58 protein-coding genes, 1 tRNA gene, 1 pseudogene and 1 riboswitch (2 of these 61 cut by a window edge) are annotated in these 57,671 nt (G+C 43.1%); of the genes and pseudogenes, 26 read left to right on the top strand and 34 right to left on the bottom strand.

Features of this window, described 5'->3' with window-relative positions; genetic code table 11:
- The 3 genes from folE to LLF92_04070 form a co-directional block, all read left to right on the top strand.
- Positions 1–186 carry the 3' end of a GTP cyclohydrolase I FolE gene (folE, locus tag LLF92_04060; GenBank protein MCE5340287.1) on the top strand. It extends 387 nt beyond the left edge of the window, so the window shows 186 of its 573 coding nt (coding positions 388–573); its start codon lies beyond the left edge, outside the window; the stop codon is at positions 184–186.
- 2 nt (positions 187–188) lie between these two features.
- Positions 189–989, top strand: coding sequence for a 6-carboxytetrahydropterin synthase (locus LLF92_04065; GenBank protein MCE5340288.1), 801 nt, complete (start codon positions 189–191; stop codon positions 987–989).
- 135 nt (positions 990–1,124) lie between these two features.
- Positions 1,125–3,506: a DUF2079 domain-containing protein gene (locus LLF92_04070; GenBank protein ID MCE5340289.1), complete on the top strand. Its 2,382-nt coding sequence runs from the start codon at positions 1,125–1,127 to the stop codon at positions 3,504–3,506.
- Here LLF92_04070 and LLF92_04075 read toward each other — a convergent pair.
- Entirely contained in the window at positions 3,503–4,300 is a 798-nt protein-coding gene (locus tag LLF92_04075) for a lipopolysaccharide kinase InaA family protein (protein ID MCE5340290.1), read from the bottom strand. The genes LLF92_04070 and LLF92_04075 overlap by 4 nt on opposite strands.
- A 105-nt stretch (positions 4,301–4,405) precedes the next feature.
- Here LLF92_04075 and LLF92_04080 point away from each other — a divergent pair, with 105 nt between their 5' ends.
- A complete protein-coding gene (locus LLF92_04080; protein MCE5340291.1) occupies positions 4,406–4,840 on the top strand; it encodes a hypothetical protein in 435 nt (144 codons plus the stop codon).
- Here LLF92_04080 and LLF92_04085 read toward each other — a convergent pair.
- Complete coding sequence (locus LLF92_04085; protein ID MCE5340292.1) at positions 4,811–5,989, bottom strand: rod shape-determining protein RodA; 1,179 nt, start codon at positions 5,987–5,989, stop codon at positions 4,811–4,813. The genes LLF92_04080 and LLF92_04085 overlap by 30 nt on opposite strands.
- A gap of 234 nt (positions 5,990–6,223) precedes the next feature.
- On the opposite strand from LLF92_04085, the gene LLF92_04090 reads away from it, so the two are divergent.
- From LLF92_04090 to LLF92_04115, 6 genes and pseudogenes are all read left to right on the top strand, one after another.
- Positions 6,224–7,123 (top strand): prepilin-type N-terminal cleavage/methylation domain-containing protein, encoded by a 900-nt coding sequence (locus LLF92_04090; GenBank protein ID MCE5340293.1) that lies wholly within the window; start codon positions 6,224–6,226, stop codon positions 7,121–7,123.
- A pseudogene (locus tag LLF92_04095) lies at positions 7,124–7,303 on the top strand (type II secretion system GspH family protein).
- 456 nt (positions 7,304–7,759) lie between these two features.
- Positions 7,760–7,987 carry a hypothetical protein gene (locus LLF92_04100; protein ID MCE5340294.1) on the top strand — a complete coding sequence of 76 codons (228 nt, stop codon included), beginning with the start codon at positions 7,760–7,762 and terminating at the stop codon, positions 7,985–7,987.
- A complete protein-coding gene (locus tag LLF92_04105; protein MCE5340295.1) occupies positions 7,987–8,574 on the top strand; it encodes a hypothetical protein in 588 nt (195 codons plus the stop codon). Before LLF92_04100 ends, LLF92_04105 begins: the two co-directional genes overlap by 1 nt.
- A 26-nt stretch (positions 8,575–8,600) precedes the next feature.
- A complete protein-coding gene (locus LLF92_04110) occupies positions 8,601–8,984 on the top strand; it encodes a BlaI/MecI/CopY family transcriptional regulator (GenBank protein ID MCE5340296.1) in 384 nt (127 codons plus the stop codon).
- A gap of 1 nt (position 8,985) precedes the next feature.
- The gene (locus LLF92_04115; protein ID MCE5340297.1) at positions 8,986–12,996 is read left to right on the top strand and encodes a M48 family metalloprotease; all 4,011 of its coding nucleotides are present in this window, start codon (positions 8,986–8,988) and stop codon (positions 12,994–12,996) included.
- Here LLF92_04115 and lepA read toward each other — a convergent pair.
- Positions 12,993–14,789 (bottom strand): translation elongation factor 4, encoded by a 1,797-nt coding sequence (gene lepA, locus LLF92_04120; protein ID MCE5340298.1) that lies wholly within the window; start codon positions 14,787–14,789, stop codon positions 12,993–12,995. The genes LLF92_04115 and lepA overlap by 4 nt on opposite strands.
- A gap of 624 nt (positions 14,790–15,413) precedes the next feature.
- On the opposite strand from lepA, the gene LLF92_04125 reads away from it, so the two are divergent.
- Positions 15,414–15,752, top strand: coding sequence for a hypothetical protein (locus tag LLF92_04125; GenBank protein MCE5340299.1), 339 nt, complete (start codon positions 15,414–15,416; stop codon positions 15,750–15,752).
- 76 nt (positions 15,753–15,828) lie between these two features.
- Here the strand turns inward: LLF92_04125 and LLF92_04130 are convergent, their stop codons facing one another.
- From LLF92_04130 to LLF92_04140, 3 genes are all read right to left on the bottom strand, one after another.
- Complete coding sequence (locus LLF92_04130) at positions 15,829–16,428, bottom strand: hypothetical protein (protein ID MCE5340300.1); 600 nt, start codon at positions 16,426–16,428, stop codon at positions 15,829–15,831.
- A gap of 25 nt (positions 16,429–16,453) precedes the next feature.
- Complete coding sequence (locus LLF92_04135; GenBank protein MCE5340301.1) at positions 16,454–17,353, bottom strand: hypothetical protein; 900 nt, start codon at positions 17,351–17,353, stop codon at positions 16,454–16,456.
- A gap of 126 nt (positions 17,354–17,479) precedes the next feature.
- Positions 17,480–18,610 carry a patatin-like phospholipase family protein gene (locus LLF92_04140; GenBank protein MCE5340302.1) on the bottom strand — a complete coding sequence of 377 codons (1,131 nt, stop codon included), beginning with the start codon at positions 18,608–18,610 and terminating at the stop codon, positions 17,480–17,482.
- 230 nt (positions 18,611–18,840) lie between these two features.
- Between LLF92_04140 and ppdK the strand changes: the two genes are divergently transcribed.
- The 3 genes from ppdK to hemW all read left to right on the top strand — a co-directional run bounded on the left by ppdK (position 18,841) and on the right by hemW (position 22,985).
- A complete protein-coding gene (ppdK, locus tag LLF92_04145) occupies positions 18,841–21,561 on the top strand; it encodes a pyruvate, phosphate dikinase (GenBank protein MCE5340303.1) in 2,721 nt (906 codons plus the stop codon).
- A 169-nt stretch (positions 21,562–21,730) separates the two neighbouring features.
- Positions 21,731–21,803, top strand: a tRNA-His gene (locus LLF92_04150).
- A 54-nt stretch (positions 21,804–21,857) separates the two neighbouring features.
- Positions 21,858–22,985 (top strand): radical SAM family heme chaperone HemW, encoded by a 1,128-nt coding sequence (hemW, locus tag LLF92_04155; protein MCE5340304.1) that lies wholly within the window; start codon positions 21,858–21,860, stop codon positions 22,983–22,985.
- A gap of 6 nt (positions 22,986–22,991) precedes the next feature.
- Here the strand turns inward: hemW and LLF92_04160 are convergent, their stop codons facing one another.
- Positions 22,992–23,597 (bottom strand): CDP-alcohol phosphatidyltransferase family protein, encoded by a 606-nt coding sequence (locus LLF92_04160; GenBank protein MCE5340305.1) that lies wholly within the window; start codon positions 23,595–23,597, stop codon positions 22,992–22,994.
- A gap of 59 nt (positions 23,598–23,656) precedes the next feature.
- Positions 23,657–25,051, bottom strand: a complete 1,395-nt coding sequence (gene rimO / locus LLF92_04165; protein ID MCE5340306.1) for a 30S ribosomal protein S12 methylthiotransferase RimO — start codon at positions 25,049–25,051, stop codon at positions 23,657–23,659.
- A gap of 125 nt (positions 25,052–25,176) precedes the next feature.
- On the opposite strand from rimO, the gene LLF92_04170 reads away from it, so the two are divergent.
- On the top strand, positions 25,177–27,099 hold the full coding sequence (locus LLF92_04170) for a type II and III secretion system protein (protein ID MCE5340307.1): 1,923 nt from the start codon (positions 25,177–25,179) through the stop codon (positions 27,097–27,099).
- A 36-nt stretch (positions 27,100–27,135) separates the two neighbouring features.
- On the opposite strand, the gene trmB is transcribed toward LLF92_04170, so the two are convergent.
- A complete protein-coding gene (trmB, locus tag LLF92_04175) occupies positions 27,136–27,762 on the bottom strand; it encodes a tRNA (guanosine(46)-N7)-methyltransferase TrmB (protein MCE5340308.1) in 627 nt (208 codons plus the stop codon).
- Positions 27,763–27,884: 122 nt separating this feature from the next.
- On the opposite strand from trmB, the gene LLF92_04180 reads away from it, so the two are divergent.
- The gene (locus tag LLF92_04180) at positions 27,885–28,571 is read left to right on the top strand and encodes a cysteine hydrolase family protein (GenBank protein ID MCE5340309.1); all 687 of its coding nucleotides are present in this window, start codon (positions 27,885–27,887) and stop codon (positions 28,569–28,571) included.
- Positions 28,572–28,573: 2 nt separating this feature from the next.
- Here the strand turns inward: LLF92_04180 and LLF92_04185 are convergent, their stop codons facing one another.
- From LLF92_04185 to LLF92_04205, 5 genes are all read right to left on the bottom strand, one after another.
- Positions 28,574–29,872, bottom strand: a complete 1,299-nt coding sequence (locus tag LLF92_04185) for an alkaline phosphatase (protein MCE5340310.1) — start codon at positions 29,870–29,872, stop codon at positions 28,574–28,576.
- A 180-nt stretch (positions 29,873–30,052) separates the two neighbouring features.
- Positions 30,053–31,054 carry a hypothetical protein gene (locus LLF92_04190; GenBank protein ID MCE5340311.1) on the bottom strand — a complete coding sequence of 334 codons (1,002 nt, stop codon included), beginning with the start codon at positions 31,052–31,054 and terminating at the stop codon, positions 30,053–30,055.
- Complete coding sequence (locus LLF92_04195) at positions 31,044–31,334, bottom strand: DUF2089 domain-containing protein (GenBank protein ID MCE5340312.1); 291 nt, start codon at positions 31,332–31,334, stop codon at positions 31,044–31,046. Before LLF92_04195 ends, LLF92_04190 begins: the two co-directional genes overlap by 11 nt.
- A 4-nt stretch (positions 31,335–31,338) precedes the next feature.
- Positions 31,339–31,842: a DUF6141 family protein gene (locus LLF92_04200; protein MCE5340313.1), complete on the bottom strand. Its 504-nt coding sequence runs from the start codon at positions 31,840–31,842 to the stop codon at positions 31,339–31,341.
- Positions 31,843–31,856: 14 nt separating this feature from the next.
- Positions 31,857–32,195 carry an SdpI family protein gene (locus LLF92_04205; protein ID MCE5340314.1) on the bottom strand — a complete coding sequence of 113 codons (339 nt, stop codon included), beginning with the start codon at positions 32,193–32,195 and terminating at the stop codon, positions 31,857–31,859.
- A 163-nt stretch (positions 32,196–32,358) separates the two neighbouring features.
- Between LLF92_04205 and LLF92_04210 the strand changes: the two genes are divergently transcribed.
- The 5 genes from LLF92_04210 (at position 32,359) to LLF92_04230 (ending at position 36,011) form a co-directional block, all read left to right on the top strand.
- Positions 32,359–33,057: a transposase gene (locus LLF92_04210; GenBank protein MCE5340315.1), complete on the top strand. Its 699-nt coding sequence runs from the start codon at positions 32,359–32,361 to the stop codon at positions 33,055–33,057.
- 185 nt (positions 33,058–33,242) lie between these two features.
- A complete protein-coding gene (locus tag LLF92_04215) occupies positions 33,243–33,641 on the top strand; it encodes a response regulator (GenBank protein ID MCE5340316.1) in 399 nt (132 codons plus the stop codon).
- Between the two features lie 12 nt (positions 33,642–33,653).
- Complete coding sequence (gene groES, locus LLF92_04220; GenBank protein ID MCE5340317.1) at positions 33,654–33,944, top strand: co-chaperone GroES; 291 nt, start codon at positions 33,654–33,656, stop codon at positions 33,942–33,944.
- Between the two features lie 39 nt (positions 33,945–33,983).
- The gene (gene groL, locus LLF92_04225; GenBank protein ID MCE5340318.1) at positions 33,984–35,612 is read left to right on the top strand and encodes a chaperonin GroEL; all 1,629 of its coding nucleotides are present in this window, start codon (positions 33,984–33,986) and stop codon (positions 35,610–35,612) included.
- 120 nt (positions 35,613–35,732) lie between these two features.
- Complete coding sequence (locus LLF92_04230; GenBank protein ID MCE5340319.1) at positions 35,733–36,011, top strand: hypothetical protein; 279 nt, start codon at positions 35,733–35,735, stop codon at positions 36,009–36,011.
- 142 nt (positions 36,012–36,153) lie between these two features.
- Here LLF92_04230 and LLF92_04235 read toward each other — a convergent pair whose 3' ends face one another.
- From LLF92_04235 to LLF92_04245, 3 genes are all read right to left on the bottom strand, one after another.
- Positions 36,154–36,852, bottom strand: a complete 699-nt coding sequence (locus tag LLF92_04235) for a type 1 glutamine amidotransferase (GenBank protein MCE5340320.1) — start codon at positions 36,850–36,852, stop codon at positions 36,154–36,156.
- Between the two features lie 54 nt (positions 36,853–36,906).
- Positions 36,907–37,629, bottom strand: coding sequence for a hypothetical protein (locus LLF92_04240; GenBank protein MCE5340321.1), 723 nt, complete (start codon positions 37,627–37,629; stop codon positions 36,907–36,909).
- 91 nt (positions 37,630–37,720) lie between these two features.
- Entirely contained in the window at positions 37,721–38,320 is a 600-nt protein-coding gene (locus LLF92_04245; protein ID MCE5340322.1) for a DUF4175 domain-containing protein, read from the bottom strand.
- 694 nt (positions 38,321–39,014) lie between these two features.
- On the opposite strand from LLF92_04245, the gene LLF92_04250 reads away from it, so the two are divergent.
- The gene (locus LLF92_04250) at positions 39,015–40,481 is read left to right on the top strand and encodes a sodium/solute symporter (protein ID MCE5340323.1); all 1,467 of its coding nucleotides are present in this window, start codon (positions 39,015–39,017) and stop codon (positions 40,479–40,481) included.
- 83 nt (positions 40,482–40,564) lie between these two features.
- On the opposite strand, the gene pheT is transcribed toward LLF92_04250, so the two are convergent.
- From pheT to thiF, 6 genes are all read right to left on the bottom strand, one after another.
- Positions 40,565–42,580 carry a phenylalanine--tRNA ligase subunit beta gene (gene pheT / locus LLF92_04255; GenBank protein MCE5340324.1) on the bottom strand — a complete coding sequence of 672 codons (2,016 nt, stop codon included), beginning with the start codon at positions 42,578–42,580 and terminating at the stop codon, positions 40,565–40,567.
- An 88-nt stretch (positions 42,581–42,668) separates the two neighbouring features.
- On the bottom strand, positions 42,669–43,544 hold the full coding sequence (gene prmC / locus LLF92_04260; GenBank protein MCE5340325.1) for a peptide chain release factor N(5)-glutamine methyltransferase: 876 nt from the start codon (positions 43,542–43,544) through the stop codon (positions 42,669–42,671).
- 34 nt (positions 43,545–43,578) lie between these two features.
- Positions 43,579–44,628: a 2-iminoacetate synthase ThiH gene (gene thiH, locus LLF92_04265; GenBank protein MCE5340326.1), complete on the bottom strand. Its 1,050-nt coding sequence runs from the start codon at positions 44,626–44,628 to the stop codon at positions 43,579–43,581.
- 1 nt (position 44,629) lies between these two features.
- Positions 44,630–45,403 (bottom strand): thiazole synthase, encoded by a 774-nt coding sequence (locus LLF92_04270; GenBank protein MCE5340327.1) that lies wholly within the window; start codon positions 45,401–45,403, stop codon positions 44,630–44,632.
- Between the two features lies 1 nt (position 45,404).
- Positions 45,405–45,614, bottom strand: coding sequence for a sulfur carrier protein ThiS (gene thiS / locus LLF92_04275; GenBank protein ID MCE5340328.1), 210 nt, complete (start codon positions 45,612–45,614; stop codon positions 45,405–45,407).
- 3 nt (positions 45,615–45,617) lie between these two features.
- Positions 45,618–46,241, bottom strand: a complete 624-nt coding sequence (thiF, locus tag LLF92_04280; protein MCE5340329.1) for a sulfur carrier protein ThiS adenylyltransferase ThiF — start codon at positions 46,239–46,241, stop codon at positions 45,618–45,620.
- A 53-nt stretch (positions 46,242–46,294) separates the two neighbouring features.
- Positions 46,295–46,427, bottom strand: a riboswitch (TPP riboswitch).
- A gap of 125 nt (positions 46,428–46,552) precedes the next feature.
- Between thiF and LLF92_04285 the strand changes: the two genes are divergently transcribed.
- The 4 genes from LLF92_04285 to LLF92_04300 all read left to right on the top strand — a co-directional run bounded on the left by LLF92_04285 (position 46,553) and on the right by LLF92_04300 (position 50,886).
- Entirely contained in the window at positions 46,553–47,983 is a 1,431-nt protein-coding gene (locus tag LLF92_04285) for a glycine--tRNA ligase (GenBank protein MCE5340330.1), read from the top strand.
- A 123-nt stretch (positions 47,984–48,106) separates the two neighbouring features.
- Positions 48,107–48,562: a YhcH/YjgK/YiaL family protein gene (locus LLF92_04290; protein MCE5340331.1), complete on the top strand. Its 456-nt coding sequence runs from the start codon at positions 48,107–48,109 to the stop codon at positions 48,560–48,562.
- Positions 48,563–48,564: 2 nt separating this feature from the next.
- Positions 48,565–50,070 (top strand): asparagine--tRNA ligase, encoded by a 1,506-nt coding sequence (locus LLF92_04295; protein MCE5340332.1) that lies wholly within the window; start codon positions 48,565–48,567, stop codon positions 50,068–50,070.
- Positions 50,071–50,100: 30 nt separating this feature from the next.
- Positions 50,101–50,886 (top strand): hypothetical protein, encoded by a 786-nt coding sequence (locus LLF92_04300; GenBank protein ID MCE5340333.1) that lies wholly within the window; start codon positions 50,101–50,103, stop codon positions 50,884–50,886.
- A 2-nt stretch (positions 50,887–50,888) separates the two neighbouring features.
- Here LLF92_04300 and LLF92_04305 read toward each other — a convergent pair whose 3' ends face one another.
- From LLF92_04305 to hypF, 11 genes are all read right to left on the bottom strand, one after another.
- The gene (locus tag LLF92_04305) at positions 50,889–51,590 is read right to left on the bottom strand and encodes a 4Fe-4S binding protein (protein ID MCE5340334.1); all 702 of its coding nucleotides are present in this window, start codon (positions 51,588–51,590) and stop codon (positions 50,889–50,891) included.
- Positions 51,591–51,677: 87 nt separating this feature from the next.
- Positions 51,678–52,028, bottom strand: coding sequence for a cupin domain-containing protein (locus LLF92_04310; protein ID MCE5340335.1), 351 nt, complete (start codon positions 52,026–52,028; stop codon positions 51,678–51,680).
- 13 nt (positions 52,029–52,041) lie between these two features.
- Positions 52,042–53,325: a hydroxylamine reductase gene (gene hcp / locus LLF92_04315; GenBank protein MCE5340336.1), complete on the bottom strand. Its 1,284-nt coding sequence runs from the start codon at positions 53,323–53,325 to the stop codon at positions 52,042–52,044.
- A 23-nt stretch (positions 53,326–53,348) separates the two neighbouring features.
- On the bottom strand, positions 53,349–53,756 hold the full coding sequence (locus tag LLF92_04320; protein MCE5340337.1) for an Rrf2 family transcriptional regulator: 408 nt from the start codon (positions 53,754–53,756) through the stop codon (positions 53,349–53,351).
- Positions 53,757–53,886: 130 nt separating this feature from the next.
- Positions 53,887–55,410: a glucose-6-phosphate dehydrogenase gene (gene zwf / locus LLF92_04325; GenBank protein ID MCE5340338.1), complete on the bottom strand. Its 1,524-nt coding sequence runs from the start codon at positions 55,408–55,410 to the stop codon at positions 53,887–53,889.
- Between the two features lie 15 nt (positions 55,411–55,425).
- A complete protein-coding gene (locus tag LLF92_04330) occupies positions 55,426–55,590 on the bottom strand; it encodes a rubredoxin (protein ID MCE5340339.1) in 165 nt (54 codons plus the stop codon).
- Between the two features lie 27 nt (positions 55,591–55,617).
- Positions 55,618–56,109, bottom strand: a complete 492-nt coding sequence (locus tag LLF92_04335) for a ferritin family protein (protein ID MCE5340340.1) — start codon at positions 56,107–56,109, stop codon at positions 55,618–55,620.
- Between the two features lie 23 nt (positions 56,110–56,132).
- Complete coding sequence (locus tag LLF92_04340) at positions 56,133–56,624, bottom strand: ferritin (protein MCE5340341.1); 492 nt, start codon at positions 56,622–56,624, stop codon at positions 56,133–56,135.
- Between the two features lie 26 nt (positions 56,625–56,650).
- Positions 56,651–57,025: a desulfoferrodoxin gene (locus LLF92_04345; GenBank protein MCE5340342.1), complete on the bottom strand. Its 375-nt coding sequence runs from the start codon at positions 57,023–57,025 to the stop codon at positions 56,651–56,653.
- 29 nt (positions 57,026–57,054) lie between these two features.
- On the bottom strand, positions 57,055–57,297 hold the full coding sequence (locus LLF92_04350; GenBank protein MCE5340343.1) for a HypC/HybG/HupF family hydrogenase formation chaperone: 243 nt from the start codon (positions 57,295–57,297) through the stop codon (positions 57,055–57,057).
- Between the two features lie 12 nt (positions 57,298–57,309).
- Positions 57,310–57,671, bottom strand: the final stretch of a protein-coding gene (gene hypF, locus LLF92_04355; protein ID MCE5340344.1) for a carbamoyltransferase HypF. 1,942 nt of this gene lie beyond the right edge of the window; 362 of the gene's 2,304 nt are visible here — the last part of the coding sequence; its start codon lies beyond the right edge, outside the window — the gene reads right to left on this strand; its stop codon occupies positions 57,310–57,312.

Raw genomic sequence — 57,671 nt, forward strand, 5'->3', positions numbered from 1 at the left:
GATTTTCTGACCGAGAATTTGAATCCGCAGGGCGTTGCGGTTGTGATTGAGGCTTCGCATTCGTGTATGACGATTCGCGGAATTAAAAAGCCCGGCTCGGTTATGGTTACAAGCGCTCTTCGCGGAATATTCAAAAAAGACCCGCGCAGCAGAGCTGAAGTTTTGAGCCTTATGCATAACGCTTAAAAATGCACCTGCTTTCACGACAAATTCGTTTCGCGATAGACCCGTTTACTGATTCGCAGCAGACAGGCAGCAATTCATATTGCGCAAAACCAACGGCGGAAGGTCTGGCGTTTTTTTTTACGCTGTATGTTGAACTCAAAAGCAATGTTAATAAAGATACCGGCTTTGTGGTCAACGTTGCGGAAATCGATAAAATCGTAAGAGGTAAAACCATCGGTCTTTTTAACGATTTTGTTGCTGATAAGTGTCATTCCCGCGAAAGCGGGAATCCAATTCAATTCGCGAAATTGCTCACGAAAGTCTGGCGGAAAATTGAAAATGATTTCCTGCCGGCAGAAATAAATTCTCTTTCACTTGAATTAATGCCTGCGAGAAAAATTACCGTAAAAGAAAGGACAGGCGATATGCTTTATTTTTCTGAAAAATTTGAATTTGCCGCAAGTCATACTTTATGGAACACAAAATTTTCTGAAGATGAGAATTTCAAACTTTTCGGCAAGTGCGCGAACAAATGCGGACACGGCCATAATTATATTGTTGAAATTACAATTAAAAAACAATCAGCGGGCAAACAAATTATTGCCGGCGATTATGAACGCATTGTCGATGAAAATTTTATCAGCGTCGTTGACCATAAAAATTTAAACGCCGATGTGGAATATTTTAAGAAGGCAAATCCTACGGTTGAAAACATTGCCGAATTTGCGTATAAAAGTCTGGAAGGGAAATTCAAGCCGGCAAAACTCGACTGTGTAACCGTCTGGGAGAACGACAGGACGTTTTGCTGTTATCGAAATGAATAATACCAATTGGTATTATTACTCGCGCGTTGTGAGGTTTGCTAACTTCTTTGCCGGCTTCGCTTTACCCCCCTGCGGGGACTGGCGCCGCGGATAAACGCACGAGTAATTTTTAGAATCCGTATAAGGGTAATGCCGATGGTTGCAAAAAATGAATACCAACCGGAAGAGGTGATTGAACAACCGGGAAATCAAAGCCGAGGCTACTTAATTGCTGCACTTGCGCTGGCTGCATTTGCAATAATCATGTTTGCAGATGTGCTTTTTAAAACCAATCCGCAGATTCTTTCATATCTCGGCAGCGATCTTTCAAAAGAATTTATCGACTGGCGTTGTTTTGGTTTTGAACAGTTAAGGCATGGAAATCTGGCACTATGGAATCCTCACGTGTATTGCGGCATTCCATTCTTTGGCGGGTTTCAATCGGCTCTTTTGTATCCGCTTAATTTTTTGTTTATGATACTTCCACCGGCCAGGGCTTTTAATGTAAGTATAGTGCTGCATATAATATTGACCGGTTTGTTTATGTTTCTCTGGGCCCGACATCGCGGGTTAAAACCGCAGGCGTGCTTTTTCTCCGCAGTGCTGCTTATGTTTTGCGGGCCGTATTTTATGCATATTTGTGTCGGCCATGTATCTAATCTTTGTGCAATGGCGTGGGTTCCGCTTGTTTTTCTTTGCATCGACGGCATCTTCGATAAGCGTTCATTGAATTGGGTGATTACTGGTATAGCGGCTGTTTCAATGCTTATTCTGGCAGGCCATCCGCAATATGTGTTCTACACTGCCGTGACTGCCGCTGTTTATTGTATGCTGCTGCTGGTAAATCATCCGTATCGAATTCGTGTTTTGTCCCTTTTGGGGATTATGTGTGTTTGGGCCGGCCTGCTTGTTTCTGTACAGCTTTTGACAGGGTTGCAGGAATCAGCTTATTCAATTCGCGGTGATGAGGGACTGGGATTTAATTTTGCCGCCTTTTTTTCGTTTCCTCCGGAAAATCTTCTGACTCTAATTGCTCCTAATTTTTTCGGTTCGATTTCTGACAACTCTTATTGGGGCAGATGTTACCTTTGGGAGATGTCGCTGTTTTTCAGCGTAACAGGATTTGTTCTTGCCATATACGGTCAGGTTTATGGCTCCGGCAGTCAGCGTCGCTATTGTATGACATTGATAATCGTATTATTTATTCTTGCGATGGGTGCGCATACGCCATTATTAAAATTTTTATACAACTTCGTACCGGGTTTTGATAAGTTTCGCGGCAATTCAAAATTTATTTTTCCCATGACAGTCTTTGCCGTGATGCTTTCCGGTATCGGGCTTCACCGGTTAATCACGTTAAACAGTAAACCTTGCCTGCGGTGGATAATAGGCATTGGATTTGCGGGTATTTGTTTGTTTGCGGTAGCGGGTGCCATTGTCGGTTCAGTTTCAGAATACCGCGCAGATGGCTGGTGGCACGATTTTATGAAATTTGTACAATCTGCGGCAGCGGAATTTCACGAGTCGTATTGCGAATCTTCCTTATATGATAATTCCCGTTTTGTTTTTTTTGCAGCGTATCGGGCATCAATTTCATTAGTTATCGCCGCAGTAACACTGGTGCTTTTATCCTGCCTTTTTGCGTTGAAACGGCGATGGCATTATGCGGTTTATGCAGTTATACTGCTTGCGATGTCTGAACTAATTATGTTTGCTTTTCCGCTTCGTCCGACATTTGATTCGGCAGCGATAAAAATGCCGCAGCAATTCCAAAAAAATATTCCCTCTAAAGGTGATTTTCGGATTCTTAATATGTTCGACAAAAATGCGGCGATGATAGATGGCATGTTCGATGTGTGGGGTGACGATCCGGGAATCCTGCGAAGATATGCTTATTTTATGGATTTCGCGGAAAATTTAGATCATGACGCAGTAACGAAAAGTTTTTCACATCGTTTCTTTTCGTTATTGCGGTTGCGATATGTGATTGTGCAGGAAAATAATCAGCCGCGTTTGCTGACATTAAGCAATCCGGTTCTTCCTCGTTTGACGCTGGTTCGTGATTTTCAGGTAATGAAGGACCGTGATGATATTCTGAATCTGCTGGCTTCGCCTGAATTTGACCCCAATCAAACTGTTATTCTCGAATCACAGCCGGAACCTTTGCCGCAGCGGTCATGCACGTCATGCAATCAGGACACTGTAAAAATCATTGATGAATCGACTGACCATCTGACTATTGAGGCTGACATCAATAGTCCGGCAATTTTGCTTGTTACCGATGCGTATCACCCCAACTGGAAGATAACGGCGTTGGCCGGAAGCTCTCAATCAAAATATGAGCTGCTGCCTGCCGATTATGTTTTGAGGGCGGTTCCGCTGGATAAAGGTGTGCACAGGTTTCGTATGGAGTACCGTCCCACAGTTTTTATTGCGGGTATGTGGATTTCAACTGTATCTCTTGCGGCTTACTTTCTTTTGTGTCTACAGAGATTGTATTCGTTATGCAAAAAAAGAAAAAATACTGAATTGCATTAATACAGTTTTACTTTTCTTCTTGCTGAAAACTTCCTCGAGTATTTTTCCACTCTGCGAATTAGATTTTCAATTTCTCTTTGTTTTTTTTCATCGGCATAAGCTTCAATAAGCAGTTTTCGCAAAGGTTTGTCGAAATATTTGTCCAGCATACTGTGATGCAGCCTGCCGAGGTTTTCAACTTTTTCGCCTTTGTTCCACATATTTCTTTTCATTCTGTTCAAATCTATAAACGCGAAATTATAATCGTTGTTTGCGTTTGGACTGATGAATATGTGCCAGACGTATAAATCCGGCAAACTGATTTGAGCATCGTGAATTTTTCGGATATTTTTCGCAAGCGAAATTATGATTTTCTCTTTTTCCAACTGCGGCAGCATTGCCCAGTTTTGCGCGACAAAATCCGTCAAACACTGTCCGTCAAGTTCCTGCGTTATGATAAATGATTTTCGTTCAATGCCGAGCAGAAGCTTTTCGCCATAACAGGCAAGCGTTGGTGCGCCAACGCCAACTTTGGCAAGGCGGCTGATGTTGCCCCATTCATAAGCGGCCTGACTGACAATTTTGCCGGTGTTCATAAACACAAAGAGCATATCCTTGAAGTGCGAATCGTGCAGCCGTTTGAGGAAAAACTTTTTTTCGCCGTCTTTTGTTTTAAACCGAAGTACGCTGACATTTCTTTTGGTGTTTTTGTTGATTTGCTGACCGTCGTCGCAATTATAAATGTCATCAAAGGTTTTCAGGCCCTTGTCGGCAAAAACCTGCTCGTATGAATCGGCAAAAAAAACTCTTTCCATAAAATCCTTAAAAAACACAATGCCGTATATTCTATTGTATTGGCCGTAATTTTCAATCTCTATTTTTGCTTTGCTTTTTTGGGCGTTTTTAATTATTTTACTTTTATGCCTAACACCCATCTTGTCATATTGAAAAAATGCTATCTCGATAAGATACTTGACGGCAGTAAACCAGTTGAATTGCGTTTGCTCAAAGCCGCTTGTGCGCCTTATGGTGCAGTTGCTATCGGGGATAAATTGTTTCTCAAGCAGTCCAGCGGGCCGGTATGCGCGGTTGCTCGTGTCTCATCTTTTCAGGAATATAATAATCTGACACCTGCAAAAATCAAACAGTTGAAATCTATTTATAATCATCTTGTTTTCGGCACCGACGAATACTGGGAAATGAAAGCTGATAGCAAATACGCGATTTTCATCTGGATGAAGGATGTTAAAAATATCAAACCGGTGATGATTGACAAAAAAGACTGGCGTGCGTGGGCGGTTTTGAATTCAAAAAATGATTTTGGACTACTTGGTTCGGCCGATATTATTGACTAACCCGACGGACATAATATTTACCACAAGGCTCGACCCGCCGTAGCTGATCAGCGGCAGTGTAATTCCCGTAATCGGCATCAGGCCGGTATTCATACCGATATTTACAATCACCTGAATCGCGAAAATGATGCTGATTCCCGCAGCGACGTAACTGCCGAACATATCGGTACTGGCCGATGCGATTTCCAGTCCGCAGGCGACTAACATCGCATACAAACCTATAACCAGCAGGCCGCCTCCAAAGCCCCATTGATGACTGATAAACGCGAAGATAAAATCGTTATGTTTTTCCGGCAGGAAGGTATAATATTTTACAAAAGGCCCGCTTCTGTATCCTTGTCCGCTCAAACCTCCGGAGGCGATTGCCAGTTTCGACCTTGTCAAATGAAAGCCTTCGTCCGCTTCCCATGTGCGGAGCCGTTCGGCAGAAACGCCGAGCAGTTTCGCCAGCCAGGGTTTTTCCATACATTGCTGTTTGAGCCAGTTGTCGCTGCCGTCAAGTCGGCTCTGTAAAAGAACAGAGCTTACGCGCATACGCTGATAATCGTGCATATTGAGCCAGAGGACCGGTAGTGCGATTGTTCCGGCCAGAATTATCAAGACTAAATGCTTAACTTTTGCGCCGGCAAGAAACAGCATTGTCAAAAAGACAGGAAGCATCAGAAGAACCGTGCCCAAATCAGGCTCCAGAAAAATCAGGCCCATCGGTATAATCGTGAGTATGAACGGCGGCACAAGAGAAAATAAATTTCGATAGTTGCTTCGGTATCGCAAATGCCAGCCGAGCGCGATGATGTAAATAAGTTTAAAAAATTCCGAAGGCTGAATCTGCAAAAACGAGCCGAACGTTATCCACCGCCGGGAACCTTTCTTGACAGGTACAAAAGGTATATCGACGAAACTATCGACAAGTAAAAGAGCGAGCAGGATAATGATGCCGATGTAAAGCCAGCCGCTCATCGCGCCGAGTTTTTTGTAATTGAAGGAGTTGATGAAAATAAAACCGAGAAATCCGCCGGCAGCGTAAATTGCCTGCTTTTTCCAGATGTCGGTAACTCCGCCCAATGATGCGCTTGAGTCGTAAGGATTGCCGGAAGCGTAAATCATCATAATACTGATAGCGACAAGACCGGCCGCGGATGCGAGCATTACCATCCGTGTCAAAAAAAGCCTTCCGCGCAAAAAATCAAACATATCAAACATGAAACAGATGATAACAAAAAAGTTAAAAAGAAAAAGCAAGAAAAAGCGTATTTAAAATCTTTATTGGTAAATATTTATAAGAATAGCGAAGAAAAATCAAATCCCTACGAATTTTTTCGTTGACACTACGAATTGTTTCGTATAGGCTGTCTTCTACCGGATTGTTTATAGGAAATATAAATGATTAAAAAGAGCGGCTGCAAACTAAGAGTTGAGTTTGGCTTTACTTTAATTGAATTGCTTGTGGTAATTTCTATCATTGCAATGCTGCTTTCAATCCTTATGCCTGCCCTTGGCAAAGCAAGAGAACAGGCAAGACGCATTGATTGTCAATCGCATCTTGAACAGTTAACAACTGCATGGCACATGTACGCTAACAGTAATGATGATAAACTTTGTTCGTCCGATACAAGAATAGCCCCAATATTTAATTATACGGCCTGTTGGGTCAATGACGGAATAGCTGATGTGAACAATCTGAAGGGCGGCAATGAAGATTGCATCAAAAATGGGGTTTTGTGGCCTTACTTAAAAACAATAAAAGTTTATGAATGTCAAAATGCTTCAAACTATAAATCAATAAATGCCAGGCCAAACCGTATAAGAGATTACTCTTTAGCAAAAACTATGGGATTTCCAAATGATCCTCATGAACAGTTAGGAAAAGTCACACCATTAGCTACAAAAGAACCATCATTAACTTATAGGGTTTTTTCACGGATTAAAATACCTTCAGAAAAAATGACTTTTATTGATGCCGATGGAGGATATCGCGTAAAAGGGCTTGATTGGCTATGTGGTCCCTTTTGGCCTGTTGTAGAAGGATCAAATGGTGTTAGATGGGAAATAGGAGAAAAATTACTATTTGGCCATACGAATGCAAACATTATCACAGCAAGACATAATAATGGATGCAACCTTTCGTTTGCTGATGGACATTGCAGTTACTGGAAATATAAAGACAAACGTACAATCAAAATGTGTGTTGAGCAGACAGATAGAGAATTTCAATATGACGCATCGACTAACAATCCTGATTTGGAATATGCGGCTAAAATATTGGAAGGACCGAGTATTTAAATGGAGAAAAAATTACCCATAAAAATTGTAATCTATAAAGGTTTTACCTTGATAGAACTCCTTGTTGTGATATCGATCATTGCTATGATGTTGTCAATTTTAACGCCCGCACTTAGTCGTGCCAAAGAACAGGCTAAACGCATAGAATGTTTTTCAAACCTTAAACAGCTTACACTCGCATGGTCGATGTATGCAATGAACAACAGTGATAAATTATGTTCGCCTGATGTAAATTGTTTGGGAGAAGATGGGTGCTGGGTTGTTGACGGGCCGGCAGCGGCTGATAATTGGATTGGAGGAACTGAATTAGCAATTAGAAAGGGCGTTTTATGGCCTTATACACAATATATAAAACTATACGGATGCCCCACGGCGGACGGATATGAATCATCCAATGTCAGACCTGACCGTTTGCGAGATTATATGATACCCAGAACAATGGGCTTCACCGGACCAAGATGGTACGACGGACAGCCTTGCAGTACCTTTAAAAAATATACTGCAATTACAAGACCGTTAGATAAGCTGGCATTTGTCGAAGCAGATGGCGGTCTTGGAGGTGCTACCTCTGACTCTTGGCTAGTTAATGCTTTTTGGCCTTTGAATGGTGTATCATCAAAGCCTCAATGGGAATTTATGAGAAATCCTGACCTTATACCAGGTCATATTATCACAGCCAGGCACGATAGGGGCTTTAACATGTCGTTTGCTGACGGACATTGCGGGTACTATAAATATAAAGACCAACGAACTGTCAAATTGGCGGTTAAATTGATAGATTTTGATTGTAAGTTTGAAATAGAAGCGTCAGTTGATAATCCTGATTTGGATTATATGGTCGAAATATTACGAGGACCGAAATAATGAGAGAATGGAAATACCTAAAATACGAGTTAAAGGAACGCTGGCAAAGACTGACTGTCCGAAAATGGATTAATGATAATCCCAAAATTATAATTCGCATAACTATTGCAACTGTAGCTTTATTTTTCATTCTTTTGATAATTAAATTGATTCCATACAGGCCGCCGAAGAGTGTTTTCAACCGTAAGGCATGGTTTTATGACCTTAATACGAAAAAACTTTTTGCAGAAGATGGCGATAAAATTCCACCGATTGATGCTCCTTCCGGCAAATTGGCTGGAGTCAGGGCTTGTGTGCTTAGTTATGCATTAGAGCCAAATGAATCTGATAAATTTATCGGCTATCTGGAAAAATTCACGCCTCAAGGCAGAAAATGCATAGATATTTGCAAAGAGGCGGGGACTAAGGTTACAGAGGAAATGATCAAGGATTTGAATAATAACAGGTACGTTTCAAAGCCAAACGATATTAATAACTGGTTTTTGGCGAGCAGTGAGCAAGGGAAAGAAATTTTAAAACAGGCAAATAAAATAAATGATAAGGGGCAAATGCCCATACGTTGTTCACCAATGCATAAATGTGATTAAAATATAAACGAAAGAAAGGCAGTATTATGGCAAGGAGTAAAATAACGGGACCGACGGACAAGGAGCTTGGTATTCTCAATGTTCTGTGGGAAATCGGCCCTGCCACCGTCAGGCAAATCAACGCGGAAATAAATAAACAAACTAAAACAGGCTACACCACCACGCTCAAAATAATGCAGATTATGACGGACAAAGGTTTGCTTGTTCGTGATGGTTCCGGTTTTCAGCATATCTACAAACCTGCGATTAGCGAAGAAAACACTCAAAAGCAATTGGTTGGCAATCTGCTCGATAGAGCTTTTTCCGGCTCGGCTGAAAAATTGGTTATGCGTGCGCTGTCAGCGAAAAAAGTTTCCGCTGAAGAACTGGCGAGGATTAAAAAATTACTCAATGATGTGAAGGAGAAATAAAATGCAAACGCTGCAAAATATCTTATCACAGGAAATGGTGCAAAAACTCGGCTGGACACTGGTTCATTTTATCTGGCAGGGGGCTGTAATCGCTCTGCTGTGTGCGATAGTTTTAAGATTAATGCGCAAAGTGTCGTCGAATTTGCGTTATACAGTTGCCTTTATCGCTTTGGCAATTATGGTTGCTGTGCCGATGGTAACAATCAGAATGATACATATTTCTGTTCCCGGCGTAAACCCTGTTCTTGTCAAAGCAAATAATCTTCAAATAATAGAACCGACAAAAACGATAAAGGTTGATTTGCCGCAGGATACGAATATTAAACCGGCCGCGCCTGTCAAGCAATCACTGAAAGACAGATTTACAAAAACCATAGAAACTCTGCTGCCGCAAATAGTAATATGCTGGCTTATTGGTGTGGTTGTTTTAAGTATTTGGTATCTTGGCGGCTGGACGCAGTTGCAAAGACTTCGCAGGCAAATGACAACGCCGGTTTCCAAAGAGATAAAAACGAAATTAAATCAGCTTTCAAAAATTCTCGGCATAAACAAAACAATTGATGTTGTTCAATCGGTATTAGTTAATGTGCCGACGGTTATAGGTCATTTTAAGCCTGTTGTCCTTTTGCCCGCAAGTACGCTTACGGGTTTGAGCGGCGAACAAATCGAGGCGATTTTAGCGCACGAACTTGCGCATATAAAACGCTGCGATTATTTGGTCAATATTTTACAGACCGTTGTTGAGATACTCGGTTTTTATCATCCGGCCGTGTGGTGGGTTTCAAATAAAATAAGACAGGAACGTGAAAATTGCTGCGATGATGTAGCTGTGCAAATTACAGGCGATGAAGTTAATTACGCACAGGCTCTTGCAACGATGGAAGAAATTCGTTTCGGCAGACCGGAATTAGCTGTTGCGGCATCGGGCGGAAATTTGCTTGAGAGAATCAAACGCCTTCTTGGCAAAGATATTTCAAACAATGAAAAAGCCGGCTGGCTGCCATCCGCAATCGTGATTCTATTGATTGCAGGGTTATTAATTCCAATGATGTTGACATTAAGCAGTTGCGATACACAAAGAATCATCAAGTCAGAAATGAATGCAAAGATTAATCGAATCGACATTGATACTGCGACAAAAGCTGATGTCACAGAAGTTTTTGGCGAGCCGGAAAAATATATGTGGGGAGATGAAAAAAAGAAAACTGTTGAAGTTTTAGATAAAAATAATCTCCCTGACCGTTATATAATGTTTTATCCAAATGATTTCCGCGTTTTTATAGCTAACGACCATATTATAGAATTTCGCTTCGAAGGGCAGAGTGATTATGTTTTCGATGGCGGCCTTACTGTTGGCTCTTCCATTAAAAAAGCATTTAAAGTATTAGGACGACCCAGGAAAGTTGTTGACGGTCGAAAAAATGAATTTACTGAAAATACATATTTTAAAAACATAGATGGAAGAAAAGGCTTCGGTTATTACGCTGTTCCTAAAAAAAATATTCGAATCTGGATTGGAGATGACAAAGTACAAGCCATATACCTGACCCGCAGTAATTATTTTGAAAACAAACCAAGCAGGAAATTGAAAGATAGCGAATTGCCCGAAGGCAGTATTATTGACGCAAACGGATATATAGTCGATAAACTTGATTATCCATTCGTTAGGGATTTTTATGTAATTGGCACATGGAAAAGCGTTGATTATGTCAGAGAGATTGAGAATTTCAAGCCGGATAAACAGGCGTGGATTTGGGGTGAATTGTTCCTGAAAGAAATGGTATTCAACAAAGATGGTACCTTGATTGCGAAAAATGGCAATGCGCCAAAAGGCTATCGTGAAAAATGGACAAAGGGATTGGTTTTATATAACAACGACCAGAAAACCGCGTCGAAATATACCATCAAAGAAATAGCCGGCTCAACTTATATGTTCTACGAATGGAAAAGTGGCGATTATACTATTCGCCATCAGAAGCCAAGCTATTATGTTCTGAAGAAAGTTGAAAAGAATGATTATTCTTCGGTTACAATCAAAGAAGGTGTTGGATTTGATGATGTGATTGTCGGCGACGCGAAATGCACGAGAGAATTTTTGGTTTCAAAGTTTGGTAAACCAGACGGAGATACGAAGGATACCAAAACAAACGGCTGGTGGCTCGACTATCGCAGTAAATACGGAATTGATTTTTGGCTTAATAGCGAGGGCACTCTTTCAGAAATAAGATTAAATCCTGGATTTACAGGAAGTCTCGAATCCGGCATATCGATGAATTCCACTATGCAGGATGTTTTCAGGGTATATGGCAAACCGATTGCTGAAGTGAATGTTGTTAATGCGAAAAGGGGCGCGGATATTCAAAAACTATATATAACGACATCCGCAGAACCGCAAAGCAGTTATATATATTACAATCAGGGGACGCTATTGTTCTGGTTCAAAGGCGACAAAATCAACCAATTCGTAACATTTCCGAAAATGAAAGAAGCAAATAGCGGCTCAGAACCAAACGAAGTAAAAGTTTATGAAGTCGATAAGAGCGTTGCCGATTTCGCTGATAATGATTTTTCAACGCCTGAATCAGCTTATGCGGCGATAAATAAAATATCAGGTCTTAACGACAATAAAAAATGGGCAGCGGTTAGTATTAAGAAACTTTCGGAGAATTTTCTGAAAGCTCAATCTAATGAAAACGCTCCTGACCTGGAATGGATAAAGACTCTGGAAAACGCGCAGATTATTGGAGTACATATTTGGAAAAATAAATATGCGACGGTCATAGCGAAATTGCCGCAGGAATTCTCAAGCAAGCCGATAAAAGCACCTGTGGATGTTCGGTATTTTGAACTTGAAAATGGCAGATGGCTGAATGCGGGAAATGACAGATTCAACACAATTGAAGATGCAAGAGCAAAGTTTGCTAAAACCCGTGAATATCAGAAAGAGGAAAAAGAAAAAACTGAAGAGATTTTAATGAACCCCCAGCCGTTAGAGCAAATGGCACAGCAGCTTTTCGAGAAACTTAAAACAGCAGACTACAATACTATCTTGAGTTATTACGATAACGGAAATTGGAAAGAGGATGGGTGGAAAAAACTTGATTTAGATTATATGGTACATACGGCCTGGCCTGATTTTGCACTATGGGTTTGCAGGACTTTTAAAGATAATCCAATTGAAACGATCGAACTGGGAAAGGTGTTTATAGGTATTAAGAAAATTAATGAGGTAAATAATCCCGCAATCCATTATAAACTTGTTTTAAAAGATGGCGGAATCCTCGAAGGAGATTTGAATTTTGTTTACTGGGCACACAGCAAACAATGGCAGGCCGCGGAAGGTATCGACTGGCATTTACAAAAAGACCCGATTAAAAAGCCTGCCGACTCAAATACTGTTGATAAGTCTGTAATTTCGGTTGAATCAAGAATTTTATTTGTAAACGAAAAATTCTTCAAGGATATAAAAGATGCAAATTTTGTGGTCGATGTAAATCACGGCAGTGTATTAAACGATGATCAGCGTAACCTGTTGTTGGAAATGGTACGAGGCAGCAGCGATGTAAATATGCTTACTGCTCCCAGAGTAACTGTTTATGATGGCGAGGACGCGGCTATCATCGTAGTCAAACCAATCGACTATATTTCAGATTATAATGAATCTTCGACAGAGCCGCTGCCTAAAGTAGGAAATGTTAGAACGGGTGTGAAAATGACCGTCCTGCCAAAAGTATTAGAGAAAACAGATTTAATCACATTGGCTTTAGATTTTGAATATACAGATGTGGAATTTGAAAAGAAACTCTATAAGGAAAAATACGAATATCAAATTCCGAATGTGAATAAAACTCAAATCTTAAGTAGAGTTACGGTAGCTGACGGGCAGACGGTTCTGCTCGGCGGTCAGAAAATTAAAGCAGAGGGAGAGTTGGATACGGCTCTCATTCTGGTAAAAGCGCAAAAAACAAACGAAATACTTCCGCCTCCTGACTGTAACGGAATGACACGTTAATCGCTGGTGTCGAGAATTGACATAAAGGCTTTTTGCGGGATTTCCACGTTGCCAATGTTCTTCATTCGCTTCTTGCCTTCTTTTTGCTTTTTCAAGACCTTCATTTTTCGCGTAACGTCGCCGCCATAGAGTTTTGCCGTAACGTCTTTTCTGAACGCCTTAATCGATTCTCTGGCGATAATCTTTCCGCCAATCGCCGCCTGCAATGGAATCTCAAATTGATGTCTTGGAATCGCCTTGCGAAGTTTCAGTAATAATTTTCTGCCGCGGGCTTCAGCGTTCGAGCGGTGTACGATAAGGCTTAATGCGTCAACCACATCTTTATTAATAAGGATTTCAATCCTTACAAGGTCTGCCGCCTCGAAACCGATAAGCTCATAGTCCATTGTCGCGTAGCCTTTGGTTATGCCTTTGAGCTGGTCATAAAAATCATAAACTATTTCCGCCAGCGGCGCACGGAAAGACATCATAACGCGCGTTACGCTGATGTAATCAGTTTTCAGCAGAATACATCTTCGCTGCTCGGCGAGCTGCATAATTCCGCCGATACTGTCTTTTGGTGTTATGATTTCAAGTTTGACAATCGGTTCTCGCAGCTCTTCAATTTTTGTAATATCGGGAAGCTGGCTCGGCGAATCGACTTTTAGAACATCGCCATCTGTTGTCAGAATTTCATACGTTACAGTCGGTGCGGTCTGCACGACTTCGATATTGTTTTCTCGCTCGAGACGTTCCTGAATGATTTCCATGTGCAGCATTCCGAGAAAGCCGCAGCGGAAACCAAAACCAAGAGCAGGACTGTTTTGCGGGAAGAATGAAAAGCTCGCGTCATTGAGTGAAAGTTTTTCAAACGCTGTGCGAAGCTGTGTATATTCGGTATTATTGCCGGGATAAAAATCACTGAAAACCATCTGCTGCGGTTTCTTGTAGCCGTGCAGTGGTTTTTCAGCAGGGTCGCTCAACAGCGTTATCGTATCGCCGATGGTAACATCCGCAAGAGTTCTGATGTTCGCGATAACGTAACCTACTTCGCCTGTGCCGAGCGAATCGGTTTTCTTCATCGAAGGCGTAAACTTGCCGAGTTCTGTAATAAGATAAGGACGAGCGGTGCCCATCATTTTAATTTTCTGGCCGGGCAGCAAAGTACCTGAAAAAACTCTGACGTAGCAAATAACGCCGCGGTAGCCATCGAAATGACTATCGAAAATCAAAGCCTTGATGTGCGGGTCGTTATCCAGTTTTGGCGGAGGCATAAGAGTCGTAATCGCGTCGAGCAGTTCTTCAATACCTGCACCGCTTTTTGCGCTGATTTTGAAACATTCATTTCTGCTGATGCCCAGCGTGTGTTCGATTTCCTCCGCGACAACATCGGCCTGTGCAGCGGGCAAATCGATTTTATTAATAACCGGAATAATTTCCAATCCGCATTCAACCGCCATATACGCGTTTGCCAATGTTTGCGCCTCGACGCCCTGCGTTGCATCGACAATGAGAATCGCGCCTTCACAGGCTGTCATCGAACGTGATACTTCATAATGAAAATCAACGTGGCCGGGCGTGTCGATAAGGTTCAGCATATATTCCTTACCTTCATGCTTATAATTCATCGTTACAGCAGAGGCCTTTACGGTAATGCCGCGTTCGCGTTCGATGTCCATACTGTCGAGCATCTGGTCCTTGAACTCACGCTGGCTGACCGTGCCTGTCATTAATAAGAGTCTGTCGGCCAACGTGCTTTTGCCGTGGTCGATATGTGCGATAATGCAAAAATTTCGTATATTGTCTATTGTCATTTGTCTTTTCTAATAAAATTTAAAACGTCATTATAGCTTTTTGTGCGTTTAAAGCAATAATCACTTGCGTAAGTTAGGTAAAATTGCATTTTGCCGGATTTTTTGAACCATTTTGGCGTTATGGAACGTATAACGTCATAGAATTTATGAAAATTAAGCTTAAAACAATTTTGGTTTGTATAGCTCTTTTGGCGGCCGGGTCGCTGGCCTTCGACTCTTATTTTGATTCCGGAGCAAAATGCTTGCGGATGTCGATTTGCAAAGTTGTGCAATTAAAGGCTAAATCTCATTCGTGCTGTCAGGCGAAAGTTCAACTTCCCCAAACATCAACCGGAAAATGCAAGAATCAAAAAAACTGCTGCTATAAAAAACCTTCGCCGACCGCTACTCTTGATAATGAATTTGTATTTGATGAAAATAATGTTAATCCAATCTTTTTGGCGAGTGCAACTTTAACACGGTCTGATTTCATTTCTAAAATTACGTGTTTATCAACGGGACCTCCATTTCAATTTAATGACAAAGGACAATCCATTCTTTGCGTTTTCATAATTTGAGATGCACAGAGAGATTGTATTTTGTTGTAATTAAAAATTGAAAACTTAAATTTTTGGAGTATTTAAAATGTTAAAGAAACTTAGTATAATCGGTTTAGCGTTAGTATTATTTGTCGGCTTGAGTTTGTCCGGGTTTGAATCAAAGGTATTCGCCGGCGAAGGCTGCGGCGCAAAAGCCGGATGTAATAAGGAAGACGCCAAGCAATGCGACAAAGACAAGGAATGTAAATGCGGCGATGATTGCAAATGCGGGGACAACTGCAAGTGTGAAAACTGTAAATGCGATAGCTGCAAAAAAGCCAAGGAATGCAAATGCGGCGACAAATGCAAATGCGGCGACAAATGCACATGCGGCAAAGACTGCAAATGCGAAAATTGCAAATGCAAAACAGGCTGCAAGAAGTAACTCGCCGAGGTAAATTCAAAGGCCCGAAATTATCCGGGCCTTTTTTTATAAAGAAAAATAGGTACCATTTTTCTTTCTACAGTGGCCAATCGCTTGGGCAGTAATCCATCCAGTAGCTCGCGAGAATTTCGAAATCCCTGAAATTAACATTATTGTCGGCGTATAAATCTGCCGACCAGCCGCTGCCGGTTTTGAGCCATTGCTCGGCCATCGTTTTTAAATGCAGATAATTGACGATGCAGACTTTCACGCCCTGATTGGATAAATCGCTTGAGTTAAAATTAATCCAGCCGATATTTTCTCCCCAGGCATAGCCTGAAAAGTTACCGTTAGTGTCGATAGAAACGCCGCCATAATCCGGGTCGAAGTTAATCCATCCGACATTTTCGCCCCATGCGTAGCCGCTTAAATGTCCATAGCCGTCGTTAGCAACGCCGCCGTAAGTGGTTGGCGAAAGATTAATCCAGCCGATATTTTCAGCCCAAATATAACCTGTAACTTTATCGCGTTCGACTAACGCACCGCTGCCGGTTACGCCCGGCTCGAAATTTATCCAGCCAACGTTTTCGCCGTAAGCGTACTGATTGCCGGTGTTTTTCGGGTCGATATTTTCAGCGTTTGCAATACCTGAAATCAAAAGCAATACCGACATTAAAAAGTATAATTTATTTTTCATAGTTTTATTCCTTTGCCTTTTTTTCTTACGGCGCACAATTTGTACCGACACAACTTGCCGGTTTGTACATATTATTTGTACCGCTGCCATTATTATAAGCTGTATTCTGGTCAAGCATACAGTATCCTCCCGCATAAATGCCATAAACCGTACCTGTAGCTGAAGTGCCGTTAGAATAGACTGTATTGCCTATAATGGTACTGCCTACATCGGTGATGATTCCATAGACCATAGTGCCGGTCGAAACATCACCATTATCATAAACTGTGTTTCCGGTTATTGTACAACCACCTCCAACAACGATACCGAAAATATACGCTGCAACGCCAACCCCGTTAGAATGAACCATATTTCCTGTGATTTTGGCTCCTGCACCGGCATGGATACCGTACACCTGCGATCCTGCGGGTGCAAAACCATTATAGACGGATGTGCAGTTTCTGACCTCGTGGCCATAACCGACAAGCTGAATACCCTGTTTTGAATTTGATTGAACACGCACATCAATCACACGATTATCTGTTGCGGTAGTATATTCTTCATCTATACCAACAGTGAAATTTCGAATAGTTCCATTTCTGATTTCGACATTACTTTTGCCAAGAATATAAATACCATATGTAGTTCCGGCACCGTTGCCTATTAGCGAATAGCCGCAAAGGTCTATCGTAACATTATTGGCATCAATTCTTATGCCGTGAGATGAACATAGTCTTTCGCCCTGAAGGTAATACGAACCGCCGGCAGTGATATAAAACGTAGTGGAACCAAGTGCTGATGCGGGAATAGGAATTCTCGGCTCTATCTGGTCGAGCGTTTTCATTGTCGGGCCGGGCGGCGATGTTGGCTGCAACTCACCGGCGAAACAAAAATTACAAATTACAATTTGGCAGACAATAATTGAAATAATGGACGTGATCTTCATTCTTCATTCTCCTTAAAAAAATGATTTTGTATCGATGGATATACTACCGCTGAATGCCTGAAAAAACAAGGAAAAAGCGGTTCAATTATATGTTTAAAACCTTGTTAAAACTCTCAAAAATGAGGTTTAATCGATAACGAGCTGATTTTTCCACTCGCAATTTTTGCCCTTTTCATATCCGATATCAAAAAGGATTTTCATTTCCCTTGGGTCGAACATTTTTTTTGTTTTCGCTACATATTCTTTTGGGATGCACATATATTCGAATTGGGCGTTGTCTCGTCTGGCCATCCAGTAAATTCGATTCAAATCGCTCCATGTCTGCATCTTCATCATCGTGTAGAAAGAATGTTCGAGAATCCTGATGGCATTTCTTTTCACCTGCTTCTGGTCGGGAGCGCCGATACCATTCTTGATAACGTAAATATTGCACGGCCCATTTGGCGTTTTTCCAGTTTCGCTTAGAGGTTTGAAATAACAGAACACGCCTGTAACAACGCCGCCGTCAACGTGCATTTCATCGTACATATTGCCGTCAGCGGCAACCTCGAAACACACCGGCGGAAACGCGCCCGGAAAAGCGGATGACGCAAGCAGAACTTTTCTGAAAAGTTCCGTCGCTTTCGGGCTTTTGCTCGAAGCAATCGCACCCATATCCCAAACAACAAAACGCTGCGCATCGAGATAAGTTGTGCCGACATATAAACGTCTGCCTTTGGCGTGTTCACGTGCGATGGCGTCAATCTTTTCCTGCGTGAGAGTTTTTTCTATTAAATCGGAAAGAGGCTGCGTATCGGCATACGATTCGTTCCATAACATTCCAATAAAACCGAGACAACCTTTAACGTCGAATATGTCTTTATCAGAAATTGAAGTGTAAATTTGTTTCAGTTCTTCATCGCAGTTAGAACCGAGAAATGCAAGCGGGGCGATTAATGCGCCGGTGCTTATTCCGGTAACGACCTGGAACTGCGGACGTTTGCCGCTCTGTGTCCAGCCGTACAAAACGCCTGCGCCGAAAGCGCCGTTTGCGCCGCCGCCGGAAAGAGCCAAAAATGCGCAGCCGTTGGCATCGTTTGGATCCTGTTTGAAATCGGGAATAAAATTCTGGTCAAAAACCCTGATATTGTTCGGCATATCGGGAATTGACGTTTTGTAAATCAGATTTTCAGGTACTGCGTGGCGAACCGGCGCACAGCCCGATAACAACGCGGTTATTACTATTGAAATTGACAAAATTGTCTTGTTACGAGTCATTTAAAGTCCTTTTTTGAGAGATAATTATGTAGAATTTTTCACATTAGTCAATAATTTAAAAAAACAAAAAAGACAACGCCTCACTTTTTATTTTTTTGCCCGTTTTCAATACTGAAAATGGTTGACAGTCTTTGTTTGCAGGCCTATACTTGTCCCCTCAAAATGTTTCTTTATGTAATATTCGTTTAATTGCCCCATGGGGCTACTTTAATTTAAGGAGTTTTAGAACAATGGCTAAAAGTGCAAAAACAGTTTTCTTCTTCGGCGCAGGCAAGGCTGAAGGTATGAGCGTCGCAAAGGCAGACGCAGATCGCAGAATGATACTTGGCGGCAAAGGCGCAGGTCTTGCCGATATGACGTTTGCCGGTTTGCCGGTACCTCCGGGTTTCACAATTTCCGTTGATGAGTGCGAGAACTATTACAAACAGGGCAGAAAACTTGCCGAGTCTGTGAAAAAACAAGTTCGCGAAAACATGGCGAAAGTTGAAAAGGATATGAAAAAGAAATTCGGCGATGTCAACGACCCGCTTTTGTTCTCGGTTCGTTCAGGCGCTGCTCGTTCGATGCCCGGTATGATGGAAACAATTCTGAACCTCGGCCTTAACGACAAATCAGTCGAAGGTCTGGCAAAGAAAACCGGCAATCCGCGTTTCGCTTATGACGCATATCGCAGATTCATTCAGATGTACAGCACAACAGCAATGGGTCTTTCAAAAGAGCCGATGGAAGAAATGCTGCACAACGAAAAGAAAAAAGCCGGCGTTAAAACCGACCCGGAACTCAACGCGGAAGCGCTCAAAGACCTCTGCGAACAGTTCAAGAAATTCTATTCAGAAAAAATGAAAGGCCAGTCTTTCCCACAGGATCCTTATGAACAACTCTGGGGCGCTATCGGCGCAGTATTCGGAAGCTGGGAAGCTGACAAGGCAGTTAAGTACCGCCAGGTTGAAAAAATCAGCAACCTTAAAGGTACCGCAGTAAACGTTCAGACGATGGTATTCGGCAATATGGGCGATTCATCGGGCACAGGCGTTTGCTTCACACGCGACCCGAACACAGGCGAAAACGTATTCTACGGCGATTGCCTTATCAACGCACAGGGCGAAGACGTTGTTGCCGGTATCAGAACTCCGATGAAACTTTCAGAGCTTGGCAAACTTCTGCCAAAAGCATACAAGCAGCTCTGTCAGGTTCGTTTGCAGTTAGAAAAACATTACAAAGATATGCAGGATTTGGAATTTACAGTTCAGGAAGAAAAGCTGTATATGCTCCAGTGCAGAACCGGCAAAAGAACAGCCGCTGCGGTATTCAAAATTGCCGCTGATATGGTAAAAGAAAAACTGCTCACAAAGGAAGAAGCAGTTGCGAGAATGACGCCGGAAGACATCGAAAGATTGTTCTATCCGCAGCTCGACTTAAAAGCCGCAAAGAGCGCGACGAAAATAGCAAATGGTATTAACGCCGTTCCAGGCGCAGCGTCAGGCAAAGTAGTATTCACCGCCGCTGAAGCAGAAGAGATGGCAAAGAATGGCGAAAAAGTTCTGCTGGTCAGAAAAGAAACATCTCCGGAAGACGTAGGCGGTATGCACGCTGCGGTTGGCATTTTGACAGCGACAGGCGGAAAGACAAGCCACGCTGCGGTAGTTGCACGCGGTTGGGGTAAATGCTGCGTCGTAGGATGCGAAGCTTTGAATATCAACAACGAAACAAAGAGTATGACTGTTGGCGATAGAACGATTAAGCAGGGCGATTTCCTTACACTCGACGGCAACACCGGCGATGTTTATATGGGACAATTAGGTTTGCAGATGCCCGAACAGCCCGCCGCATATCAGACAATTATGAAATATTGCGACGAGCTTCGTACATTGAAGGTTCGTACAAACGCTGATACGCCGTATGATGCGAAAAAAGCTGTTGAAATGGGTGCCGAAGGTATCGGCCTTTGCAGAACAGAACATATGTTCTTCGATACAGAAGAAAGACGCCTTGCGATTCAGGAAATGATTGTTGCCGAAGGTGTTGAGGCACGCAAAGCCGCGCTGGCAAAACTGCTTCCAATTCAGCAGAAAGATTTCGAAGGCATCTTCACGGCGATGAACGGCAAACCTGTTACAATTCGTCTGATTGATCCGCCGCTTCATGAGTTCACGCCGAAAGATGATGAAGGTGTGCAAAAGCTAAGTAAAATAACAGGCATTAGTCCTGAAAAGATTAAGCATCGCTGTGAACAGCTTCACGAATCGAATCCGATGCTTGGCCATCGCGGATGTCGTCTTTGCATTACATATCCGGAAATTCTCGATATGCAGGTAACTGCGATTATCAAGGCCGCGATAGCATGTGCAAAAGCAGGCGTAAAGGTATTGCCGGAAATTATGATTCCGCTGACAATCGATAAGAAAGAACTTTCAATTCAGGTTGACCAGGCTCGCGCTCTCGCTAACGGTTTGATTAAAGAAGCGAAGTCGAAAGTTAAATATATGATTGGCACGATGATTGAAATTCCACGTGCCGCACTGCTGGCTGACCAGATTGCCGAAGTCGCGGAGTTCTTCTCATGCGGAACAAACGACCTGACGCAAATGACGCTCGGTCTTTCACGCGACGACGCAGGCAGATTCCTGCCGATTTATGTCGCAAGCGAAAAAGACGGCGGCAAGGGCATCTTCAAGGCTGACCCATTCCAGAGTCTGGATCAGGAAGGCGTTGGTATGCTTGTGAAGATGGCGATTGAAAAAGGTCGTTCAACACGCAAAGACCTTAAAGTCGGTATCTGCGGCGAACACGGCGGCGAGTCAACAAGCGTTAAGTTCTGCCATAGCGTTGGTATGAACTACGTTTCCTGCTCACCGTTCAGGGTTCCAATCGCAAGACTGGCTGCCGCACAGGCTGTAATCGCTGATAAAGCTGCCGCAAAAGGCAAAAAAACAGCGAAAAAAGGCAAATAGGCAAAACTTGACAAAATAACGTCAAAAGTATAGAATATCAGGTGCGCTGGTTAGTCCGGCGCACCTTTTTTAATTGAAGAATGAAGATAGAAGATTGAAGATTTGTGGAACTGCCTTCGGCAAAGTAATTAAATTTTCAATCTTCAATATTCAATCTTAAATTTCAATGGTGGGTGTAGCTCAGCTGGTAGAGCATTAGATTGTGGTTCTAAGGGTCGCGGGTCCGAACCCCGTCACTCACCCTTGTGAAATTAGGGCAGTGATTTTTTAATCACTGCCTTTTTTGTTTGATTAAAATGAAAAACGAGAATCCTGCACAATCCGTTTATATTCACATTCCATTTTGCAAATCAAAATGTTTATATTGTGGTTTTTTCTCGAAGCCGCCGGCTCAATTCGATATCGACAAACTTTTAAACGCGGAACTTGAGGAGCTAAAAAATTCTTCGTTTTCCAATCCGATAAAAACACTATATGTCGGCGGGGGCAGTCCTGCTTCCATTGGCAGCGTGGCTCTCTGCGGTTTTTTAACCGAAGTTCAGAAAATTACCGGCAAAGCCGAAGAGTTTACAGTTGAGATTAATCCGGCCGATGTAAACGAATTGTTTTTGCGCAAACTTTTCGAAATCGGCGTCAACAGAATATCCATCGGCGTTCAGTCTTTCAATGAAGACGAGCTGCTTTTCCTCGGCAGAAGATATTCTCCGACACAAGTTGAAGAAACAATTAAAATTTGCAAACGAATCGGCTTTCAAAATATCAGCATCGATTTGATTTTTGCTGTTCCCGGTTCTAATTTGAACACCTGGCATCAGGACTTGTTAAGGGCAGTCAGAAATGATGTGCAGCATATAAGCGCATATAGCCTGACGTATGAAACAAACACGCCGCTGGAGAAAATCAAATCGCTGGGGAAAATAAAAATCGTTAATGAAGAATTAGACCGTCTGATGTACGAGCGGACGATTTGGCTTTTGGGCGAAGAAGGTTTTGAGCATTATGAAATCTCTAATTTCGCAAAGCCCGGCTTCGAGTGCAGGCACAATCTGGCTTATTGGCACAATGATTTATATATAGGTATCGGCCCGGCCGCGTGCGGATATGTCAAAGGTCTGCGGTACGAAAATATTAACGATATCGATAAATACATTTCGCAAGTTGATAAAGCACAGGATAAGACAGAAATTACGCCGATTGAAAAGGCCTGTCAGACTGCGGTGCTTGGTTTGCGACTGGTAAAAGGATTTGATTTAACAGAGTACAAACAAAAAACCGGTTTTGATATTTTCGAGATATTCAAAAATTCCATCGAGAAAAATCTTAAAAAAAATCTCTTGGAGTTGAAAGATAATCGTTTGAGTCTTACAAAACAGGCGTTGCCGATAGCTGATAGTATTCTTTGCGATTTTGCCGGAGCTGATTAGATGAAATCAGATTTTGACTTTTCTCAAACTTAACACACCGCTCATAATGGTTATGAAAATCGTTATCAGGTATGTAATGGTTGTAAACCAGTAACCCCAGGCTGCGGTTTGAACGTGAGCCATTTTGACAAGTACTGTGCCGACTGCGAACGCCTGCACGAACATTTTTAATTTTCCGCTCCACGTCGCCGGGAACTTGATGCCTTTTGATTCGCTCCATTGCCTTATAATCGTAACGGTTGCTTCTCTCAAAATAATAATCGCAACGAATGCCCATTGAACGATGGCGTTTTGTGCGGCGGTGAGATTGAAAAGTTTCGGCTGGCCGATAATCGCGAAAACGATGAACGCTCCACAAATCAGCACTTTATCGGCGAACGGGTCAACGATTCTGCCGAATTTGCTGGCGACATTCAGTTTTCTTGCGGCGTAGCCATCGAACAAATCCGTCAGGCCGGCCACCACAAAAAGGACAAATACATAATCAAGGTAGCCTGGAAAAGAATAATCTCTGTCTTGCGGAAGCGTCGGCTCAATCAGCATTAGTATAAGAAATATAACAGCCAATACTAATCTGCCGCCTGTCAGGATGTTTGGTATTTGACGTATCATATTATCCAATATTAAAAACAAAAAATAAAATTACAATCAAAAAATTGTCAAAAAAGCGTTTAGGGCTTTGGCTCTACGCCGTACGCTACCAAATCGTAATCCTTGAAATCTGTAACTTTTACTTCTATAAAGCTTCCGGCAGGCTGGTTACAGTTTTGAATGAGACAAACGCTGTCGATATGCGGCGCCTGGCCGTAATATCTGCCGATTGCGGTCTGACCTTCCTCGTTTTCATCAATCAGGCATTCGATTGTTTGTCCTTCGAGTGCATTATTTTTCGTGAATACGATTTCCTGCTGGGCAAGCATCAGTTTTTCAACGCGTTTGTCTTTGATTTTTTGCTGAATCTTGCCCTTAAGCTCCGCGGCCTTTGTGCCGGGCTCCGGCCAGAATGCAAAGCATCCGAGCGCATCGAATTTTGTAACTTTTATGAAATCTAATAGCTCGTTGAAATGCTGCTCTGTTTCGCCGGGGAAGCCGACAATGACAGTCGTCCGCAGCACAACATCGCTGATGTTTTTTCGGATTTTTTCAATCAGCGCGGCGATTTTTTCCTTTGTGTCCGGCCTGTGCATTGCCTTGAGAATATCGTTATTGATGTGCTGAATAGGCATATCGATATAGTGCAGGATTTTTTTGCTCTTGGCGATTGTTTCGATAAGCTCATCGGAAATGCCGGTCGGATTGAGATACATCAGCCGAATCCACTTGAGCTTTTCGATTTTTTCAAGTTCGCTGATAACTTTCATCAGGCCGTCCTTTTCGCCGAGGTCTCTGCCCCAGCATGTGCAGTCCTGCGCGATAACGGAAATTTCAACGATACCTGAATCGGCAAGCTGTTTTGCTTCTTTGACAATTTCGTCCAGCGGTTTGCTTCTGAATTTCCCTTTTATGGAGGGTATTGTGCAGAAAGCGCAGTTTCTGTCGCAGCCTTCGGAAATTCGCAGATACGCCCAGTGTCCGGATGTTATCAAGAGCCTGTCGGAATCGAGTTGTATTTTCGTTGCCCAGTCCTCGGGGCTTTTATACAGTTTTGCAGCTTGACTTCCTGTGTCATTCCCGCGCAGGCGGGAATCCAGATTTTTAATTACATTTACAATTTCATCTCTTGCGCCAAGGCATACGACTGCGTCGATTTGCGGAAGCTGTTCAAAAAGTTTTTCCTGCATACGTTCGGCAAGGCAGCCTGCGACGACGACTTTTTTGACGTTGCCTTTGCGTTTGTGGGACAATGTATGACTTATCGTCTCGATGGCCTCATCGATTGCCGGCTGAATAAATCCACAGGTGTTAATAACGACTACATCCGCGTTTTCGGTGTCATAATCGATAACAAAGCCGGCCTCGGCGATTAGTGCGAGCATTTTTTCCGAATCGACCATATTCTTGGGACAGCCCAGCGAAATAAAGCCTACGGAAACCTGATTATCGGAACTTTCTTTTGTTTTCATCATCGCAATAGGATACAAAAAAACGATACAGAATAAAGGATTTTTTTATTTAAAAACTTGACGGATACCGAAAATTTGGGCTATAATGCACCCTAAATAGAACTGGGATTATTTAAAAGAAACTTACAATGGACAGATTAGGGGCAAACATCGGCGTTCCATCAGTATTGCTTTTCGTTTTTATGGCATTTGCTGTTTTTTTAAGCGGCTGTGGAGAAACATTTAGCGATAAATCGGGCGAAATCGAAGCCAGGGCAACGCTAAGCGACATAGAACGAACTCGTGCAAATCCTAATGTTAATAATCCTCTTCCCACTATGTATATTCAGCCGCCTAAAAGGGTTCAAGTGGCGGATGGCGTCAAAGTCTTTTACTTCACTCGCGAGCAGCCCGCTGCCCAGATGGCGGCCGTAATTACAAGCCAGCTTAATTACAAGGTAACCGCCAATGATGCCACCAATCAGCTTGTTATTCATTGTGCCAGTGACGCTGAAGCAGACAAGGTTCTGGAAATTCTAAATCTCATTGATTTATCTCCAATTCAGGTCAATATAGATTGTACGATTGTTGAGCTCTACGCCGACAAGACTTTTGACAGGGAGACAACCGTAGATATTACAAATCTATTTGGGGAAGATTTTACTTTGGGTGCCAAGAAAGATAGTACAGGCAAAATGCTGGCCAGTTTTCCGGGGTCTTCTCTTCGTGAAACCAAACGCGGGACTTTCGGCGAAAATATCGGTTACCAAAGCGATAAAATCACAATGCTTGTCGATATGCTTGTATCGAGAGGCTATTTGAAAATTCTGATGAATCCAACCCTTGAGACTGTCAACGGCCAAAAAGCAAAAGTTATGTCGAGAGATAATACTCCGATTGAGAAAATTGTTACAACAAATAACGTAGCGCCGTATTCCATTACAGAGTATCAGTGGGTTGAAGATTCTCTTGAAGTTATGCCGCACGTTTATGCCGATGGTTCTGTGGGTTTGAGTACGGAGATAAAAATCGGCTCCAGTACCAAACCAAAAGGCGTTGTTCAGGCATCTGTAATCACTGAACGGTCTATTAAAGTTGATGAAAACAGGGTAAAGCCCGGCAATAGTCTTGTCATAGGCGGCATTAGAAGGACTGAAAAACGCGATGTACTCCGTGGGTATCCGATTCTCAAGGATATTCCTGTTGTTGGCCTGCTGTTTTCAAGCAGGGATTTTGAAGAGTCCGGCTCGGAACTTATTTTCATTCTTACGCCGAGTATTTCTTCCGGCGGGATGGAATACGCCAAAATGCTTGAAATGGTGGACAAAAAGCAGTCTGCGCCAAAATATGATGAAGGGTTAGGAAAGCTTTTGACCGACCCGACAGGCGATAAGGCTTACACCGAACACGTTCAGGAGCAGGCTGATTTAGCAACGACAGAAAAGGCCAGAATCGAAACCGAAGCCAAAAAAACTTTCGCCGAAGCTGAAAAAACGAAGGTAGAATCAGAACAGGCGACAGCCGAAGCGGCAAACGCGGTAGCACAGGCTGAAAAAGCAAAAGCCGAAGCCGCTATGGAAAAAGCCAAGGCCGAAAAACTTCAGACTGAATCCCAAATAGCACAGGCTGCCGCTGAAAAAGCCAAGGCTGAATCCGAGAGCGCAAGGGCACTGGCAGACAAGGCAAAAGCAGAAGCCGATACTGATAAGCTCGAGACGGAAAAAATAAAAGCGCAGGCTGAAGAGGCTCGCGCCAATGCGGAAAAATCACAGGCAGAGGCCGCACAGGCAAAAGCTGAAGCTGATAGTGTAAAGTCGCAGGCTGAAAAGGCGCAAGCGCAGGCCGAACAGGCACAAGCCGAGGCCGATAGAATAAAAGCGGAAGCCGAAAAGGTTAAGGCGCAGGCCGAAACGGCGCAGATTGAAGCTGACAAAGCAAAAGCCGAGGCCGAAAGGGAAAAGGCCGAAGCACAGGGAGGAAGGCGGCCGGTTGACCCAAATGACCCCAATAGGCCAAATAATCCTGTTCCGTCGGCAGACCCAAACCATACTGTTAACTTGAAATTAGAATAGAGATCATCGCCGAAGGCGAATCAATAATTTTGATATTTAATTTTTCTTGTATGCGAGCATATAGGTATTTCTCTTCTCTTTCATATACTTTCGCTCGAAGTTTGTCCCTACATATTCATTTTCTTTTGCGCCTGCGGGTTTCATAAATTCCACAGGGGTTAGTTCGTTAGTGAAATTCGCGAAAACATTTTGCATCCAGTGAAAATAATCTTCATGGTCAGTTGCGATATTTATCAAACCATTTTTTTTCATGCATCTGATTATTTGCGTTACGTTTTCCTGGCTGATGAATCTTCGCCTGTGATGTGCGCGTTTCGGCCAGGGGTCTGGAAAATAAATATGAAAACACTCGATGCTGGAGCTGCGGATATGTTTGGCGATAAAAACGGCGGCGTCTGTTCTTAGCATACGGACATTCTCCAAGCCCCTTCGCCCCATTCTATCTACGGCATATTTGTAGTATTTGTTCGCCCATTCTATGCCGAGGAAATTGATGTCGGGAAATGCCGCCGCCTGACCGACGAGGAAAGTTCCTTTGCCGGAGCCGACTTCGATATGTACGGCGTTTTTACGTCCGAAAACATTGGACAGCTTTAATTTGCCCTTAATATTATCATCTGAAAGGGCGACATTTTCATAGTCTTTTAGTGTTCTTTTCATCATACATGTATTTTACATATTATTAGATAAAGTCAAGAATGATAATATTCGATACAGATTTTGTGGAACCTTGTAGTGTGTTTCTGCGTAAATGAATTAGGTGATATGTTTAACGGGATATTAAAATGATTGGACCAATAAAATTACGACGCAAACGTATATTGGTTGACGTTGATACCCAGAATGATTTGTTGGTTGCCACCGGCGCCAACTGCATTAAGAATCACCGTCGTGTCCTGATGAATATCCGCAGAATTGTTGCCTGGGCACGAATAAAAGGTATCAAATCTGTTTCTACTGTACTATCTAAACCACAACACAATGGCGACAAATTTTGCATTGTCGGCTCGCAGGGCATCAAAAAAATTTCATACACACTTCGCGGCAAGAGAGTTGTTTTTAACGCGGATAACTCTACAGATTTGCCAAGGGATATATTTTCTCACTATGAGCAGGTAATATTAAGCAAACGTGTTGAAGACCCGTTTGAAGAACCGCGTGCGGAAAGAATTCTGACCGAGTTGAAGGCGGACGAATTTATCGTAATCGGCGCACCAGCCGAAGGCGCTGTTTCACCAACAGTTCTTGGCCTTTTGCAGAGAGGCAAAAGGGTGGTTGTCATTACCGATGCGATTGGCGTTTACGACCGAAAGAACGCAGAAGTCGCGTTCCGCAAATGGCAGGCCAAAGGTGCGATTCTGCTGGAGACAAAGGATTTAGCCGGCGCTACACATCTCAAAACGGCCGGGATATGCACTTGCAAAATCTGTAAACTGACCGAAAAAGAACTCCAGGCACAGGCCAGCGCGTAATATTATTTCTTTGCGGCTTTAACTTCAGAATTTGTGCAATCCATAACTTTGAAGATGGTGGTGTTATCAATATAGTTTCTGCTGTTAATGCCGAAGTAAAAAGAAGAACCGATTTTGTCAGAGCCGATGATATAGTTATTGAACATTTCGGCGTTTTTCCCCTTTGCGAAAAAGGGCACTAATGAATTTGTATGTTTTTGGGAGTTGAACTCCATTTTGGGTATTGAAATTCTACCGTTGCTGACGATGTCGCCGAGAGAATTAACATCTCCGGTTAGGAAACCGCATTCATGGTCGGCTGTAATTATAAGAAGCGTGTCATTCCAAGAGCCATTCTTTTCGACCCATTCGATTACAGCTTTGACAGCCGCGAAAAAATCCAATTCTTCTTCTATCATTCGGTCTTTCTGATTTGCATGATTTGCCCAATCGACTGCGCCGCCTTCGATCATAATACAGAAACCATTCGTATTTTTATTAAGAACATTTAATGCGCCGATTGACATCGTTGCCAAAGAAGGAACGTTAGTGTTGAACTTCGCACCGGCAGGGCGTGCCTGTTGAGCTGTTGTTGCCGCCTGAATGATGCCGATAACTTTGTCCTGATTTAAGCTGCCTTTCGCGAGTTGCTCAAAATCTGTTTTTGTTTCAATCATCGTAAAATTATTTGCCTTGTTCGCGATGATTTCTTCCCACGTATTTTTACCGCCGACATAGTTATAATCCGGTGCATTTTGTTGTGTTCCATCATCGTTATAGAACGGATGGCCTGCGCCCATAATTACATCGAGTCCGCTTTTTAAAATCATTTCATTTGCGATTTCGCTGTAATTTGCTCGGCTGCGATTATGTGCTCCGCAGGCTGCCGGTGTTGCATGGCTGAATGCGACGGTTGTTATCGCGCCTGTAGCGTATCCGCGTTTCGAAGCCAGGTCGAAAATGGATGTTGTGTTTTGGCCGTTTATCTGGTTGATTGCGTTGTTGTAATGTTTTTTTCCTGTGTATATTGTGCTGGCGGCCGCGGCGGAGTCAGTTGGAATATTTCCCGCCCATTTTATATCACCCCACATCTTCACAGCATTGTAATCTCCTGTCGGGTTACTGGCAGAATACGTCTGCATAGACATTTTTACATCGAAGCCGAACTGTTCCATAAAATTATAGCCAAGATACATATTTGCTGCGTTAAGCGTGTTGTAACCCTGACCGTCGCTTATCATAAGAATTACGTTTTGTTTTGCCTGGGTCAGACAACCACAGACAGATAACAAGATGATGCATAAAATCTTAATGTTATTCATGTTTTTTCCTGAAACTAAATTTTTATCAATTTAAAGCACTTTTATTTGGGAAAAATTAGGAAAGATTTAGGATTGTATTAATAATTTTTAGTGTAGTCAAGTTTTCATTTAAATAACAAATTGGCGGAAAAGGGATACGAATCCAGGACATTGCATAGAAACGACTCCTGACACCGTTTTTCATTTAACTGCTTTCTTTAGGACATAATATTGAGGTTTCATTCCACGGATAGTTACATCTCCGCTTAGCCATGGGTAGAAAAGATATGTTTCGTCATTTATTAATTTTATGCAGTACATAGCTTTTGTTTTTTTGTCACAGGTATATATCCAGTCTTTTTTCCATAAGTCGCTTGACGAAGTGGTACCATCGGGATTAAAGCTAATGTCCTTTAGAAATAAACTGCCTTTCCATTGAGTATTACCGAGTTTAAAATCGTTGACCTCGCTGACGAAATCCACGCTTTGCCAATAGCCGATAAGATTGCTGTCAGATTCGCTTGCAGTAAGGGGACGCGGTGAATTACCCATCACAGTATTCATCCCCAGTGTACTGCCGAACAAAATAACAATAAGTATTTTTGAAGTAATCTCTGCCAAAATCAAACTAATAATAAAAGTTACTGCCGCTTTTAAGCCTTTGAAATTACAGGAAACAGCGTATGCCCTGTACATCAAAACTACCATCCAGACTATCATTATGATGCTGATTAGTAATGCAGCAGAAAAGATGGCCGCATCGGCGGGATTTAAAACTGCTGCTTCGTTGTTTTGTCCAAGTTTAGACAGGAGATATTCGCCGAATCTGCGATTTGCGTCCGGCAGCATAACCAGTGTTGTCAACAGTGCAGGCCATCGGGATAGTGCTTGAGTGCCCAGCACATCAATAAATCGCCACTGTACTTTTGAAACAATTAAAGCTGATAGAACCAAAAACAACACCATACACAACCAGTCAATTATGCTTTCCGCGAAGAATAACCATACTGGTGCTTTCAGGCCGGTGTGAACATCAAGAACGCCGTCAAAATGCGTATTGCTCAACGCTCCTATATATGCAGTTGTCAGAATAACTATGATTCCCAGCAGTAAGGCTTTTCCGCCGGCAATAAACTGAAACGGATTAAACAGCCATTGCCTTAAACTTCTGTTTTGTGAAAGATTTAATGTTTTATTTTCCATTGTTATCACCTTTATTGGCTGAATTTTTTATATGCTCGATAATACCGTCGAGATAATTTCTAACCGTGGGGTAACTCAAGTTTTGCAGGTTAGCCATTTCTTTCAGTGACCCGCTGCATTTTACAAATTGCAGAATAAACTCCTGTTCTTCAATTGTCATTTTCGCCAAAGGCGGCAGTTCAAAAGAACCTTCGATTTCGGTATCGCATTTCTGGCACGACAATCTTTTGATATTGAGTGGACTTTCGCACGCCGGACATATTGATGGTAGTTTTTTCATTTTTTCACTTTTTTATAGCTGAATTAATTGCTGCTGTAAGTTCTTCAGATTTTTGTGAACCGATAAGCAGTTTTTTTCCGTTTTTGAAAACAATCTGTAATCCTCTGTTGCCTTTCATATTATAGGCCTTGCCGTTTTTACCATATCGTATTCCCCATCCGCCGTATTCCGCTATTGGTTTGTACTCACAAGCGTAACATTCGTTAATATCTTCAAAAGGAAATTTTTTGAAATTTATGTGTAGTGGAAAAAAGCGAACATACAAACCGTTAGCACAGACTTTTGTCTCCAGTTTGCACATTCCTATTAATATGGATATTGAGAACGGAATAATTCCCGCTAAAGCAAGAATGATTACCATAGTTGGCTCAATAGGTTTGTTTTGCGAATGCAGATAATGAATAACAAATATAATGGCGCCAATGAAAACAAATAAGTCTAACGAGAATATTAATCGTATCCATTTACTTGGTTTTTGTTCTTCACTGAAAATTTCTGTTTCAATCATGATATTTTCCTGAATTATAGTTTCCAAAGATAAAGAAAAGAAGCGAGGATTACAATTAGTGTTCCACCGGTGAGAAAAAACAGGTTTCCTGTGATTATATAAAAAGGGTCCGATGTTTTTAATATTACAAGAACAATATTGTAAATAATTTGTATGCAGCCCATGACGATGAAAGCTTTCGCCATATATTTGTTTGCTTTGAACCAAATTTCGCGATTGTCCAAAGTTTTTTCTACTCTAAATCCATACCATTGATTCGGCCCAATTTTTTCCAATAAGAGCGGAATTGAAATGGCGACAAAGATCAAATCACAAACAACAAAAAAGAAAATTGATAGTAATATTTCAGACATTTTTACTATTTCCGGATAATTTTATAGAAATAATACAATATAAATGAATAAAATCAATATAAAAATCAATAATATTGATATTTTAATAAATAAAAACAAATAAATGATTCCTGGCACCATTTTTTTTGTTGCATTTTAAAGTGCAGCTGTTAGTATGTGTTTTATGGCAAGACCATTAAGAAGAACGCCGGCAGGTTACGCGTACCATGTTTTCAACAGGGCTAATGCTCGTGTCCCCATTTTCGTTGACGAAAAAGATTATGCCTGCTTCGAAAAACTCATCGTAGAAGCTGTTGAAAAATTTGATATGCGAGTGTGTACATATTGCATAATGCCGAATCATTGGCATCTTGTGCTGTGGCCTAAAGAAAACGATTCGCTTTCGGAATTTGTCGGCTGGCTTACTATGACACATACAAAGAGATGGCATAAAGACCATCAGACCAATGGATACGGACATTTATATCAGGGGCGTTTCAAAGCATTTCCGGTTCAGAATGATTCGCACTTTTTAACACTGTGCAGATATGTCGAGCGTAATCCTGTGAACAGTGGTCTTGTAGGGAACGCACAGGATTGGAGATGGTCTGCGATGTGGCATCGTTGCAATGGTGGCAAAAGCAATATGTTACCGTATTCTGACTGGCCGGTAATTATTCCGGATGGTTGGCTGGGTTTAGTAAATCAAAGTCTTAGCGAAAAAGAGGTTTTAGAGATTCGGCGATGTTTTGATCGCAGCCGGCCTTTTGGTGAAATTGCCTGGATGCAAAAGACGGCTTCTTCACTTGGTTTGGAATCTGCTATCCAGCCTAAGGGCAGACCTAAAAAAATGACTCCTGGCACCGTTTCTGTCCGCAGATAATACTTCCCATAAATTTATTTGCCTGTCAGTCTGACAGGCAAACTGCTATTTTGCCATTGTTTTTTTAAAAAAACGGTGCCAGGAGTCATTTATCTCGTTGTGAATAAATAACTTACAGCTCGAAAATTCATTTGTCTGCCAATGGCACATTATTTGCATCATTAAGATATAGGATTGGATATTCTATGACCATAGATAGCGTTAAAGTGTTGCTCAACGGTTTCGACTGGGCTTGGCCGCAGGCGGTCAGGCAGATTTTCGAGAACCGAAGCGTTGAATTACTAATGGTAAAGCGACCCGATGAGGCACTCAATGTTCTTCAGCATCGCAGAGTCCACACCGCTATCGTAGATATGGATTCCAAAACGCTCAACGGCTTGAGTATGATAAAAATTATTCGCAGCAGTTTTCCGACTCTGCCGTGCATTTTGCTCGCAGACGAAGCCGAAGACAAACTGCTGGCCGCCGCGCTGGAACTTGATGTGTTCAGCGTTATGAACAAGCCGGTGGATATAGATTTGCTTCAAAGTCAGTTAAATCGTCTTTTTGTAAAACGATATGATAATTACTTGTTTAATAGTTGAAAGGAAACAGGAATGAAAATCAGACCATTAGCCGCAAAGGTGCTTGTCGAACGCATCGAGGCTGAAAGTAAAACCGCCGGCGGTATCGTATTGCCGGATTCAGCAAAAGAAAAACCACAAAGAGGAAAAATCGTTAGCGTTGGCGAAGGCAAAATGCTTGACGATGGCTCACGCAGCGAAATGCAGGTGAAGAAAGGCGATGAAGTGCTCTTCACAAGTTATGCCGGCTCGGAAATCAAACTCGACGGCAAAGAGTACCTCATTATGGAAGAAACAGAAATTATGGCAGTTGTTGAAAAATAACCGCAAAGCAAAAAAGAATTAGAAATAGGAGTAATACAAATGGCAGCAAAAAAAATAGCATACAATACCGAGGCTCGCGAAGCCATCCGTCAGGGCATTAGAAAACTTGCCGCTGCGGTTAAGGTTACGCTTGGTCCCTGCGGAAGAAACGTAGTCCTCGAAAAATCTTACGGCTCACCAACCGTTACAAAAGACGGCGTGTCAGTCGCGAAGGAAATCGAGCTTGAAGATTCTTATGAGAATATGGGCGCACAGATGGTTAAGGAAGTCGCAAGCAAGACAAGTTCAGTCGCAGGCGACGGCACAACCACAGCGACAATTCTCGCAGAAGCGATTTTCGAAGAAGGCCTGAAAAATATCACAGCCGGCGCAAATCCGATGCAGGTTAAACGCGGCATTGATTTGGCTGTTGAGAAAATCATCGATGAACTCAAGAAGATGAGCATAAAGGTCGAATCCAGCAAACAGGTTGAACAGGTCGCTACCTGCTCGGCAAATCACGATGCCACAATAGGCAAGACGATGGCACAGGCAATGGAAAAGGTCGGCAAAGACGGCGTTATCACCGTTGAAGAAGGCCAGAGCCTTGAGACAGTTGTCGAACTCGTCGAAGGTATGCAGTTCGATAAAGGTTATGTCAGTCCGCACTTTGTCAATCACTACGACGATATGACCTGCGTTCTCGAAAAACCGTACATCCTGATTAACGAAAAGAAAATCACTTCGATTAAATCGCTCGTTCCGCTTCTTGAGAAAGTCGCAAAAGCCGGCCGTCCTCTGCTGATAATCGCGGAAGACATTGAAGGCGAAGCGCTCGCTACATTAGTCGTAAACAAACTCCGCGGCATTCTCCAGTGCGCAGCGGTTAAAGCTCCGGGCTTCGGCGACAGACGCAAAGCAATGCTCGGCGATATCGGCGTTCTCACAGGCGGCGAACCGATTTTTGAAGATCTCGGCATCGACCTCGAGCACATCGAGCTTTCACAACTCGGCCAGGCCAAACGCGTTACAATCGACAAGGAAAACACAACCATCGTCGAAGGCGCAGGCAGCACGGGCGAAATCAAAGGCAGAATCGAACAGATTAGACGCGAAATCGAAACCACAACAAGTGATTATGATATCGAAAAGCTTCAGGAAAGACTTGCGAAACTTTCAGGCGGCGTAGCGCAGATTAACGTTGGCGCTGCGACAGAAGCTGAAATGAAAGAGAAAAAAGCACGTGTTGAAGACGCGCTTCACGCATGCAGAGCGGCCGTTGAAGAAGGCATCCTCCCAGGCGGCGGCGTTTCAATGCTCCGTGCTTTGAAAGCTCTCGATAAGGTAAAAGCGAAAGACGATGAAAAGATTGGCATTGACATTGTACGACGTGCAGTTGTCGCTCCGATTAAGCAAATCGCCTTGAATGCAGGCCTTGACGGCTCTATCATCGCGCAGAAAGTTATGGAAAGCACAGAACCGAATTTCGGTTATGATGCCATGAGAAAAGAATACGGCAATATGATTGAGTTCGGCGTTATTGTTCCGACAAAAGTCGAACGTACCGCTTTACAGAATGGTGCTTCAATCGCATCGCTGCTTCTCACAACAGACGCTATCGTCAGTGAAATTGCTGAAAAGAAGGAAAATCCTCCAACAATGCCACAGCACGGCGGCGGAATGTACTAACTAAATGCAAAATTTAAAATTTTGGAGTCCCGCACCTGTTTCAAAGCAGGTGCGGGATATATTTATCTCTGTGTTCTCTGTGAACTCTGTGGCTAAATAAAATAAAACTCGGTGGTTATTATGTTATTTAATTTTTATTCCAATTCGTTTAGCGGCATTTCAAAAAGTTTCGCCAAAGGTCTTTTCGTTACCGGCCTTTTGATTTTTGGTTTTGGTATATTAGTTTGGGTTTTCAAGGAAGTGCTTGCTATTATAGCCGCCGCGATTTTTATGGTTGTTGGCGTTAGCTGTTGTTTGAAAGCAATCAGAATGTATTATCTGGCGTGGAAATTCGGCAAAAACAATAACGCCGACAATAACGCCGGCCGCAGCGACAACGTCAAAATCCACATCGAATAATTTTTATATTTTTTCTCTGTGTCCACTACTGAAGCGAAGCGAAAGCCCCCGAATCTTCAGGTTTTTTTCTGCCTTGTAAAGGAAAAAAACAGAGGGGGTGTTCTCTGTGGCTATATAAAAATGTAAACTCTGTGGCAATTTTCTACATATTTGCTTTTTGAATTGTTTCTAAAATCTTCGTCATCACTTTATTAATCTTTTCAAACTTCCCTAAATCCGAAAACACCTGCTCGGCGTTTTGAATATATTTATCTTTCACAATCTCATCAGGAAAATTATCAAACAGGGCTTTCGCGTATTCATACGTTGTCTCCAGATGAAATTGAAAACCGAAAACTCTGTTATTTATAACAAAGCCCTGATTTTTTGTCGCTTCGCTTGATGCCAGATGAACCGCACCTTTTGGCAAATCGAATGTGTCGCCGTGCCAGTGAAAAGCTTCCATTTTTTGTGAAAAGCAATTTGCCAGAATTGTATTTTGAGCATCTTTTGTCGGTATTAAATCGAACCAGCCGATTTCCTTATATTTATTGCGATAGATTTTCGCGCCCAGACTTGCCGCGATTAGTTGCGCACCGAGACATACGCCGATAACAACTTTTCCCGCATCGATTGCTTTTTTGATGAATTGTTTTTCTTCAGTCAGCCAGGGAAATTTTGCATCATCATTAGCGCTCATTGCGCCGCCCATAATAATGAGCCAGTCAAAGCTGTCGATGCTCGGCAACGATTGGCCGAGATAAAATTGCGTTGATGCCGAAGGAATATTTTTTTGTTTAAAGTATTCCCCCATACTTCCCAAACCTTCAAACGGTAAATGTTGTAACCAATGTATTCTCATAATAGTATAGCCCCGCCATCATTTTAATCCCCGCAGGGGACTATGGCGGGGGTTTTAACCTTTCAATATTTTCGCCAATTTTTCCATCGCTATTTTCGCATCGCCAACCGGTTCAGCAAAAAAAGTTCCATCCGCGAGTCTATTCCAGTTTGGCGAACCTTCGCCGTCGCGGTTGACGATTATGTGATTATAATTTTTTGATTCCGCGATTTCCGAAACTGAATCGTTGATGCGTTTTTTTACATCTTCCAAAAATTCCGCGTCAACCTTTCGCTTGTGAAACGCGATTCTGTTAAATTGTTTATCCGCCATAAGTGATTTTATAAAAATCTCACGCTTAAATCCGCATTTTTCAGCGAACAGGATTTCATCTTCGCTCGCCGGCGTTAGAAATACAGTTTCAATTTTAATATTTTTAAGATGCTTTGCCGTCAATAACCCCGGCACCATCGGATAATACATTTCCATCAGGATTGTGTGTTCGGGATAATTGACGATGAGGTCGAGATTAACCGCTTGTGTAAATCCGTGGCACTTGCCGACAACGAAATGCTCGTTCTTCGCAAGAGCGGCCAGTTCTTCTTCATTCCGCCAGCAGTCCGGATTGTCCCATACCTGCAATTCGTCCGGCCGTGGGATATTATGACGTGATGCCTTGCTCTTGATTACCGACAATTTTGTAAATTTTACATCAGGCCGGAATTGCTTTACTGCCGCCGTCAACGGCCCTTTGCCCGTGCAGCTTGGTCCGGATAACAAGATTAATCTTTTTCCCATTTGGTAATATTTATATACTTTGGGAAGAGTTGGCAATAAAAATATTTTAAGCCGGACAATCTATAGAAACAATTCCAATTAAAATTATTGCTTAATTAAGGTCGTCAAATTTTACATCGAATGTAGTTACGCTGATTTTCACTTCATCAGAGTTTAATACGCCATTTGGATCTTTGGGTAATGGCCTATTATGGCTAAGTGCTATCGTTTCATTCGGAGATAAAATTTTCACTTCACTTACCCAATCATTCGTACAGTCGATTAATTCGCCATTTTTATAATATTCAAAATTTACTCTTAAATTGCTTATGGTTTTGTCGGATTCATTTTTAAGCGAGTAAATTACTTTTTCTCCGTTTTGCCATTCGGATTTAACCTTTTTTATTCCGCTGATAATTAATTTTGGTTTTGTATCGACAAAAATTTTGTCTTTATTTTCTTTTTGAGGGGTATTAGGTTTAAAGCCGTCAGAAAATCCATTGTGCATTTGAGTTGCAACCTCTTTGGCGAACTGCTGAATCGCCTTTGTCTTTTCCGCATCAGAGGCGCCATTCTCGATTATTTTGTTCAATTCTTCATAAGCAGCTCTGATTTCATTGGCAAGTCTTGGTTTCATTGTACCTGCAAAGACAAATAACGCTGATATAGCAAGGATAACAATTACGATTGGACTGTTAATATATTTCCACATTCTTTTGCTCCTGTGATTATTAATATTACGCTTAACACTTCTCTTCGCCAATTCTGCCGATATTTTAGTCCCGTGATATTAAATGCTTTGAGATTTTTTGGCAATAGAAATGTCGTTCTAATACCGGCCGGCAGCATAATATCAGCGCAAAAAAAGAGGCAGACGCCTAGGAGGAGTGGTAGTCTGCCTTATTGAGAAAAACAATATTGTTTTCCACCACTGTTTGTACGTAACGAACCCCTGAAAGGGTTCATTAAATTTTATATAAAATCTTAAAAGAAGAGCGCAAAAAAAATGGCAGGCGGCCGAGGAGAGAAACCGCCATGCCGTGTGCGCCTCCTAAAGAGGAGGAGGTACGTGTGGGTATCCTAAAATAACATTACTACCTACTATACGTCAAGCGAAAAATTGAGTTCTTAATAATTTTATCAAAAAAATATGGTAAAAATACAAAGAGGTGCCGAATTTAACAGTCATGGGGACTATGAGGTTAAAGGGGGTTAACAGGAAAATATGCCAGATAATTACAGTGTTTACACGTCTTGTTTTCGTGCGGCGACGTGTTGTGTGTTTTGCAGGTCTTTAATTGTTTATTTTGTTAAGTGTAGCACCATAAAAGGTATATACAATCCCGAAAAATCTGGTAAAATGCCCAAAATTGTAAGAAAAATGATTCTTTATAAGGAGGTTAGGTATGACTGCGAGTATTGTTCTTCTATCAGTTTTTCTACTGGGTATGGTGGCTATCGGTATATGGGGGATGAAAAAGACGGCAACTCTTAACGATTTTTTTCTTGGCGGCAGGTCGGTTGGGCCGTGGATGACGGCGTTTGCCTATGGCACAACTTACTTCAGCGCAGTTATTTTTATTGGTTTTGCCGGAAAAATTGGCTGGGGTTTCGGTCTCAAAGGTCTGGCTATCGCAATCGGCAACGCGTTTATCGGAACAACTTTGGCCTGGTTGGTTCTCGCCAGAAGGGCAAGAAGAATGACGCAGAATCTCGACGCGATGACAATGCCGGAGTTTTTGCAGGAAAGATTCGGCAGCAAATACATAAAAATGTTCGCCGCTCTGATAATTTTTGTTTTCCTGATTCCATATTCGGCTTCAGTTTTCAAAGGGCTGGGTTATTTATTCGAGAAAAATTTTAATATTCAATTCGATACCGCACTTTTAATTATGGTTGCGATTACCGGTTTGTATCTCGTTCTCGGCGGATATTTCGCGGTAACGCTGACCGATTTCGTGCAGGGTATTATAATGCTTTTCGGCGCTACTATAATGGTGATTCTGCTCTCTAATAAAGCGGCGGAAATTTCCGGCACAGGCGCGTTTACCGCGGCAACGGACAGATACAATCAATGGCTAAGCACAGTGCCGCCCGAAAAACAGCCGAGTATGTTCGCTTTGGGTGCGCTTGTATTTATGACATCGTTCGGCGTTTGGGGTATGCCGCAGATGGTTCAGAAATTCTACGCAATCAAAAATGAACAAGTGATAAACAAGGCAGCGTTGATTACAACGATTTTCGCGGTAATCATTTCTTTCGTCGCATATTACACCGGCGCGTTAGCTCACGTTTTCTACGATAAGCCGCCGATGGGAGCCAACGGCCCTGACTTCGACAGAATTATTCCGGAACTGCTGACGAGCTATCTACCAAGCGGATTGATGGCGGTTATACTGCTGCTGATTCTTTCTGCGTCGATGAGTACGCTTTCGTCGCTGGTGCTTGTCTCGGCGTCCGCCGTCGCGATTGACCTTTACAAGGGACACGTCAATCCGAATATATCAAAAAAGAATTCGCTGCTTATGATGAGATTTTTGAGTGCGGTGTTTATCGCGATTTCATATTATGTCGCCCGGCATCAGCTTGCGTTTATTGTTGAACTGATGGCGCTTTCGTGGGGTGCGGTGGCAGGTGCGTTTATGGCCCCGTTCTTTTATGGACTATATTGGAAACGCGCAACGCATGCAAGCGTGGTTGTTGGAATGATTACAGCTATCGCGATAAATACGATTTTATACTATCAGTATGGTCCGAAGAATTCTCCAATTGCTGCGAGCATCGCAATGATTGTACCGTTCATTATAATACCGGTGGTTAGCGCTTTCACAAAACCGCCAAAGAACGCGATTATCGAAAAAGCATTTGCATAATCTGGCTCACCACGAAGAACTCGAAGAAATTAAAGGCAATCCTATATAAAGGGTTGCCTTTTTTGTTTCAGTTAATCTTTAAATTAAGCGACTCTTAACTCTGCTCCGACCGCTGACGCAAGGGCGGCAACAATATCTTTTTGCCAGCCATCAACTATCTCGTGTTTCAATGTTCCGTCTTCATCGCGGAAAACAAGCGAAAGCGTAACGCTCTTCTTGCCCTGCACAATCGGTTTGCCTCTGTAAATGCCGACGAAATTCATTATCTCAAGTTCGGCCGGTGCTTTCGATGCGACGATTTCCTGAATCTTCGACCATTGAACAGGCTCATCAACTATCAGCGACAAATCACGGACGATAGATGGGAATTTCGGAAGCGGTTTTGCCTTTATCTGCTCTGCCTGTAAATCGAGCAGCATATTGAAATTAATCTCCGCACCGCAAACATTTGTAATCTTAATATCAAAACCCGACAAAATCTGGTCTTTGATAATGCCGGCAAAACCAAACGCATTTCCGTTGACCAAAATTTTCGCGCCGGTCTTTGCCCAAAAAACTTCTGCCGGTTCGAATGAAACATTGGCCGAAGCTGAAATATTTTTAATCGCGCCTTCGATTGCGCCGCGAATAATTCTGAAATCGCCATCACAAACTGCCGCCAGCGAAGTATGCTCGATGTGTTTGCCGTCTGGGGTTTTCGCGAATACGTTCGCCAGTTCGTACATTCTGATATTTTTATTTCCTGCGTGTACGTTTCTGCTGAAGACTTCTAAAAGTGAGCCAATCAGGGTGCTGCGGAGCATATTCGCGGTCTTGCTGTTTTCGTCGCGGACTGTCAAATGCGTATCTGTCGCGTTCGGTGCAATCAATTTTGCAACCGCTTCACTGTTGAAGCCGGGGGTTATCGATTCGTAGAAGCCACAGCTATTAAGATAACCGCCGGTCTTGGCGACAACCTGCTGACGTTTGTCAACCGGTGCGACTTCGATATTTATTTTCTGCGTTGTGTTGACTTTATCGTAGCCGTAGATGCGGCCGACTTCTTCGATTAAGTCAATTTCTCTTGAAACATCGCCGCGCCAGGTCGGGATTGTGCAGAGGACTTTATCATTTTCCGGTTTTTGCGGACTGAAACACAGGCCGCGAAGGATGTCGAAAATAGTCTGCTGCGGAATTTCGATGCCGAGAACTTTTTTAACTCTGGCAAACCGCATTGAAACCATTATATTGTTTTCGACTTTAGCCGGGTAAACATCGACAACACCTTCGACGATTTTTCCGCCTGCGACTGCGACGATTAGTTGTGCCGTTCGCTGCGAAGCCCAATCGATTTGTTCGATGTCAACGCCGCGGCCGAATCTGTATGCCGCTTCGCTTGGCAGGTTCAGTGCGCGTGATGTTTTTCTTGTAACGACCGGATTGAATGACGCTTCTTCGAGCAGGATGGTTGTTGTGCTCATGCTGACTTCGGTATCGATGCCGCCCATAACGCCTGCGACGGCGACCGGGCCGGTTGGGTCTGTTATAACGAGCATGTCCGGCTGCAAAACGCAATTTGAGCCGTCGATGCTGGTGATTTTTTCGTTTTGCTTTGCCAGACGGACAATGATTTTGCCCTGATAGATTTTTGCGTAGTCAAAAGCGTGCGGCGGCTGGCCGGTTTCGAACATTGCGTAGTTTGTCGCGTCAACGACGTTGTTTACGCTGCGGAGGCCGACAGCTTCCAGACGTTTTACCATCCACGAAGGACTCGCGCCGACTTTTACGCCTTCAATGATTCGTGCGGTGTATCGGCCGCAGAGTTTCGGCTCTGCGATTTCGACGCTTGCTATTGAAGCGATATCCTTTTTCACCGGCTCAAATTTAACTTTAGGCAGGTTTAGTTCACGGCCTGTCGCGGCGGCGATTTCTCGCGCAACGCCGATATGACTCAAACAGTCCGGCCGATTGCTCGTTACTTCGACGTCGATTACGGCATCGTCAGCGAGGATTTCGACGCTTTCGATGTTAAAGCCGATGCCGCTCAAAAGCGCGGCCAGTTCCTGCGGAGTTTCTGTTATTGAAACGTATTCTTTAAGCCAGTTTAAGGATGTCTTCATTTTTTCTATATACCTGTAAAAACAAACAATTTAACGAGAATGGGGGGGCGTGTCAATAATTATAAACCCAGCCATGATGCCGGCAGGACTAACCAATTTTGACGGCCGAGACGATTCTGTCGTTATTGGAAAGGTCTTTTTCGACCTTGATTTGGCCGAAGATTTTTGTATCTTCGAGCAGTTGTCTGACCGCCGGGCCTTGAAGATAGCCGATTTCGAGCAATAAAAGCCCGTCTTTTTTCAAATGTGTGCCCACTTCGGCGGTAATTCGACGGTAAATGTCCAGCCCGTCCGGCCCGCCGTTGAGGGCAAGCTGCGGTTCGTGATTTTTCACCTTTGGCTCGAGTTTTTCCAGTTCCGGATGGCTGATATACGGCGGATTGCACGTAATTAGATCAAATTCTTTGACGTCGAGCCGGTCGATTATCGGTTTAAACAAATCGCCGTGCAGGAGATGGATTTTTTCGGTCAGATTGTATTTAGCGATATTTTCAGCCGCGATTTTTAATGCGTTATCGCAAATATCGGTCGCGATAACTTTCGCTTCGGGATAATTCTTTGCGATTGCAACGGCGATACATCCGCTACCTGTGCACAAATCGCAGACGTATTGCGGGGCGATTCGCGTGCGCAGAAATTCGATTGCACGCTCGACGAGCAGTTCAGTTTCCGGTCGCGGTATCAGGCAGGCGGGGGAGACTTTTAGCGAGATGGAATAAAATTCTGTTCTGCCGGTCAGATATTGGACTGGTTCGTTGTTGAGGCAGCGTTTGACAAGGCCGCGAAGTTTTTCGAGATTCAGCCTTTCGACTTCCTTGTCGAAGTTCATATACAGTTCGATTCGCTGCATATTCAGAACATTTGACAGCAGCAATTCAGCGGTGAGTCTGGGCGAATCGATTTTCTTGTCCGTGAAGTGACCGGTCATCCAGTCGAGTAATTTTTTAGTTGTCCATTGTTCCATAGTAAAATCAAAAATGAGGATGGCCTGCGGCCTGTTATTTACTAAACGCTTTATCCCAATCTTTCCAAACGGCTTCGAGATTTTTCTCTTTCAGCATTGCGGCAATCTGCACCGGCGTTCTGTCGTCAGCGACTTCAAACTGCTCGAGTGCGTCATCTTCCTGGCCGTAACCGCCTGGGTTTGTTTTGCTGCCGGCACTTATTCTTGTTACGCAAATCTGCGAAATATTATCTCTGAATCGCGCCGATTCACGGGTTGACATCACAATTTCCGAATCGGGGAAGCATAATCTCAACGCAACCATCATCTGTACAAGTTCAGTGTCGTTAATCATATAGCGAAATAATTTTTCGTCAACATTTTCAGCAGGCCGCATTCTTGGGAAAGAAAATGAAACTCGCGCCTGCCAGTATTTTTTCATCAGCATATTCGCGTGCTCGGCAAGTGCAATGGTTTGCGTTCGCCAATCGCTTAAACCGATAAGGAAACCGAGGCCAAGACTTCTAAAACCGGCTTCGGCGGCGCGTGAAAGTGTTTCAAGTCGCCAATCGTAATCCGATTTTGGGCCGGCGGTGTGAAATTTGGCGAAATCCGCGCGGTCGTAAGTTTCCTGATAGATAGCGATGCTGTCTATACCGGCTGCGAAAAGTTTTTTATACTCTTCTGTGTCGAGCGGATAAATTTCAATAGATATCGAGCTGAATTTTTCGCGCAGCTTTTTCGCAAGCTCGGCAAGATATTCAACGTTTATAAATTTTTTATCTTCGCCGCTGACCAGCAGTATGTGCCGGAAGCCTTCGGCAGCAAGTATGTCCGCTTCTTTGCACGCTTCTTCGATTGTCAATCTTGTCCGCGGCAGTTTACTTTTGCAGTTGAATGCGCAATAGGGGCAGTGATTAACGCAAAAATTTGAAACGTAAAGCGGTGCGTAAAGCTGAATTGTATTGCCGAACCGCTGACGTGTGATTTGACGAGCCTTCTGTGCCATCTGCTCAAGATTTTTTTGCGCGTCAACCGAAAGCAAAGCGTCTAATCTCTCTTTGCTGTAACCTGTATCATTATATATTGCTTTTTGAATATCCATGTTAATCTCTTAGAAAACCTGTGAGCGGACTTGAGGCGTCGGCCTGATTTTTTACGCCTGCCGAACCTGCTTCAAACGCGTCTCTTCCTGCCTGTACGGCCAGTTTAAACGCTTGTGCCATTTTAATCGGGTCGCCGGCAGTTGCGATTGCTGTATTGACCAGTACCGCATCGGCTCCCATTTCCAGCGCTTCAGCTGCGTGCGAGGGCATACCTAATCCCGCATCGACAACGACCGGTACCGTCGCCTGTGCGATAATTATTTCAATCGCTGACCGCGTTTTCAATCCCTGATTCGAGCCAATCGGCGAAGCAAGCGGCATAACAGTTGCTGTGCCGATGTCCTGAAGCTTTTTTGCGAGCACCGGGTCTGCGTTAATATACGGCAGCACAACGAAACCTTCCTTCACGAGAATTTCCGCAGCCTTTAACGTTTCAATCGGGTCGGGCAATAAATAATACGGGTCTGGCGTTACTTCGAGTTTGAGCCAGTTAATGTCAGTTGCCGCACGCGCGAGTCTTGCCAGCCGAATCGCTTCTTCTGCATTGCGTGCGCCGGAAGTATTCGGCAGCAGCAGATATTTTTTCCTGTCAATCGCCGCGAGCATATTGTCCTGCGGATTCTGAATATCCACTCTGCGAAGCGCAACTGTTACCATTTCTGTTCCAGACGCTTCAATCGATTGCGTCATAATCTGATTTGAAGAATATTTTCCTGTGCCGATGAATAATCGGCTTGTAAATTCTTTGCCTGCGATAATTAATTTTTTTGACATATCAGCCGCCACCTACAAACCTTACTAATTCAATTTTATAACCGTCTTTTAATATTGCGTTTTGAAAACCGCTGCGTGGAACGATTTGGCCGTTTACTTCCGCGACAACCGTTGCTTCATCGACATTTAACACATCGAGAAGATTTTTCAACGTTGCCGGCACTTCGTTTTCAAAAATTTTATTTTCACCATTTATTATTAATGCTGCCATAGTTTAATCCAAAATCAATTCCACAATAGCGTTTGCCTGATGTCCTGCGGCGATTGCCACGCGAGGAGCCATAAGGCTGAAACCTGATTCGAGTCCTCTGCTGTCGTCGCCGACGAGAATTGTTCTATTTGATATTTTTTTCGTTACAATTTCATTGCTGTTGCCGTAGCCGCCAAGTCCGCTTACCGCAATGATGATACTTTTAGTTTTGCTTAATACCGTTTCGACAATCATTTGCTTTTGGTCTGCTTTGTCGAAACATTCAGCAATGATAGGGCAGTCTTCGAAAATCTCCGGAATATTTTCAGAAGTTAATTTTAAGCTGTGGCCTTCGATTTTCAAAAATGGATTAATCTTCAGCAGGTTTTCCGTTAACGCTTCGACTTTTTTTCTGCCGAGCTGCTCGACAAAATATTGCTGACGGTTAAGATTGCTCTGCTCAACAACATCGAAGTCGGCTATGACAAGTCTGCCGATACCGATACGGGCAAGTGAAACAGCGACATTCGAACCAAGTCCGCCCAGGCCGGCGATGCCGACGGTCGCGGCTTTTAAATTTTTGAAGACAGACTCGCCGTGCCGTTCGATGAGCATTGCTTCAAATTGTTCTTTGTTTAATTTAGTCATAAAAAAAAACGCGCCGCCTGCAACAGGAAGCGCGTCTTTTAAATTTCAATTTGAAATCCAAAAATGTGCCTTCCTTGCAGGCATTACCACTGCTAAAGGTTCGAAGGGTCGTCCCTTTGGGACCTCTCAGCCGGATAACCAATTTGAAATCTCAAATTTCCGTTTCCGGCTCCCCTGTCACAATTCAATATTAACTTTTGAGCTATTTTACACATTAGGCAGAGGAAAACAAGTGTAAAATCGCTTGCTTATAAGTCTTGTAATTAACAGTACTTCGTTATATAATATTCGTTTTATTCCAGAAAGGCATTATGGCAAATTTAACGAAACTTGAAGATATCGTATCGCTCTGTAAAAGACGCGGTTTTATATTCCAATCCAGCGAAATCTATGGCGGACTGGCAAGCTGCTATGATTACGGCCCGTTAGGTTCCGAACTCAAACGCAACGTCCGCAACGCATGGTGGAAGTACACCGTTCAAATGCGCGACGATGTCGTCGGTTTGGATTGCAGCATCTTCATGCATCCGCTTGTCTGGAAGGCATCCGGCCACGCTGATAAATTCGCAGACATTGTAACCGTCTGCAAAAAATGCAACGTTCGCAGCAGAGTTGACCATCTTGCCGATGCTCCGAACAAAACCGCCGAAGGTCTTGCCGGCAAAGTTTGTCCTTCATGCGGAGGCGTTGGCCAGTTCACAGAGCCAATGCCGTTTCGTCTGATGTTCGAAACACAGATGGGCGCAAACGTTGAAGATTCAATGACGATTTTCCTTCGGCCTGAAACCGCACAGGGAATTTTTGTTAATTTCAGAAACGTGCTTGATACGACAAGAGTAAAAATTCCATTCGGCATCGCGCAAATCGGAAAAAGCTTCAGAAATGAAGTTACGACAAAGGCGTTCATTTTCAGAACACGCGAATTCGAACAGGCTGAAATAGAATTTTTCTGCGCACCGGGAACAGATGAGAAATGGTTCGAACACTGGAAGGAATTCCGCTTTAACTGGTACACCAGTTTGGGCATGAAAAAAGAAAACCTGCGTATGCGTGAGCACGACAAAGATGAACTGGCGCATTACGCAAAAGGCTGCGTTGACGTTGAATACAAATTCCCGTTCGGCTCCGGTGATTGGCAGGAACTTGAAGGCATCGCAAACAGAACCGATTTCGACCTTCGCCAGCATCAGCGCGGTATGCGAACATTAAACTCATGGTATGAAAAGAAGGGTGACCTTTCCAAAATAGACCTCAACAGCGAGTCTGAAGATTATCAGAAAGGTCCGCTTTCTTATTTCGATGAAGAAGCAAAGCAAAGATACATTCCGTACGTAATCGAGCCAAGCGCAGGTATCGACAGAAGCTGTCTTGCGTTTCTTGTTGACGCCTACGATGAGGATGAAGTCAACGGCGAAAAGAGAAGCGTGCTTCGCTTCCATCCGACACTTGCTCCGGTTAAGGCCGCGATATTCCCGCTGGTCAAAAAAGACGGCCTGCCTGAAATCGCGACGAATATGTATAACGATTTGAAAAAATATTTCGCCTGCTATTACGATGAAAAAGGCGCAGTCGGCAGACGCTACCGCAGACAGGATGAAGCGGGCACGCCGTACTGTATTACCGTTGACGGCCAGAGCAAAGAAGACCAGACGGTAACAATCCGCGAACGCGACAGTATGAAACAGGACAGAATCAATCTTTCGCAGGTAAAACAATACTTGAGGGAAAAATTAGATATTTAAACAGGAGCCTGAAAATGATAAAAAAACATTTGATGGTACTGGTAATCGTTTTGCCTATGACAATTATTCTTACTTCTTGTACATCGAGTGAAAAAAAAACAGACTCAAGAAAGGAATAGTAAAATGGTATTTGACAGTATTAAGAATTACAAACTTTACACAAACTTATCGCCTCGCATCGCACAGGCGTTAAAAATAGCCGCTGAAACGGATTTCAGCAAAATAAAAGAAGGCAAGTATGTTGTTGATGGCGAAAATCTGTTTTATATCGTTCAGTCTTACAAAACTGGACCACTTCTTGAAAAAATTGAAGCCCACAAAAAATATATCGATATTCAGTTTATGGTCAAAGGCTCTGAACGAATGGGTTATGCCAATATAAATGGAATGAAAATACATACTCCTTACGATGAAGAAAAAGACGTAATGTTTTTTCACGCCGACAAAAGTATAAACTATGTTGATATTAAAGAAGGAATGTTTACGATATTCTGGCCGACAGATGCTCACATGCCCGGCAGGCAGATTGATAAACCGCAGGACGTTGTAAAGGTTGTGTTTAAAGTTAAGGTTGACTAAAAATGTTTAACGACATTGTGAAAATCGTCAATTTAAAAAACTTCGCTGAAAAGGAAGTAACAATCGGCGGATGGGTTTACCATTCACGTCCGAGCGGAAAATTAATCTTCATCGTTATTCGAGACGGCAGCGGTCTTTGCCAGTGTGTTATCGAAAAGGGCAAAATCAGCGATGAGCTTTTCGAGCAGATTAAAAAGCTCGGCGCCGAATCGTCGCTGACAATTACCGGCACTGTTCGCAAAGACGAACGAAGCGTCGGCGGATATGAGATTGTCGTCAGCGGTGCGAAAATTTTGTGCGAATCTGTCGATTATCCGATTACGCCAAAGCAGCACGGCATCGATTTTCTTTTGAAAAATCGTCATCTGCATTTGCGTTCGCAAAAGCAGTGGTGCATCGGCAAAATCCGTCATACTGTCGTTAACGCAATCAGGCAGTTTTTCAATGATAATGGTTTCACACTTGTTGATTCTCCGATTCTTACCGGCATTGTCGGCGAAGAAGCGGGAAGTTTATTTAATGTCGATTATTTCGGTATGCCGGCGTTTCTTTCGCAGACCGGCCAGCTTCATCTCGAATGCGCAGCGTTGAGTTTCGGCAGAGTTTATTGTTTCGGCCCGACGTTTAGAGCGGAAAAAAGCAAGACGCGAAGGCATTTGACGGAATTTTGGATGGTCGAGCCGGAAATTGCATTCATAGATTTGCCGGGACTTCTGGAAGTTGCTGAAAATTTTGTTTCGTTCGTCGTGCAGAAGGTTCTTAGCGATAACGAATCGGAATTGCAAACTTTGGGCGCAAATATTGAATCGCTCAAGAAAATCGTTCCGCCTTTTTACAGGCTTACATATACGCAGGCGCACGAAATTCTGACAAGTCAGAAAACACAGGATTTTATGGTTGCGCAGTTGGCTGATTTCAAAAATCAGAAACAGGAAATTGAAAATAAAATTACCGCTTTGGAAGCAGAAGCAAAAGGTCAAATCAAACAATGGCGTCAGGATAAAATCGCTGCTGAATTGATTGACCTGCGAAGCGACCTTGCGGAAGTCGAAACGAAAATTGAAAATAATCCAAAGCACGCGCAGCTCGCATCAGAATTCAAGTGGGGCGAGGATTTGGGCGGAAGCGATGAGACAATTATTTCGTTAATGCACGATAAACCAATTTTTGTAACGCATTATCCTCGTGAAGCGAAAGCGTTTTATATGAAACAGGATGAAGACCCGAGGGTAGTGCAGAATTTTGATATGCTCGCACCGGCCGGCTTTGGCGAAATCATCGGCGGCTCAATGCGCGAAGACAGCTTCGATAAACTGCTTGAAAAGATAAATGAGCACAAATACAAACTCGAAAATTATCAGTGGTACCTCGATTTGCGAAGATACGGCTCTGTTCCGCACGGCGGTTTCGGCTTGGGCGTTGAAAGAACACTCGCGTGGATTACCGGCGAAAAACATATCCGCCAGTGTATCCCATTCCCAAGAATGATGGACAAAATTTTAATTTAATTAACCACGAATGAACACGAATTAACGCTAATGAAGAAAAAAGATTTAATAAAATTGGTAAAAAATCCAAAGTTCATAAGCGGGATTTATAATTATTGCGACAGGTGGTGTGAGAGATGTCAGTTCACATCCCGATGTCTGAATTTCGAGACGTGTGAGGGTGAATTCGATACTCCGGAATCCAAAGACATCAATAATAAAGCATTCTGGGATAAAATGCAGGAAGTTTTTGCGGCTACTGCGGAAATGATTAAGGAAAGTGCCGAAGAGATGGGTGTTGACCTTAATGCTATTGAAGATGGAGAATACGAAAGGCATCGGGAAAACGTCAGGAAATTTACCGACGAACAGCCATATACTAAAATTGCACTCGAATATACAAAAATAGTTTCCGAATGGTTTGAATCAAATAAAGCATTACTCGAACAAAAAGCTGACGAGTTAATGGTGCATTTAGAAGCGGAAATCCCCGGCACAAAACCTGATAAGGAAGCGGCTAAAATCAGAGACTGTATGGATATAATCGGCTGGTATCAGCATCAGATATATGTGAAACTATGCAGGGCAACAAGCGGCCTGTTTAAAAGCGAGGTTGAAGATTTCGAATATTGCAAGGAAGATGCGGACGGTTCAGCAAAAGTTGCAATTATAGGAATTGAACGTTCTATCGCGGCGTGGGGTGGAATGCTTAATTGTTTTTCTGAACAGGAAAAAACTATTCTCGATATTCTTGTAAAATTGAAAACACTATTAAAACTTGTTGAAAAATCATTTCCTGATGCAAGAGCATTTGTCAGACCCGGACTGGATGAATAATTTTATTTTATCTGACCGTCGAGGCTGATTGTAATATCTTTAAACTCAAAATCTTTTCCGCTGTTTGCGATTGCCTGCTGAACGATTCTTACCAAACCAAAACAGCAGGGCACTTCCATATGCACAACAGTAAGACTTTTTATACTGCCTGATTTTATGATGTGCGTCAGCTTTTCAATATAAGGTTCGACGTCATTTAACTTGGGACATGCAATAATTATCTTATGGTCTTTGAGCAGTTTGCTGTGAAAATCGCCCATCGCGAACGGCACGCAATCGGCCGTCAAAAGCAAATCGGCATCCTGCAAAAATGGAGCGTTCGGTGAAATTAGATTGAGCTGCACCGGCCAGTGAGTAAGCTGTGAAGTTGTGTCGCCTTGCGCGGCATCTTTTTTTGCGAATTGTTTTGCCATTGTGCCGGGGCATACAAAGCCGTGTCCGTGCGCGGCCTGCGGTTTGTTTTCATTTTCGAGATGTTTTTTCACAGCTTCTTCATTGAAATCTGCGGATTCTCTTTGTTCGATTGTAATGGCATCCATAGGGCAATGGCCCAGGCACGCGCCCAGGCCGTCGCAGTATGTTTCGCTGACAAGTTTTGCCTTGCCGTTGATTAATTTTATTGCGCCCTCGGCACACGCAGTAACGCATTTGCCGCAGCCGTTGCATTTTTCTTCGTCGATTTTTACGATATTTCTAATAGCCATAATTTTCCCGCCGCATTTCGTGTAGGGGCGAACCTATGTGTTCGCCCATTTGGCAGACACGCAGGTCTGCCCCTACATTAGTCATAGTTAAGCTCGAATCATAATCAAAAGCATTTTAAATTTTTCTTTCGCCTGCACAGCGTGCGGGACATTGGCGGGCATAATCACAATCTGACCCGCCTTTGCCTTAACTTTTTTTCCGCCGATGGTCAGAACCGCAGAGCCGTCAACAATTTGCACGGTTGCGTCATACGGTGCCTGGTGTTCGCTCAAGCCCTGACCGGCATCGAAAGCGAAAAGTGTTACTGTGCCGACGGATTTGTCGATTATCGTTTTGCTGACAACTGAATCAGCCGAATATTCGATAAGACTGTTTAAATCAGCGGCCTTTGCCAAACAATTTTTGAGAACAGTATTTTTACTTTTCGCTTTTTTCATAAAATATCATCCTTTAACCCAACATTTCAGCCATATCTTTTTCCGGATCGCCGATTGGTTTGATATTGTATTTTTCGACGAGGAAATTCAAAACGTTCGGCGATACGAACGCCGGCAGAGACGGTCCAAGTCGAATATTTTTTACGCCCATATAAAGCAGTGTCAGCAGAATCGCGACTGCTTTCTGTTCATACCACGACACGACGAAAGACAGCGGCAAATCGTTTACACTGCATTTAAAAGCATCAGCGAGTGCCAAAGCGATTTTTACTGCTGAATAGCAATCGTTGCATTGGCCTGTATCGATCAGACGCGGTATGCCGTCAATCGTACCGAAATCATGATAATTGAATCTGAATTTTCCACAGGCTGCGGTCAGAATTACACAGTCCTTCGGCACAAGTTCGGCGACTCTTGTAAAGTAATTTCTTCCCGGCTTCGCGCCGTCGCAGCCGCCGATGAAGAAGAAGCGTTTGATTTTGCCTGCTTTGACCGCGGCGATAATTTTATCCGCAAGTCCCAGCACGGCTGTATAATGAAAACCTGTGCTCAATGTTCCGACTTTGTTTTCTTTCAGCGGCGCGGACTTCAGCGCTTTATCAATCACCTTGCTGAAATCACGGCCTTTAATATGTTCAACGCCCGCGCAGCCCGCAATGCCGCAGGTAAAAATTCTGTCTTTATAGCTGTCTTTCGGCAGCATAATGCAATTTGTTGTTACGAGAATCGAGCCGGAGAATGCGTCAAATTCTGTGCGCTGGTTTTGCCACGCGGTTCCGTAATGGCCGACCAGATGCTTATATTTTCGCAGTTGAGGATATCCGTGTGCAGGCAGCATTTCGCCATGAGTATAAATATTGATTCCTTTGCCTTCAGTCTGTTTCAAAAGTTCGAGCAAATCCAAAAGGTCGTGTCCTGTAACGACGATGCCGAGGCCTGCCTTAGTGCCTGCGCAAACTGTCGCCGGAGTCGGAGCGCCGAATTTCTCAACATGAGCGTCGTTGAGCATTTGCATTGTTTTCAAATTTATTTTGCCGGCCTTTAGAACAAGCTCTATATGTCTGTTCAAATCGAAATCGACGTTAGTGAGCGTCGAGAAAAGCGCTTCGTGCATAAAGCCGTCAACTTCAGGGTCGATTTTGCCAAGCTCTCTTGCGTGATATGCATAAGCCGCGATACCTTTGAGGCCGAACACGAGAATGTCCTGCAAGCTCTGAATATCAGGGTCTTTGCCGCAAACCCCCGTTTTTGTACAGCCTGTCCCACCCGCGGTCTGTTCACATTGATAACAAAACATAATATCTCCTTTCAAAATTTTTATTATTTTCCACTTAGTAATTTATCAAGCGTTGTTTCTTTTAACGCGTCTTCGATATACTTTTGCAAAGATGCCAGTTTCTTACTAACCTGACATTTAGGTCTGTGTGGACAGCTTTTGGCGTTAACAACACACTGGCTGAAACACACATCGCCCTGAATCGCACGTATTACGTCGTGCAGGTTTATTTTCTTTGGTTCTCTGGCCAGCTCAAATCCGCCCGCTGCGCCCATACGGCTTCCTACCAGTTTCGCCGCTGAAAGTTTCTGCAGCAGTTTGCAGGCGATAGGTTCAGACACATCCTGATTCTTCGCGAGCTGTCTTGCCGGTATCGGCTGTCCGCCGTAATTCATCGCAAGACCTGCTATCAGTCGCAGAGCATAATCGGTATTTCGTCTTATCACATCCATCTTTATACCTGAACATTAACATTAAGTAAGACTAATATAGTCTTATATCGGCAATATGTCAAGAAAGTTTCAAAAAAAATTTAAAATTATTTCATAGATGCTTTGACGAAGTCAAGTTCCGCTTGAGATATCACATTTCAGTGATTTTTCGCCAGTTTCTTCCGTCTTTATGGATAAGCGAATCTGCCTGCGGGAGGTTGTCGGCGCCGGCGGGGTAGCTGAAAGGTTCTATCTCCTGCTGCTGTCGGGAGTTGAGGATGTTGTCAATCAGTTCCCACGCGATTTTTACATCGTCAATTCTTGTAAATAAAGTCTGGTCGCCGAGCATGCAATCCAGTAAAAGCCTCTGGTAGGCGTCGGGCGTATCAGTGCCAAAAATGTCGGCGTAATTAAAATCCATATTGAGTGTGCCGATGCAAAGTTTCGCTCCGGGTCTTTTCGCCTCGAAGAAAAGACTTATACCTTCACGCGGCTGAATTTTAAATACCAGAACATTTGACGGCAGTTCGCCGATGCCGGCCGATGCGAACATCGAGTGCGGAACTTTTTTGAATGTTACAGCAATTTCAGTAACGCGTTTGGCCAGTCGTTTGCCGGTGCGAAGATAAAACGGCACATCTTTCCATCGCCAGTTATCGATGAAAAGCCTCGCGGCAATATAAGTGTCGGTTTTTGATTTTTTATCGACGTTCGCTTCATCGCGATACGCCGGCACATCTTTGCCGTCGATTTTACCGGCGGTGTATTGGCCGATTACGACATCCTCGTTCCAGGGCGATAAATCGAACGGCCTGATACTGCTTAGCAGTTTTACTTTTTCATCGCGTATATGTTCTTCGCCGAAAGAGGTCGGCGGTTCCATCGTTACCAGCGAAAGCATACTTAACATATGATTTACGAACATATCGCGGATTGCGCCGCTCTTGTCGTAATATCCGCCGCGGGATTCGATGCCGAGCGATTCAGCGATGGTGATTTGCACGTTATCAATATAATTGCGATTCCAGAGCGGTTCGAAAATTGAGTTCGCGAACCGGAACATCAGAATATTCTGTACGGTGTCTTTGCCGAGGTAATGGTCGATTCGATAGAGTTGATTTTCAGCGAACCATTTATTGAGACTGTCATTTAATTTCGTCGCGGTTGCCAAATCATGGCCGAACGGTTTTTCAATAACGAGCCGGACGGATTTGTCGCCGTTTTTGTTAAGGCCGGCCTTGCCGAGATTATCGGCAACCTGTTCGTAAAGTGTCGGCGGCAGTGAGAAATAAAAAACTCTGCCCATTTTTTGCGGATAATTCTTTTCGATGTTTGTAAGTTTGTTTTTGATTTTGGTGTAGAAATTTGAATCGCTGTAATCGCCGCTGGCAAAGTGGAAACTGCTGATGAATCTTTCATCGTCCTCTAATATGCCTTTGGCAGATTTCGACGCGATTTTCCGCATATCTTCGTCGGACATTTCAGTTCTGCCGCAACCGAGGAAGAAAAAGCCGTTATCGAGCAGGCCGCGTTTGAAAAGGTTTGCCACGGCGGGGATGAGTTTGCGTTTAGACAAATCGCCGGAAGCACCGAAGACAATCAAGCCTGTCGGTGGTGCCGGCGATTCAGAACAAAGTGCTTGTTCGTTTTTTACCGATGGACGAATTTTTTCCATCTGAACTTTCTTTAATTATTCACTAAACACTTCGAACTCGTCCTTTGATGCGCCGCACTCCGGGCAGACCCAATTGTCCGGCAAATCCGCGAATTCAGTACCGGCCTCTATTCCGTTATCTGGGTCGCCAACTTCAGGATCGTAAATGTAACTGCACAAAAGGCATTGATATTTTTTCATAGCTGTTTCCTTTATTAATATTTTTTGTTATTTTAATTGTTCAAGATTTTTCTGCAAACTGACTATATGACTCATTTCTTCTTTTATAATCTGTTCGACTTTTTCCTTATCGCTCTGCGATTTGACTAATTCCTTAATACCGAGATAGAAATTAATCGAAGTTTGTTCTCCGCTCAAAGCTGTTTTTAAAATTTCTGTCGGCGTTTCCTTGCCGGACAATGTAAGTTGTAATGCGCCTCTGCCTTCCCAGCCTGAATTTAACGCTATTCCTTTCATATAATAAAGTGCCTCGTTATCGGGGTCAAAAGTATTGGCGTCTTCCATGTTATTTTTATAACTTTCCAACATGTCAGAGAAGATTTGTCTATGGTTGTCTTCCATTGCGGCCAGTTTGAGCAGAATATCCGCGACAACTTTGTCTTTCGTAACCGATGCTGCGGTGCGATAATATTGTGCTCCGTTTTGCTCTATCTGTACCGCTATTTCGAAAATTTCCAGTACGGTATAATTAACTGCCATAAAATCACCTTGTTATAAATTAATTATTTGCCTCTTTTTGCGAGCTGATGGTCGAGCATTATCAGGCTGCCCGCAGATTCCTTAATCATTTTTAAGGTCTCGACAATTTTCAGCGCGTTAGCCTCTTCCTCAACCTGCTCATCGATGAACCATTTAAGGAAACTTTCAGTCGCGTAATCTTTCTCGGCACCGGCAAGTTCCATAAGTTTGTTGATTCTGCCGGTTATATACTGTTCATGTTTATATGCCGCTTCAAACGCGTCAAGTACGCTTTTCCATTCTTTTTGTGGTTTTGGAATCGCTTCAAGTTCGATTCTTCCGTTGCGTTCATGGATAAAATTGTAAAATTTATCAGCGTGCGTCTTTTCTTCTTTGGTCTGAACATACATCCAGTTTGCAAAACCGTCAAGATTTATAGAACGAAAATAAGCCTGCATTGCCGAATAAATATATGCCGAACTTAATTCCGCGTTTATCTGGTTATTCAGTGCTTTTACTATTTTTTCGCTTATCATGATTTTCTCCTTCATGCTAAATTATATTATGCTTTCCATAGGCCGTGCAGATTGCAATATTCTCTGGCGACTATGTTTTCAGCTTCGATTTTAAATACAGCTTCCGGTTTCTGGCCCGGTGTCAGATACTGTTTGTAATATTTTCCATCAGCCTGAACTTCAATCCATTCGATGTAGTGTTTTTCTTCCATTGGATGCGCGACAGAACCGACTTTGATGAGGAAACCGCCGGCGATTTTTTCAATAACAGGAACGTGCTTTTCTTTCGCGGCATCGGTGGTATTTTCCACCATAACTTTCATCGGCTGACCGCAGCAGACAAGTTCGCCGCCGCCGACGTGAGTAACTTCGATAATGTTCCCACACTCCATACATTTGTAAATTGTGTTTCTCTTAATCATTTTCTTGCTCCTTTTAAAAATATTCGATATTAGCCTGAAACCACATTATCAGTCTTTGAAAAGTTGTCAAGTTCCTCGAGAAGCTGCCATGTTTTTTTTGCTTCATCTTCGTCAAGCACAGCGATAGCAAAACCGGCGTGAATGAGAACAATATCTCCTACCTTAACCTCCGGCACAAGTGAGGTTTTGGTTTGTATACGATTGCCGATGGCGTCGGCGACAGCCTGGTCGCCTTTCAACTCAACTATTCTCGCAGGTACCGCAAGACACATACGCATTCCTTTCTATATAGCTTTTGCTGCTGCGATTGCTGCCTGACCGAGCGAGATGCACCCGTCATTGGCAGGCATAAGCCGATTGCATAATACAACAAAGCCGTTTTTTTGCAACCTTTCAATCAGTCTTTCGGACAGAAATTTATTACAAAATACTCCGCCGCTAATTGCGACTGTTTTTATACCGGTTTTATGACGTGCTTGTTCAGCCAATTTAAAGAAAAATTCAGCGATTGTGTTGTGGAATTTTGCGCAAATTGACTTTAAATCGATATTATCGAGCCGGTCTTTTATCATTCCCTCGATTAATCCCTTAATCTCTATGGAAAAGGTATTGTTTTGCTCGACCAGATTAAAACTGTAAGTTTGCT

The organism is Planctomycetaceae bacterium (assembly GCA_021371795.1).
Classification (GTDB): domain Bacteria; phylum Planctomycetota; class Phycisphaerae; order Sedimentisphaerales; family UBA12454; genus UBA12454.

Bases quoted from the DNA above. Each gene is read 5' to 3' on its own strand.
- groES (MCE5340317.1), top strand. From the start codon at position 33,654: ATGAAAATCAGACCATTAGCCGCAAAGGTGCTTGTCGAACGCATCGAG.
- ppdK (MCE5340303.1), top strand. From the start codon at position 18,841: ATGGCTAAAAGTGCAAAAACAGTTTTCTTCTTCGGCGCAGGCAAGGCT.
- thiH (MCE5340326.1), bottom strand. From the start codon at position 44,628: ATGGATATTCAAAAAGCAATATATAATGATACAGGTTACAGCAAAGAG.
- LLF92_04100 (MCE5340294.1), top strand. From the start codon at position 7,760: ATGAGAAATCCTGACCTTATACCAGGTCATATTATCACAGCCAGGCAC.
- LLF92_04345 (MCE5340342.1), bottom strand. From the start codon at position 57,025: ATGATTAAGAGAAACACAATTTACAAATGTATGGAGTGTGGGAACATT.
- LLF92_04320 (MCE5340337.1), bottom strand. From the start codon at position 53,756: ATGGATGTGATAAGACGAAATACCGATTATGCTCTGCGACTGATAGCA.
- LLF92_04185 (MCE5340310.1), bottom strand. From the start codon at position 29,872: ATGAATAACATTAAGATTTTATGCATCATCTTGTTATCTGTCTGTGGT.
- LLF92_04180 (MCE5340309.1), top strand. From the start codon at position 27,885: ATGATTGGACCAATAAAATTACGACGCAAACGTATATTGGTTGACGTT.
- LLF92_04235 (MCE5340320.1), bottom strand. From the start codon at position 36,852: ATGAGAATACATTGGTTACAACATTTACCGTTTGAAGGTTTGGGAAGT.
- LLF92_04330 (MCE5340339.1), bottom strand. From the start codon at position 55,590: ATGAAAAAATATCAATGCCTTTTGTGCAGTTACATTTACGATCCTGAA.
- LLF92_04065 (MCE5340288.1), top strand. From the start codon at position 189: ATGCACCTGCTTTCACGACAAATTCGTTTCGCGATAGACCCGTTTACT.
- LLF92_04205 (MCE5340314.1), bottom strand. From the start codon at position 32,195: ATGTCTGAAATATTACTATCAATTTTCTTTTTTGTTGTTTGTGATTTG.
- LLF92_04250 (MCE5340323.1), top strand. From the start codon at position 39,015: ATGACTGCGAGTATTGTTCTTCTATCAGTTTTTCTACTGGGTATGGTG.
- LLF92_04140 (MCE5340302.1), bottom strand. From the start codon at position 18,610: ATGACTCGTAACAAGACAATTTTGTCAATTTCAATAGTAATAACCGCG.
- LLF92_04190 (MCE5340311.1), bottom strand. From the start codon at position 31,054: ATGGAAAATAAAACATTAAATCTTTCACAAAACAGAAGTTTAAGGCAA.
- LLF92_04245 (MCE5340322.1), bottom strand. From the start codon at position 38,320: ATGTGGAAATATATTAACAGTCCAATCGTAATTGTTATCCTTGCTATA.
- LLF92_04350 (MCE5340343.1), bottom strand. From the start codon at position 57,297: ATGTGTCTTGCGGTACCTGCGAGAATAGTTGAGTTGAAAGGCGACCAG.
- LLF92_04285 (MCE5340330.1), top strand. From the start codon at position 46,553: ATGGCAAATTTAACGAAACTTGAAGATATCGTATCGCTCTGTAAAAGA.
- LLF92_04340 (MCE5340341.1), bottom strand. From the start codon at position 56,624: ATGATAAGCGAAAAAATAGTAAAAGCACTGAATAACCAGATAAACGCG.
- LLF92_04215 (MCE5340316.1), top strand. From the start codon at position 33,243: ATGACCATAGATAGCGTTAAAGTGTTGCTCAACGGTTTCGACTGGGCT.
- LLF92_04090 (MCE5340293.1), top strand. From the start codon at position 6,224: ATGATTAAAAAGAGCGGCTGCAAACTAAGAGTTGAGTTTGGCTTTACT.
- lepA (MCE5340298.1), bottom strand. From the start codon at position 14,789: ATGACAATAGACAATATACGAAATTTTTGCATTATCGCACATATCGAC.
- LLF92_04335 (MCE5340340.1), bottom strand. From the start codon at position 56,109: ATGGCAGTTAATTATACCGTACTGGAAATTTTCGAAATAGCGGTACAG.
- LLF92_04305 (MCE5340334.1), bottom strand. From the start codon at position 51,590: ATGGCTATTAGAAATATCGTAAAAATCGACGAAGAAAAATGCAACGGC.
- LLF92_04105 (MCE5340295.1), top strand. From the start codon at position 7,987: ATGAGAGAATGGAAATACCTAAAATACGAGTTAAAGGAACGCTGGCAA.
- prmC (MCE5340325.1), bottom strand. From the start codon at position 43,544: ATGGAACAATGGACAACTAAAAAATTACTCGACTGGATGACCGGTCAC.
- LLF92_04125 (MCE5340299.1), top strand. From the start codon at position 15,414: ATGTTAAAGAAACTTAGTATAATCGGTTTAGCGTTAGTATTATTTGTC.
- thiF (MCE5340329.1), bottom strand. From the start codon at position 46,241: ATGACTAAATTAAACAAAGAACAATTTGAAGCAATGCTCATCGAACGG.
- LLF92_04210 (MCE5340315.1), top strand. From the start codon at position 32,359: ATGGCAAGACCATTAAGAAGAACGCCGGCAGGTTACGCGTACCATGTT.
- LLF92_04070 (MCE5340289.1), top strand. From the start codon at position 1,125: ATGGTTGCAAAAAATGAATACCAACCGGAAGAGGTGATTGAACAACCG.
- LLF92_04240 (MCE5340321.1), bottom strand. From the start codon at position 37,629: ATGGGAAAAAGATTAATCTTGTTATCCGGACCAAGCTGCACGGGCAAA.
- LLF92_04270 (MCE5340327.1), bottom strand. From the start codon at position 45,403: ATGTCAAAAAAATTAATTATCGCAGGCAAAGAATTTACAAGCCGATTA.
- pheT (MCE5340324.1), bottom strand. From the start codon at position 42,580: ATGAAGACATCCTTAAACTGGCTTAAAGAATACGTTTCAATAACAGAA.
- rimO (MCE5340306.1), bottom strand. From the start codon at position 25,051: ATGATGAAAACAAAAGAAAGTTCCGATAATCAGGTTTCCGTAGGCTTT.
- LLF92_04130 (MCE5340300.1), bottom strand. From the start codon at position 16,428: ATGAAAAATAAATTATACTTTTTAATGTCGGTATTGCTTTTGATTTCA.
- LLF92_04170 (MCE5340307.1), top strand. From the start codon at position 25,177: ATGGACAGATTAGGGGCAAACATCGGCGTTCCATCAGTATTGCTTTTC.
- LLF92_04295 (MCE5340332.1), top strand. From the start codon at position 48,565: ATGTTTAACGACATTGTGAAAATCGTCAATTTAAAAAACTTCGCTGAA.
- thiS (MCE5340328.1), bottom strand. From the start codon at position 45,614: ATGGCAGCATTAATAATAAATGGTGAAAATAAAATTTTTGAAAACGAA.
- trmB (MCE5340308.1), bottom strand. From the start codon at position 27,762: ATGATGAAAAGAACACTAAAAGACTATGAAAATGTCGCCCTTTCAGAT.
- zwf (MCE5340338.1), bottom strand. From the start codon at position 55,410: ATGGAAAAAATTCGTCCATCGGTAAAAAACGAACAAGCACTTTGTTCT.
- LLF92_04160 (MCE5340305.1), bottom strand. From the start codon at position 23,597: ATGATACGTCAAATACCAAACATCCTGACAGGCGGCAGATTAGTATTG.
- LLF92_04200 (MCE5340313.1), bottom strand. From the start codon at position 31,842: ATGATTGAAACAGAAATTTTCAGTGAAGAACAAAAACCAAGTAAATGG.
- LLF92_04310 (MCE5340335.1), bottom strand. From the start codon at position 52,028: ATGAAAAAAGCGAAAAGTAAAAATACTGTTCTCAAAAATTGTTTGGCA.
- LLF92_04230 (MCE5340319.1), top strand. From the start codon at position 35,733: ATGTTATTTAATTTTTATTCCAATTCGTTTAGCGGCATTTCAAAAAGT.
- LLF92_04110 (MCE5340296.1), top strand. From the start codon at position 8,601: ATGGCAAGGAGTAAAATAACGGGACCGACGGACAAGGAGCTTGGTATT.
- hemW (MCE5340304.1), top strand. From the start codon at position 21,858: ATGAAAAACGAGAATCCTGCACAATCCGTTTATATTCACATTCCATTT.
- LLF92_04195 (MCE5340312.1), bottom strand. From the start codon at position 31,334: ATGAAAAAACTACCATCAATATGTCCGGCGTGCGAAAGTCCACTCAAT.
- LLF92_04290 (MCE5340331.1), top strand. From the start codon at position 48,107: ATGGTATTTGACAGTATTAAGAATTACAAACTTTACACAAACTTATCG.
- hcp (MCE5340336.1), bottom strand. From the start codon at position 53,325: ATGTTTTGTTATCAATGTGAACAGACCGCGGGTGGGACAGGCTGTACA.
- LLF92_04115 (MCE5340297.1), top strand. From the start codon at position 8,986: ATGCAAACGCTGCAAAATATCTTATCACAGGAAATGGTGCAAAAACTC.
- LLF92_04080 (MCE5340291.1), top strand. From the start codon at position 4,406: ATGCCTAACACCCATCTTGTCATATTGAAAAAATGCTATCTCGATAAG.
- LLF92_04075 (MCE5340290.1), bottom strand. From the start codon at position 4,300: ATGGAAAGAGTTTTTTTTGCCGATTCATACGAGCAGGTTTTTGCCGAC.
- LLF92_04085 (MCE5340292.1), bottom strand. From the start codon at position 5,989: ATGCTCGCATCCGCGGCCGGTCTTGTCGCTATCAGTATTATGATGATT.
- groL (MCE5340318.1), top strand. From the start codon at position 33,984: ATGGCAGCAAAAAAAATAGCATACAATACCGAGGCTCGCGAAGCCATC.
- LLF92_04135 (MCE5340301.1), bottom strand. From the start codon at position 17,353: ATGAAGATCACGTCCATTATTTCAATTATTGTCTGCCAAATTGTAATT.
- LLF92_04300 (MCE5340333.1), top strand. From the start codon at position 50,101: ATGAAGAAAAAAGATTTAATAAAATTGGTAAAAAATCCAAAGTTCATA.